The organism is Tatumella sp. JGM130, assembly GCF_018257525.1.
GTDB lineage: Bacteria > Pseudomonadota > Gammaproteobacteria > Enterobacterales > Enterobacteriaceae > Tatumella > Tatumella punctata.
Map to the genome: position 1 here is coordinate 1 of NZ_JAERJS010000003.1, position 57,671 is coordinate 57,671.

Sequence of the window (57,671 nt, forward strand, 5' to 3'; positions counted from 1 at the left end):
GCTGAAACTCCGCCACTGATGGCGGAAGGAAGATGCACAGAGCCAGACATTTACACGGGGAACCGCTATTCAGAGGTAAAAGGTAATGCCCCGGGCACGGATTGTTAAGGCCCGCGCCCTCGGGCCTTAACCAATCAACAAACAAAACATTCCCCTGTTAGCCAATGGTACGCTCACCACGCGACAGCCCGATAACCCCGGAACGGACAACTTCAACAATTTCTGTCACTCCGCGTAATACATTCAGAAATGCATCCAGTTTATCGCTGCTTCCGGCCAGTTGTACCGTGTACAAAGAGGTACTGACATCAACAATCTGTCCGCGGAAAATATCGGCACAACGTTTTACTTCCTCTCGCTGCCCTCCTCCGGCCTGGATCTTAACCAGCATAATTTCACGTTCAACACTGGCCGTCTGCCCCAGCTCACTGACACGTAAAACATCGACCAGTTTATGCAGCTGTTTTTCAATTTGCTCCAGTACCTTCTCATCGCCTACCGTCTGGATAGTCATTCGCGATAAGGTCGGATCATCCGTCGGAGCAACAGTCAGACTTTCAATGTTGTAACCACGCTGTGAAAACAGTCCGATAACACGCGATAATGCGCCAGATTCATTCTCAAGTAATACCGATAAAATACGGCGCATTATTCAGTCCTCCCGGTTTTACTTAACCACATCTCATTCATTCCACCGCCACGCACCAGCATCGGATATACGTGCTCGCTGCCATCAACATGTACATCAGCAAACACTAACCGGCCGCTGGCAACAATTTTCAGCGCTTCGCTCAGTTTTTCATCCAGCATCGCCGGATCACTGATCGTCATCCCGACGTGTCCGTAGGCTTCAGCCAGACGGACAAAATCCGGTAAAGACTGCATATATGACTGAGAATGACGCCCGGAGTAGATCATATCCTGCCATTGCTTAACCATGCCCAGATAGCCGTTATTCAGATTCAGGATCAGTACCGGCAGGTTATACTGTAATGCCGTAGATAATTCCTGAATATTCATCTGGATACTGCCATCCCCGGTGACACATACCACAGTCGCTTCCGGTACGGCCATTTTAACACCCAGCGCCGCAGGTAAACCAAAGCCCATGGTGCCCAGCCCGCCGGAGTTGATCCAGCGACGTGGCTGGTTAAAACGATAATGCAACGCAGCAAACATCTGATGCTGACCGACATCAGAGGTCACATACGCGTCTCCGCCCGTAAGCCGCCAGAGTGCATCAATTGCCGCCTGTGGTTTGATGGTATCGCCTGAAGGATCAAACGCCAGACAATCACGTGCACGCCAGCCTTCAATCTGTTGCCACCAGCCGTCAGTTTCCGGTCCGGCAGCGTCCGCTGAATTCAACAGTTCCAGCATCTGCTGTAATACCTGCCCGGCATCACCGACCACCGGAATATCTGCAGCAACCGTTTTAGAAATCGAGGCCGGGTCAATATCGATATGGATAATGGTCGCATCAGGGCAGTATTTCGCCAGATTATTGGTCGTCCGGTCATCGAAACGAACGCCAATAGCAAAAATGACATCCGCATGATGCATCGTCATATTGGCTTCATAAGTACCGTGCATGCCAAGCATACCAACACTTTGCGGATGTGTTCCGGGAAATGCCCCCAGCCCCATCAGGGTGGTGGTCACCGGAATCTTCAGTGTTTCGGCCAGAGTCAGTAATGCTGTTTCGCAGCCGGAAGTAATGACCCCGCCCCCGGCGTAAATCACCGGCTGCCGGGCAGCCAGCAAGGTCTGTAATGCGCGCTTAATCTGCCCGCGATGGCCCTGTGTGGTCGGATTATAAGAACGCATGGAGACCTGTTCCGGCCAGTGATAAGGCAGTTTTACTGCGGGGTTTAACACATCTTTGGGTAAATCAATAACCACCGGTCCCGGGCGTCCGGAAGCGGCCAGCCAGAACGCTTTTTTGATCACTTCAGGAATATCTTCGGTACGCTTTACCAGAAAGCTGTGCTTCACTATCGGCCGGGAGATCCCCACCATATCGCATTCCTGAAAAGCATCGCTGCCGATCAGCGAAGACGCAACCTGCCCGGAAAGTATCACCATCGGAATCGAGTCCATATACGCCGTAGCTATGCCGGTAATGGCATTGGTCGCCCCGGGGCCAGAGGTGACCAGAACCACGCCCGTATCACCGGTGGCCCGCGCCAGTCCATCGGCCATATGTACCGCAGCCTGCTCATGGCGCACCAGAATATGGTCAATACCTCCGACAGTCTGCAACGCATCGTAAATATCCAGCACCGCGCCTCCGGGATAACCAAAGACCTGCTTTATACCCTGGTCAATCAATGACTGAACGACCATTTCGGCTCCTGACAACATCTCCATTTTTGCCTCCAGGCGATAACTCAAATTACGCACATGCATAACTGACAAACGGTAACCTTCCACCCTTTTGCTGCGGAATAAAGATCGGAAACTTACAGCGGAGTCAGCCTGTCAGTTTATCGCTGCATAGTGTTCATTCAGGGGAAGACAGCATTTATTATCTGCATTTCATCCGGCTAACATAACCGCAGAAATGGTGTCAGGCAAACCGGCTGCTGATTAACAGCGGTAATTATTTTATAAAAATTACTGCCATTTCAGCGGACAGCCAAAGAATAAAGCTACTGACATAATTATTAGTAGTTAAATATTCTGCCTTTATAACCTGATACAGATAATAATGAAATTTACCGATACTACCCCCGGAAATATGACAGTGCCCTGCTCCGCATATTTACACGGTAATAAATTTATTCTCTGATAAACCATAGTAATTCAATATATTTCACTAGTATAAAGCTTAGTAGCCGTCATTTACCTCGACAAAATCGCCAATAAAAAACAATAAATATCAATAAATTACACCAGAAACCCTGACTTATACTGTCTCGAAGCACAGGACCATGACGGCAGATAAATTGTTGTCCCCTGACACTCCTCTTTTTGGGCCGGTTAATCCAGAACATTACTCTGTTATGGGGAATTAAATAGCCCTTTACTTTAGGTTGACATGAAGAACAGATTCCAGTACCAATATATACATACTTAATTTCCGGGGTCTGAACAGATGATTCATTTTAACCTCCTTCCAGGACTACTCCTTCTCGCATTAAATATGCGCGGTAGTTCTGTGGGCGGAATCAAAAAATGATTCGGGCCTGATAACAGAAAAACCCGCGCCGCAGCGCGGGTTTTTTTATGCCCGCAGCCAGGTGCAGTAAAATACTAAAGGAATCTACTGATGAGCGAGCAAGTCATTATTTTTGATACAACATTACGTGACGGTGAACAGGCGTTACAGGCCAGCCTGAGTGTCAAAGAAAAATTACAAATTGCTCTGGCACTGGAAAGGATGAAAGTCGATGTTATGGAAGTCGGCTTTCCCGTCTCCTCTCCGGGTGACTTTGAATCGGTTCAGACCATTGCCCGGACTATTAAAAACAGCCGCGTCTGCGGACTGGCGCGTTGTGTGGAAAAAGATATTGACGCGGCCGCTGAAGCCCTGCGGGTGGCCGACGCTTTCCGTATCCACACCTTTATTGCAACCTCTCCGATGCACATTGCCACCAAGCTGCGCAGTACCCTGCCGGAAGTGATCGAACGTGCGGTGCATATGATTAAACATGCCCGTAACTATACAGATGATGTGGAGTTTTCCTGCGAAGATGGCGGCCGGACTCCGATAGATGATTTGTGCCGGGTTGTGGAGGCCGCAATTAATGCCGGAGCCCGTACCATCAATATCCCTGACACTGTCGGTTATACCCTGCCCCATGAATATGCCAATATTATCTCAGCGTTAACTCAGCGTGTTCCTAATATTCATAAAGCTATTTTGTCCGTGCATACTCATGATGATTTAGGGATGGCAGTCGGTAACGCCGTCGCTGCCGTTCAGGCGGGAGCCCGTCAGGTGGAAGGAACCCTGAATGGCCTGGGTGAACGTGCCGGTAACTGTGCGCTGGAAGAAGTCATTATGGCGATCAAAACCCGCCAGCAAATACTGAACGTTAGCACCCGCATCAATCATCAGGAAATTTACCGTACCAGCCAGATTGTCAGTCAGATTTGTAATATGCCAATTCCAGCCAATAAAGCTGTGGTCGGGAGCAATGCTTTCGCACACTCCTCCGGTATTCACCAGGACGGTGTGCTGAAAAACCGTGAAAACTACGAAATCATGACCCCCGAATCGATTGGTCTGAACCAGATACAGTTAAACCTGACCTCCCGTTCCGGCCGCGCCGCAGTGAAGCATCGTATGGAAGAGATGGGATACACAGAAGCTGATTATGATGCAGCCGCTTTATATGATGCCTTCCTGAAACTGGCCGACAAAAAAGGCCAAATCTTCGACTACGACCTGGAAGCACTGGCGTTCATCAATAAGCAGAATGAAGAACACGACCATTTCAGCTTACAGGATTTTAATGTGCAGTCAGGGTCCAATATTACGGCTACGGCCTCAGTAAAACTGGCCTGTGGCAACGATATTAAAGAAGAAGCAGCCACAGGTAATGGTCCGGTTGATGCGGTATATCAGGCAATTAACCGTATTACCGGTTATCAGGCAGAACTGGTGAAATACCAGTTATCCGCCAAAGGTCATGGTGAGAATGCTCTGGGGCAGGTCGATATTGTGATTAGCTATAACCACCGTAAATTCCATGGTGTCGGCCTGGCGACGGATATTGTTGAGTCCTCAGCCACAGCGATGGTCAACGCCCTGAATAATATCTGGCAGGCAAAGCAGGTAGAAAAAGAATTGCAGCGTAAATCAAAGAATGAAGCTAAGGAAACCGTGTAATTATGTCTACGTCCTTCCATATTGCAGTATTACCGGGTGATGGTATTGGTCCGGAAGTGATGACCCAGGCTCTGAAAGTTCTGGCTGCCATCCGTGAACGTTTTTCCATTAACATCACAACCGCGCAGTATGATGTTGGTGGTATCGCTATTGATAACCACGGTCAGCCACTGCCCCCGGAAACACTGGCAGGATGTGAACAGGCCGATGCCGTATTATTTGGTTCCGTCGGTGGCCCGAAATGGCAGCATCTGCCGCCCGACGGGCAGCCAGAGCGTGGCGCACTGTTACCATTACGTAAACACTTCAAATTATTCAGTAACCTGCGCCCGGCGGCCTTGTATCACGGGCTGGAAGCTTTCTGCCCGCTGCGCAGCGATATTGCGGCCCGCGGTTTCGATATTTTATGCGTCCGTGAATTAACTGGCGGGATCTATTTCGGCCAGCCGAAAGGACGTGACGGGCGCGGTGATCAGCTGCGTGCATTCGATACAGAAGTTTACCACCGCTATGAAATCGAGCGTATTGCCCGGCTGGCGTTTGAATCCGCAGCAAAACGCCGCGGGAAAGTCACCTCGGTCGATAAAGCTAACGTATTGCAGTCTTCCATCCTGTGGCGTGAAACGGTCAGCGAAATCGCCAAAGAATACCCGGCGATCGAACTGGAACATATCTACATTGATAACGCGACCATGCAGTTAATCAAAGATCCTTCCCAGTTTGATGTGCTGCTGTGTTCCAATTTGTTTGGCGACATCCTGTCGGATGAATGTGCGATGATCACCGGGTCGATGGGCATGCTGCCATCAGCCAGTCTGAATGAGCAGGGCTTTGGTTTATATGAGCCAGCCGGGGGTTCAGCACCGGATATTGCCGGTCAGAACATTGCCAATCCGATTGCTCAGATCCTGTCCCTGTCCCTGTTGTTACGTTACAGCCTGAATGCCGGTGATGCCGCTGACAGTATCGAGCAGGCTGTCAACCGTGCGCTGGAAGAAGGTTTCCGTACCCGTGATCTGGCAGGTCAGGGACCGGCTGTCAGTACTGATGAGATGGGCGATATCATTGCCCGGTTTATTACCGGAGAAAAATAAAAAATGAGCAAAACATTATACCAGAAGTTATTTGATGCACATGTCGTCTACGAAGCCGAAAACGAAACACCTTTACTGTATATCGATCGCCATTTAGTCCATGAAGTCACCTCTCCGCAGGCATTCGATGGCCTGCGCGCTCAGGGCCGCCCTTTGCGCCAGCCATCAAAAACCTTCGCGACAATGGACCACAACGTGTCCACTCAGACCCGTGATATTAATGCATCCGGTGAGATGGCCCGCATCCAGATGCAGGAACTGATCAAAAACTGTGAGGAATTCGGTGTTCAGCTGTATGACCTGAACCACCCTTATCAGGGGATAGTCCATGTGATTGGGCCCGAGCAGGGCATGACGTTGCCGGGCATGACTATCGTCTGCGGAGATTCCCACACCGCGACTCATGGTGCGTTCGGATCGCTGGCATTCGGGATCGGTACTTCTGAAGTTGAACATGTGATGGCCACCCAGACCCTGAAACAGGGCCGGGCTAAAACCATGAAAATTGAAGTGACAGGTCAGGCGGCTGCCGGTATCACGGCTAAAGATATCGTGCTGGCCGTGATCGGTAAAACCGGCAGTGCCGGGGGTACCGGTCATGTTGTCGAGTTCTGCGGCCCGGCCATCGAAGCCCTGAGCATGGAAGGTCGTATGACCCTGTGTAATATGGCCATCGAGATGGGCGCAAAAGCAGGCCTGGTTGCCCCTGACGAAACGACCTTTAATTACCTGAAAGGCCGCCAGTTTTCCCCGACCGGTGAACAATGGGCACAGGCCGTAAATTACTGGCAGAGCCTGAAGTCAGATAAAGATGCGGTATTTGATAGTATCGTGACCCTGGATGCGGCAGATATTGCCCCTCAGGTCACCTGGGGGACCAACCCGGGCCAGGTCATTGCCATTAACCAGCCAATTCCGGCACCTGAGTCTTTCAGTGACCCGGTTGAGCGCGCCTCCGCGGCGAAAGCACTGGCCTATATGGGACTGGATGCCGGTATCCCGCTGACAGAAGTCAGTATTGATAAAGTGTTTATCGGTTCCTGTACCAATTCACGTATCGAAGACTTACGTGCCGCTGCCGCTGTCGCCAAAGGACGTAAAGTGGCACCGGGCATAGTCGCGATGGTGGTGCCCGGTTCCGGTCCGGTCAAAGCACAGGCCGAAGCCGAGGGGCTGGATAAAATATTTACCGATGCCGGCTTTGAATGGCGTCTGCCCGGCTGCTCAATGTGTCTGGCGATGAATAACGACCGGCTGAACGCGGGGGAACGTTGTGCATCCACCAGTAACCGTAACTTTGAAGGCCGTCAGGGCCGTGGCGGGCGCACTCACCTGGTCAGCCCGGCAATGGCTGCCGCAGCTGCGGTGACCGGCCGTTTTGCTGACATCCGTGAACTGAACTAAGGAGCTGTTGATGGCCACTAAATTTATCCGACATACTGGTATTGTTGCGCCGCTGGATGCAGCCAACGTCGATACAGATGCCATTATTCCCAAACAGTTTTTACAGAAAGTGACCCGCACCGGGTTTGGTCAGCATTTGTTTAATGACTGGCGTTTTCTGGATGACGCAGGACAAGTCCCGAATCCGGAGTTTGTGCTGAATAAACCGCAATTCAAAGGTGCCAGTATTTTGCTGGCCCGCGAGAACTTTGGTTGTGGATCGTCCCGTGAGCATGCCCCCTGGGCCCTGACCGATTTTGGTTTCCGTACCGTTATCGCGCCTGCTTTTGCCGATATTTTTTATGGCAACAGCTTTAATAACCAGCTGTTACCGGTGATCCTGACAGAAGAGCAAGTGGATGAACTGTTCCGTCTGGTGGCAGAACAGCCGGGCATCGAATTTGTGGTGGATTTGGAAAACCTGGAAGTGATTGCCGGCGGGAAACATTATCCGTTCACCCTCGACAGCTTCCGTCGTCATTGCATGCTGAACGGTTTAGACAGTATCGGTCTGACTCTGCAACATGAATCTGCTATTGCCGATTACGAAACCCGCCAGCCTGCGTTTTTACGTTAATCCGGCATCAGGTCACGGTTTTTAGCCGATCCCCCGCCCTGCTGGCGGGGGATCACCGGCCGCACTCTGCGGATTCTTTTACCCGCCAGGTCAGTAGTAACGCAATCACTGTCAGCCCGGAAGCCAGCCAGTAAATCGCCTCATGTCCCCACCAGCTGCTGATGCTCCCCTGTAACACCCCGGCAAAAATCATTCCCGTGGATACAGAGTTAGTAAACATTGTCGTCGCCACCCCGGCCTGGCCCGGCATCAGATCCTGAAACCACAGCATAACCAGCCCGGCAACGATACCGATAAAGATGGCGTTAAATACTTGCAGCGCCAGCAGACTGGTATAGGTGTGGAACAACAACATGCCGGGGTAAAACAATACCCCCGCAGTCACCGCCAGTAAGACCAATGGCCGTTTACCTATACGCTTAGCCAGCATACCGGCCAGGATCATTACCGGAATTTCCAGCCCTGCTGCTGTGCCCATCAATACCCCCGCAACTTTTTCCGGCATGCCCAGAGTACTGCTGATATAAAGCGGCATATCGATGATATACATCATATTACAGGTCCACATCAGTACCGAGGCGATAAACAGCCCGCGGGTGCTGGTATTTTTCCAGCCCGACACCGTACTGCGCGCCAGATTATCCGCCGGGAAAATTTTCGGGACCGATGGCAGAGTAAAACGGATAAGTATTAGTGAAATAACAAATAATACGGCAGCAAACAGATACAGGGTCATAAACCCGCGGGTTAATGCCACGGCAAATGACAGCGGGGGGCCGATTACCCAGGCCAGTGACATCTGTGCCCGCATTAACGAACTGAACATGACCACTTCACGACGGGTAGAGTCAGCATATTCCCTGGCAAGGGCAAAGATCTGCGGTACCACGACCGTAGTAAATGCAGCCAGCAGCAATCCCGGGCCAATCAACAGCCAGTAACTACGGGTAAACGCAAACACCAGGGCATTGCCGATCGCCATCAGACAACAAAACATCAACAGATTGCGGCGGTCACCTCGTTTATCCGAACGTCTGGCCAGCAAAAAACTGACGATAATCCCGGTGATGGCATTGACGGTAAAAAACAGTCCGACTTCAAACGGGGCGGCGTGCAGCTCTCTGCTCAGGAACAGGCTGAGGGTCGGTGCCTGTAATGCACCGGCAATACTCACAGAAAATGTAACCAGCATAAAAAACACAAATACTGAATTACTTTTGACGGGCTGAAGTTCAGTTTTTTCCATAAAGCACAACATCCGGATGCGGGAGGAAAGTAACCGACAGCATATAACAAATTACCCAAAACAGCAGATCTTGTCTGCCGGACTACGGTTCCGGACACGGAGAAAATGACCACAGTAACAGTCTGCCCGCACGGCCCGTTGCCATTCACCGCGCTGATTTGTTACACCGGATTTTTGAGGCTTTCGCCGGGCTAATGAATTGCATAGAATAGCGTGTTCTCAACGGGGTGCACTCTGGTGCTGAGATATACCCGCAGAACCTGATCCGGTTAACACCGGCGTAGGGATTTGAGACTTATTCCTCAGATCTTTTGCGCATAAACTGGCCCATCCCTCAAGGAGCGCAAAGTGTTAAAAAAATTTCTGCCTGTATTATTGATTATTTCCGCACCGGTACTTGCCGCAAAACCCGTATTAACCGTTTATACCTACGACTCCTTTTCTTCCGACTGGGGCCCCGGACCGGCAATTAAAAAAGCCTTTGAAGCCGATTGCGGCTGCGAGCTCAAATACGTTTCCCTCGGGGATGGCGTTTCTCTGCTTAACCGCCTGAGAATGGAAGGCAAACACAGTAAAGCAGATGTGGTAGTCGGGCTGGATAATAATCTGCTGGATGCGGCACAAAAAACCGGGCTGTTTACACCAACCCCGGTTGACTACCGCCAGCTGACCATCCCCGGTGGCTGGAGCAATACAACGTTTGTACCTTATGATTATGGCTATTTTGCATTCGTCTATAATAAAAAACGCCTGAAAAATCCGCCATCCAGTCTGAAACAGCTGGTCGAAAGTCCGGATAAATGGCGGGTTATTTACGAAGATCCCCGCACCAGTACCCCGGGGCTCGGGCTGCTGCTGTGGATGCAAAAAGTCTACGGCGATCAGGCTCCGGCAGCATGGCAAAAACTGGCCGCCAAAACCGTCACTGTCACCCGAGGCTGGAGCGAAGCCTATAATCTGTTTCTGAAAGGTGAGAGTGATCTGGTACTCAGCTATACCACGTCACCGGCCTATCATATTATCGAAGAGCATAATCCCGATTATGCGGCCGCTGACTTTGCAGAAGGAAATTACTTGCAGGTAGAAGTGGCGGCACGACTGAAAAACAGCCCCAATCCGGCACTGGCAAAACAGTTTATGCAGTTTGTAACCAGCCCGCAGTTTCAGGAAACACTGCCGACCGGCAACTGGATGTATCCGGTCATTAAGACCCCGCTGCCTGCCGGTTTTCAGCAACTGATGGTACCTAAAACCGCCCTGCAATACTCGCCTGCGGAAGTGGCAGAGCATCGTGCAGCCTGGATTGACGCCTGGCAAAACGCAGTCAGCCACTGATGCCGCGCTGGTTGATTCCCGGGCTGCTGGCTGCCCTGATAACCACCGGTATTGCACTGCTGGCTTTTATCAGCCTGCTGTGGAATGCCCCGCTGGGCCACGCACTATACTGGTTACGCGATCCCTACCTGTGGCATGTTATCGGCTTTTCATTTACCCAGGCCGCATTATCGACACTGCTATCAGTGCTGCCGGCAATTCTGGTCGCCCGCGCCCTGTACCGGCGGCGGTTTCCGGGCAGAAACCTGCTATTGCGTTTATGCGCGATGACCCTGGTGCTGCCGGTGCTGGTGGCGGTTTTTGGCTTACTGAGTGTCTATGGCCACGATGGCTGGCTGGCACAACTGGCCGCAAGGGCCGGTATCCCCTTCCGCTTTTCTCTGTACGGGTTACCCGGTATCTTACTGGCCCATGTCTTTTTCAATCTGCCGCTGGCCAGCCGGCTGTTATTACAATCTTTAGAGCAGATTCCGGCCGAACAACGTCAGCTGGCCGCCCAGCTGAATATGCAGGGGTTTTATTTATTTCGCTGGCTGGAATGGCCGTGGCTGAAACGGCAGCTGCTGCCGGTTGCCGCACTGATCTTTATGCTCTGCTTTTCCAGCTTTGCCATTGTATTAGCTTTAGGGGGCGGGCCACGGGCAACGACGCTGGAACTGGCTATTTTCCAGGCGCTGAGCTACGACTTCGACCCGGCTAAAGCAGCCATACTGGCACTGTTACAGCTGGCCTTCTGCCTGTTACTGGTCGCGCTGAGCCTGCGGCTGAATACCCCTCTAACCGGTAACAGCGCATTACTGCGCCACTGGCGGTCAGTCGACAACCGCTGGTCAGCACGACTGACAGACAGTCTGATCATTTTGCTGACCCTGCTGTTACTGGTGCCTCCCATCCTTGCGGTCGTGATCAATGGTGTTAACAGTCATCTTTTGTCTTCCCTGCAACAGACAGACCTGTGGCTCGCGACCCGGACATCGCTCAGTATTGCGCTGCGGGCGGGTCTGTTGTCCGTTATTCTGACAATGATGTTGTTATGGAGCAGCCGCGAATTACGTTTACGCCAGAAAATTCTGCCCGCACAACTGATGGAAAGCAGCGGAATGTTAATTCTGGCAATGCCGGGCATTGTATTGGCAAGCGGTATTTTTATGTTTTTTAACAGTACCAGCGGCATACCGGATTCACCGGAAAACATTGTGGTACTGGTGAATGCATTAATCGCCATGCCCTATGCGCTGAAAGTTCTGGATACCCCCATGCGTGATATCGCCAGCCATTATAATCAGCTCTGCCTGTCTCTGGAGATTAATGGCTGGCAGCGGTTACGGCTGGTTGAAGGACCGGCGTTAAAGCGCCCCCTTGCTCAGGCTCTGGCCTTTGCCTGTGTACTGTCAGTGGGAGATTTTGGGGTGATTTCGTTGTTTGGCAGTGATGACTTCCGGACTCTGCCGTTTTACCTGTATCAGCAAATCGGCGCCTATCGCGGACAGCAAGCGGCTGTCAGCGCACTATTACTGCTGCTGGTATGCTTTTTACTGTTTACCCTGATCGAAAAAATAGCAGGACACCATGCTGACGCTGAATAATCTGACTTACCACTATCAGTCACAAACCATGTGTTTTTCACTGCACGCAGAAGCCGGTGAGCGGGTTGCTATCCTCGGGCCCAGCGGTGCGGGGAAAAGCACCCTGCTCAGTATGATTGCCGGTTTTTTGCCTCTCAGCAGCGGGGAGTTATGGATCGACGGAAAAAACTGCACCCGGCAGCCTCCGGCACAACGCCCAGTCTCAATGTTGTTTCAGGAAAATAATCTGTTCGCACATCTGACAGCAGGACAAAACCTCGGGCTCGGGTTGCATCCCGGACTGCGTCTGACGAATTCACAAAAACAGCAGGTCACGAAGATTGCCGCCAGTGTCGGTTTGCAGGGATTACTGGACAGATTACCCGGTCAGTTGTCAGGAGGACAACGACAACGGGTCGCACTGGCCCGTTGTCTGTTACGGCAGCAACCGCTATTGTTACTGGATGAGCCTTTTTCCGCCCTGGATCCGGCCCTGCGCCAGGAAATGCTGACGCTGACGGATACACTCTGCCACACGCACAATATTACGTTACTGATGGTGTCACATAATCTGGACGATGTCCGGCAAATTGCCGGACGCAGTGTACTGGTCGATAACGGCAGTATCGTCTGGCAGGGGGCAAGCCGGCAACTGCTGAACGGAGAAGCCGAAGCCGCGACGCTACTGGGGATCCCCGCAGCGCCCGTCAGTCAATAAACACCCGCCACAGTAACTGACGGAAATGAGGCATCATCGGGTCGAATTGCAGCCCGGCCAGTCCGGCTAGCGCCAGAATAATCAGCAGCGGAGCAACCCAGCGCAAACGGCGGGCGGGCAGCAGACGACTTGCCCAGTCCTGTTTTCTGCTGCCTTTCAGCCAGCGCCAGCCGGTCCAGGCCGCCAGCCACAGGGCTATCACTTCCGCCAGCAGTAACCATTTAAACAGACTGTTTTGCGCATTATGCGGCGCATCAATCACCACGCCGGCCAGTATTCCTGGCAGCAGATACACTGGCGGCCAGAGCAGACATCCGATAATATTCGGCGGCAGAAACTTTTTCACCGGTAACTCCAGCATTCCGGCCAGTAACGGGATCAGCGGCCGTGTCGGCCCGACAAAACGACCAATCAGAATAGTCGCGACACTGTGTTCATTCAGGGCATGCTCGGTTTTATCCAGCAGACTGCGATGCTTCTGTAAATATTTCCAGCGATGTAATGGCCCCTGAAAACGCCAGCCAATATAAAATGACAGCCAGTCTCCCAGCAGGCACCCCGCCAGACCGGCCCCCCATGCCGGATACAGCCCGAGATTTCCGCTGCCAATCAGCGCACCAAGGCTGGCCATTAATACGGTACCCGGCAGGACCAGCCCGACTAATGCCAGCGATTCAAAGAACGTCACTACCGCTACCGCAAACAACGCCCAATCCGGTGACTGAGTAATGAGGTGTTGGATCCAGGCTTCCATAAAAATTCCTCAAGTTAACTGAGCCTGGATTGTCCGGAGCGAGGACACAGACGTCAAGCAGTCTGTGTCCTTAAATACAACACAAAGGCCGAGGCCGCCCCTGATACCTGCAGGGGCGGCCCCGCGGCTGTGTTATACTCTTATTCCCCAGTTCCCCGGAGATCCTGTGAATAGTCCGCAACCCGGTTTTTTACTGACCCGTCACTGGCGGGATACCCCGCACGGGATTGAACTTACCTTCTGGCTGGCTACGGATAACGGGCCGGTACAGTTGCGGGTCCCCCCTCAGCAGGCGGTTGCCTTTATCCCGCAGTCGGCAGCCGCACAGGCAGCTAACCTGTTACGCGGAGAAAACAATGTCCGTCTGACGCCTCTGCAGCTTCGTGATTTCAGCCACCAGCCCCTGTCCGGTCTGTATTGCCACCAATACCGTCAGCTTCAGCGGCTGGAAAAACGGTTTCGCGAACATGGGATCCGCGTGTATGAAGCCGATATCCGGCCTGCGGAACGTTTCCTGATGGAACGTTTTATCAACGCACCGGTCTGGTTCAGTGGCCAGCAGCAAGGGGCCGTTATCACTGATGCCCGCCTGAAGCCACATCCGGATTACCGGCCCGCCCTGAAATGGATGTCACTGGATATAGAAACCAGCGCACAGGGCGAACTTTACTGTATCGGTATTGAAGGCTGTGGCCAGCAACAGGTGATGATGCTGGGCCCTGCAACGGATGGCGATCCGCCGACAGATTTCCGTCTCGACTATGCCGCCAGCCATCAGGAATTGCTGGAGATGCTTAACCAGTGGATTACCCGCTATGACCCGGATGTTATCATCGGCTGGAACCTGGTACAGTTTGATCTGCAGATCCTGCAAAAACATGCCGAACGGTACCGTATCCCGCTGCGCTTTGGTCGCGGTAACAGCCTGCTGGAGTGGCGTGAGAACGGATTCAAACCGGGTACATTTCAGGCAATGGCGGCAGGCCGGCTGATTATTGACGGCATTGAGGCGCTGCGTTCAACCTTTCGTAATTTTTCCTCCTTCAGTCTGGAAAATGTCGCCCGTGAACTGCTGGGTGAAAGCAAGCTGATCGGGGACCCGGACAACCGGATGGCCGAAATCACGCATAATTTTGCCACCGATAAACCGGCACTGGCCCGTTATAACCTGCGGGATTGTCAACTGGTAACACGGATTTTTGAACAGACACAGCTGATGCCATTCCTGCTGGAAAGAAGCAGTGTCAATGGATTACAGGCCGATCGTCACGGCGGTTCGGTGGCCTCTTTCAGTCATTTGTATATCCCGCGTATGCACCGTGCCGGGTTTGTCGCGCCAAATACCGGCGAAATCGCTCCGTCCGCCAGCCCCGGTGGTTACGTCATGGACTCGCGGCCGGGTTTATATGATTCGGTACTGGTGCTGGATTATAAAAGTCTGTACCCGTCAATAATCAAAACTTTCCTGATTGACCCCATCGGGCTGGCTGAGGGGCTGGCCCATCCGGCAGAAGAGAGCTCGGTCGCCGGTTTTCTCGGTGCGCGTTTTTCCAGAACAGTCCACTGCCTGCCGGAAATCATTGACCAGATTTGGCGAAACAGGGATAACGCTAAACAGCAAGCTAACCAGCCCTTGTCTCAGGCATTAAAGATAATTATGAACGCATTCTATGGTGTGCTTGGTACCCCCGCCTGCCGGTTTTTTGATCCGCGACTGGCGTCTTCCATTACCCTGCGCGGACATGAAATTATGCAACAGACCCGCGACTTTATTGAACGTCAGGGATACGAGGTAATCTATGGTGATACGGACTCGATCTTTGTCTGGCTGAAAACGGCCCACAGTGAGCAACAGGCCGAAGAGACAGGCAGACAACTGGCAGACAATGTCAACCACTGGTGGCGAAAACAGCTGGCGGACCGGTTTATGCTGACCAGCGCCCTGGAACTGGAATATGAAAATCATTACTGCCGTTTTTTAATGCCTACCATCCGTGGTGCCGAACAGGGCAGCAAAAAACGCTATGCCGGCCGGGTGAATAACCACGGTAAAGACCAGATTATTTTTAAAGGACTGGAGAACGTCCGCACAGACTGGACCCCGCTGGCCAGAGAGTTCCAGCAAAAACTGTATGACCTTATTTTTCGCCGCCAGGCATGGCAGCAATATGTCCGGGATACGGTGGAGCAGCTGATGGCCGGTGAACTGGATGAACAGTTAATTTATACAAAACGACTGCGGCGTCCGCTCAGTGAGTACCAGAAAAATATTCCGCCTCATGCGCGGGCTGCTATGCTGGCTGACCAGCAACACCGTCTCGCAGGACAGACATTACGCTATCAACAAGGCGGCACCATCCGCTATGTGATGACCACCCGTGGCCCGCAGCCTTTAAATGCACTCACCGCTCCTCCGGACTATGATCATTACCTGAGCCGTCAGCTGGAACCTGTTGCTGACGGGATACTCGGTTTCGTCGGTGGAAATTTCGCCACACTGATTACCGGGCAACTGGGGCTGTTTTGATAGGTGACGAATGGCTCACCTTCCAGTACCATAGCGCCCTCCCTGAATTTCATTGCTCTGCATTTATTTACCAGACCTCTTGTCTGGTCTCCATGCTATTGCCTGCAGAGCATGAATATCTTTTTACATGTTAAGAGAATCGAGCTAATTATTTATGCCTTTTACACTTGGTCAGCGCTGGATTAGTGATACAGAAAGTGAACTTGGACTGGGGACGGTCGTCGCTATCGATGCACGTATGGTCACTTTACTTTTTCCGGCAACTGGCGAAAACAGACTTTATGCCCGCAATGATTCTCCCATTACCCGCGTTATTTTTAACCCGGGTGATACGATCACCAGCCATGAAGGCTGGCAGCTTACCGTAGAAAATGTCCGGGATAACGACGGAATAATGACCTATACCGGTGTCCGGACCGACACTCAGGAAACCGATGTCAGCCTGCGGGAAGTGATGCTCGACAGTAAACTGGTATTCAGTAAACCTCAGGACAGATTATTTGCCGGGCAGCTTGATCGTATGGATCGTTTTGCTCTGCGTTTCCGCGCCCGTAAATATCAGAGTGCTCAGTACCGCCTGCCGGTCAGTGGCCTGCGCGGGATGCGGACCAACCTGATCCCCCATCAGTTACATATTGCCCATGATGTTGGCCGCCGCCACGCCCCCCGCGTATTGCTGGCCGATGAAGTCGGGCTCGGTAAGACCATCGAAGCCGGGATGATTATTCAGCAGCAGCTGCTGGCCGGCCGCGCAGAACGGGTATTAATCATTGTCCCGGAAACCTTACAGCACCAGTGGCTGGTCGAGATGCTACGCCGCTTTAACCTGCGTTTCGCCCTGTTTGACGATGAACGTTATAACGAAGCCCAGTTTGATACCAGTAACCCGTTCTATACAGAGCAGCTGGTGATCTGTTCACTGGAGTTTGCCTGCAAGAATAAACAGCGCCTGGAAGCCATGGCCGAGGCCGAATGGGACCTGATGGTGGTGGATGAAGCTCATCACTTATCCTGGAATAACGGCAAAGCCGGCCGGGAATATCTGGTGGTCGAAAAGCTGGCAGAGAATATCCCCGGAGTATTACTGCTGACGGCGACTCCTGAACAGCTGGGTATGGAAAGCCATTTTGCCCGCCTGCGTCTGCTCGACCCGGACCGCTTCCATGACTACGATCTGTTTGTTGAAGAGCAGCAGAAGTATCAGCCGGTGGCCGATGCCGTTACCTCTTTGCTGGCCGACAACCCGATCAGCCCCGCAGAAATGACCATGATTAACGACCTGATCAGCGATCAGGATATCGGCCCGCTGATAGAACAGGCTAACGGTCAGGATGAACAACGTCTGGATGCGCGTAACAAACTGGTCTCCCTCCTGATGGATCGTCATGGTACCAGCCGCGTTCTGTTTCGTAATACCCGTCAGGGCGTCAAAGGCTTTCCGTCCCGCCAGTTACAGCAATTCCGTCTGCCACTGCCTTCCCAGTACCAGACGGCCATCAAGGTTTCCGGCATTATGGGAGCCCGTAAGAGTGCAGAAGATCGGGCCCGGGATATGCTCTACCCTGAGCAGATTTATCAGGAATTTGAAGGAGACAGTGGTACCTGGTGGGCCTTTGACCCGCGTGTCGAATGGCTGACCAACTACCTGCTGGAAAATCGTAAAGAAAAAGTCCTGGTGATCTGCGCCAAAGCGGCGACCGCCTTACAGCTGGAACAGTTCCTGCGTGAGCGTGAAGGTATCCGTGCAGCGGTCTTCCATGAAGGTCTGTCGATTATTGAGCGGGACAAAGCCTCGGCATTTTTCGCTTCTCAGGAAGAAGGGGCTCAGGTACTGCTGTGTTCAGAGATTGGATCCGAAGGCCGTAACTTCCAGTTCGCCAGCCGTCTGGTGATGTTTGATTTACCTTTCAACCCCGACCTGCTGGAACAACGTATTGGTCGCCTTGATCGCATTGGTCAGCAGCATGATATTCAGATTCTGGTGCCATGGCTGGAAAATACTGCCCAGGCCGTATTATTACGCTGGTTCCACGAAGGTCTGGATGCATTTGAACACACCTGCCCTACCGGCCGTACCGTGTATGACCGCGTTCATCCGCAATTACTCAAGTATCTGGCTTCTCCGGAAGATACTGCCGGACTGGACGAATTTATTGCCGACAGCCGCCAGCAGCACGATGCCCTGAAATCACAGCTGGAACAAGGCCGTGATCGCCTGCTGGAACTGAACTCTAATGGCGGTGAACAAGCGACAGAGCTGGCCGATGCGATTGCCGCACAGGACAATGATACCGGGCTGGTGAATTTTGCCCTGAACCTGTTTGATATTGTCGGGATCAACCAGGACGACCGCAGCGATAACCTGATTGTCCTTACCCCGTCGGATCATATGCTGGTGCCGGATTTCCCGGGACTGCCGGAAGAAGGTTGTACCATCACTTTTAACCGCGAACAGGCGTTGTCCCGCGAAGATACCCAGTTTATTACCTGGGAACATCCGCTGATCCGCAACGGACTGGACCTGATCCTGTCAGGGGATACGGGCAGTAGTGCTATTTCTTTACTGAAGAATAAAGCATTACCGGTCGGTACCCTGCTGGTAGAGCTGATGTATGTGGTTGAAGCCCAGGCACCGAAACACCTGCAACTGACCCGCTTCCTGCCACCGACACCTGTCCGTTTACTGTTGGATAAAGCCGGTAATAACCTGGCGGCTAAAGTAGAATTTGAAAGCTTTAACCGTCAGTTAACTGCGGTTAACCGTCATACGGGCAGCAAACTGGTGAACGCGGTTCAGCAGGATGTGTATCAGATTCTGACCCGCGGTGAAGAAATGGTTGCCAGCGATGCCAGAGAGATCATTGAACAGGCTCGCCGCCAGGCAGATGAGACGCTGAGCGCCGAACTGGCGCGACTGCGGGCACTGCAGGCGGTTAACCCGAACATTCGCGATGACGAAGTCGAGGCTGTGGAAACAAATCGTCAGGAGGTGATGGACAACCTTGCTGAAGCAAACTGGCGGCTGGATGCATTACGACTGATCGTGGTCACACATCAGTAATCTGTCACCGGTAACGGGAGGCCTGCGGGTCTCCCGATGGATAGCTTATGGAACCTTATAATCCCCCTCTTGAGCCCTGGCTGCATATTCTGTACCAGGACAGCCATATTATCGTGGTCAATAAACCCAGCGGCCTGTTGTCAGTGCCCGGCCGCTTACCTGAGCATCATGACAGTGTCATGCTGAGAATACAGCGTGATTATCCGGACGCACAGTCAGTTCACCGGCTGGATATGGCCACCAGCGGCGTTATCGTCGTGGCCTTAACCAAAGCAGCAGAGCGAGAGCTGAAACGACAGTTTCGGGAACGGGAACCACAGAAAACCTATATTGCCCGTATCTGGGGACATCCGGCGACAGAAAAGGGGCTGGTCGACCTGCCATTGATCTGTGACTGGCCTAACCGGCCCAGGCAAAAAGTCTGCTTTGAAACGGGTAAAGCGGCCCGGACAGAATGGCGGGTAATGGAGTATTGTGATGCCGTCAGTTGCCGGGTCGAGTTAAAACCAATAACCGGGCGCTCGCATCAGCTTCGGGTGCATATGCTGGCACTGGGACATCCGATACTGGGGGATGGCTTTTATGCCCATCCGCAGGCAAAAGCGCTGGCCAGCCGTTTGTTACTGCATGCGGAGTCTCTGACCATCACACATCCGGCTTACGGAACCCCGATGACATTTCGTCAGCCGGCGGATTTCTGAAACGAATAACCGGCAAAACGGGCATGTCCGGTGATCCGGTAATGCCCGTCATTGTGGTTATTTAAAGCCTTTCTCTTTGCGGATAAGGTCATAGGCTGACTGGATTTTTTGCGTTTTCTGTTTTGCCATTTCCATCATTTCCGGCGGCAGACCTTTCGCTACCAGCTTATCGGGGTGATGTTCAGACATCAGTTTACGATAGGCACGTTTTATGGTGGTGCTGTCGTCATCGGGATTAACGCCCAGCACACTACAGGCATCGTCCAGGGTCGGCCCGCGCTGAGCCTGCTGATATCCGCCCTGATAAGAGTATCCACCACCGCTAAACTGTTCGCCGCCGGTCATCATCCGTAAAAACTGATCAAACTGCGGCCGGGAAATGCCCAGTTCTTCAGCTATCACATACAGGACCTGCCGTTCACTGGGATGCAATACTCCGTCGGCAAACGCTGCCTGCACCTGGATTTCCAGAAACATCCTGATTAAATCAAACCGGCCAAAACAGGCACTGCGGAATTCGCGTAATTTCTCCCGCAACGGATACTGGCTGTCTTTACCTTCGCGGAAGGCTTGCTGTGCCGAACGTCTTGAATCGCCATGCAGTTGCAGACGGTCCATAAATGCCGATGCCACCTGAATATCGGCCTCGGTCACCCTGCCTTTCGACTTAGTCAGATGCCCCATGACCTGAAAGGTTGTGCGAAAAAACAGGTTCTGTCGTGACTGGTTATCAGAAAAATAGCCACGGCCTTTACTCATCCGGACTTTATCGAATGCATGGCCGATCATCACCCCGAGGATAATTCCCCAGAAACCTGCACCGGAAAAAATCCCGATAATTAATCCAATTACTTTACCCCAATAGCGCATAAACTCCTCAATTCGCCATGCTTAAGGCCGAAATTTCCATTATCATACCTGTCATTTGGTTAACCGCCTATCGGCAAACAGAAGAGATCAGGATTAACACCAGTGCTATTATGCGGTAAGTTAGTCCCCGTCTGATTGTCGGCATGATGCCAGTTTTAACGGAATCCTTGATACTACGTATGAACAAAAGATTACCAACCCTGCTGGCCACGATGATTGGTGCAGCGCTCTACAGCCAGCATACCTTTGCAGATGACCTGATGTCACAGTGTATGCTGGGCGTACCTTCTTATAATCGTCCATTAACTACCGGTACGCCAAATCAGCAGCCTGTTACTATTCATTCTGATTCCGCCAAAGGGACCTACCCGAACGATTCTGTTTTTTCCGGGAAGGTCAGCGTAAATCAAGGTAACGGACAACTTCAGGCTGATGAAATACAACTTCACCAGCGTCAGCAGCCCGGGCAGAGTATACCGACACGCACCGTCGATGCATTGGGAAATGTGCATTATGATGATAATCAGGTAATTCTTAAGGGGCCTAAAGCCTGGTCTGATCTGAATACCAAAGATACCAACGTCTGGGACGGTGATTATCAGATGGTCGGCCGCCAGGGGCGCGGCAGTGCTGAGCAGATGAAACTGCGCGGTAATAACCGTTATACGATTCTGGAAAATGGTAACTTTACCTCCTGTCTGCCCGGCGACAACAGCTGGAGTGTGGCAGGATCTGAAATTATCGAAGACCGTCAGGAACAGGTTGCTGAAATCTGGAATGCCCGGTTTAAAGTCGGCCCGGTGCCGATTTTTTACAGCCCCTATTTACAACTGCCGATCGGTGATCGGCGTCGTTCAGGCTTTCTGATCCCGAATGCAAAATACGGTAATAATAATGGCTTCGAATTTATGCTGCCTTATTACTGGAATATTGCTCCGCAGATGGATGCCACCATCACCCCGCACTATATGAGCAAACGCGGGATGCAGCTGGAAAATGAATTCCGTTATCTGTCGGTGTTAGGCAGCGGTTTAATGGAACTGGACTACCTGCCCTCGGACCGTCAGTACAATAATGAAAAATCGGCACGCGGTATAGCGGACGGTACCAGCTCTAAACGCTGGCTGTTCTACTGGCGTCATGACGGTGTTTATGATCAGCACTGGCGTTTTAATGTTGATTATACCAAAGTCAGCGACAGCTATTATTTTAACGATCTGGATTCTAAATATTACAGCTCGACCGATGGCTATGCCGACCAGAAATTCAGTATCGGTTACGCGGATACTAACTGGGATGCCACCCTGTCGACCAAAGATTTCCAGACCTTTTCCCACAGCAGCAGCAATATTTATCGGACCCTGCCGCAGCTGGATGTAAACCTTTACCAGAATGATATCGGTCCGTTCGATACTCATGTCTATGGTCAGTTTGCCCGCTTCGTCAATACCAACCCGAATTATCCACGGGCGACACGGCTGCATATTGAACCGACCATCGACCTGCCTCTGTCCAATGGCTGGGCCAGCCTGAACACTGAAGCAAAATTACTGGCAACCCATTATCAGCAGGACAATATCGATGACTACAATGATAATGACAGTAACCTGTACCATCTGAAACATTCAGTCAACCGGACCCTGCCACAGTTTAAAGTGGACGGGAAGATGGTGTTTGACCGTGATATGGACTGGTCGCCGGGTTACACCCAGACACTGGAACCACGGGTACAGTACCTGTACACCCCTTATCGTGATCAGAGCAATATTTATCCTTACGACTCCACATTACTGCAGACGGATTATACCGGGCTGTTCCGTGACCGCACCTACAGTGGTCTGGATCGTATTTCATCTGCTAACCAGGTGGCGACCGGGGTGACTTCACGGATTTATGATAACAATCTGGTTGAACGTTTTAACGTTTCTGTGGGTCAGATATATTCGTTTACCCCTGCACGTACAGGAATTGCGCAAATTGATGACAACGACAGCCGTGGCAGTCTGACGTGGGCCGGAGATACATACTGGAAAATCAGTGACCGCTGGGGTATCCGCGGGGGTCTGCAATATGACACCAAACTGGATAATATTTCCCAGGGAAATGCGGTTCTGGAATACCGCCGTGATACAGACCGTATGGTACAGCTGAACTATCGCTACAGCAGCCCGGAATACGTCGCACAGGCGCTGGATAATGCATCACTGCTGACTAACCCGATTTATAAAAACGGGATATCACAGGCAGGAGTCACCGCAAGCTGGCCGATCGCCGATGCATGGTCAGTGGTGGGTGCATACTATTACGATACCCGTAATAGAAAGCCGGCAGAACAGCTGTTAGGTCTTCAGTACAGTTCTTGTTGCTACGCGATCCGTGTCGGATATGAGCGTAAAATCAATGGCTGGGAAAATAACACAAGTAAATATGACAACCAGATTTCATTCAACATTGAATTCCGTGGCCTGAGTTCAAACTACGGCCTGGGAACCGACCAGATGCTGCATCAGGGAATTATCCCTTATCAGCCCGCGTTTTGATGTTGTAATGTATGGCCGGTAAACTCCGCAACGCGGTAACAACGATGGATAAAGTATGAAGAACTGGAGAATGCTGATTCTGGGTGCAGCAATGACTGCAACAACTGCGACTGCGATTGCGGCACCACAGATGATTGATAAAGTCGCAGCTGTAGTAAATAACGGTGTTGTTTTAGAAAGCGACATCGACAATATGATGAGTACCGTGAAAACTCAGGCAAAAGAAGCCGGCCAGCAATTACCCGATGATCAGACACTGCATCATCAGATCCTTGAACGGGAAATTATGGACAGCATAATTTCCCAGATGGGACAGCGTGCCGGTATTCAAATCAGCGATCAGGAGCTTGACCAGGCTATCGGCAATATTGCGGCACAGAACCATATGACCCTCGATCAGCTGCGCAGCCGACTGAGCTACGACGGTGTTGATTACAATACCTACCGCAGCCAGATCCGTAAAGAAATGCTGATTTCTACGGTACGCAACAATGAGGTCAGAAGCCGTATCACTATTCTTCCTCAGGAAGTTGATAATCTGGCAAAACAGATTGCTGACCAGAACGTGCCGGGGACTGAACTTAATCTGAGCATGATCCTGCTGCCTCTGCCGGAAAATCCGACTCAGCAACAGGTCGACGATGAAGAAGCACTGGCGAAAAAACTGGTCGGTGAACTGAAGAAAGGGGCTGACTTCGGTAAGATGGCGGTCACCTACTCTGCCGATCCTCAGGCGCTGAAAGGCGGAAATATGGGCTGGGGTAAAATTGAAGAATTGCCAAATCTGTTCAGCCAGGCGCTGAGTACCGCCCGCAAAGGCGATATCGTCGGTCCTATCCGTTCCGGTGTCGGCTTCCATATTCTGAAAGTGAACGACATGCGTGGCGAAACACAAAATGTTTCTGTCACCGAAGTGCATGCCCGCCATATTCTGATCAAAGTATCACCGATCATGAGTGATCAGCAGGCACGTGCAAAAATCCAGCAGCTTTCTGATGAGATCAACAGCGGAAAAATCAGTTTTGCCGATGCCGCGAAACGCTTTTCTGACGATCCCGGTTCAGCGAACCAGGGCGGTGACCTCGGCTGGGCATCACCTAATATTTACGATCCTGCCTTCCGCGATGCGGTAATGAACCTGAAAAAAGGTCAGCTCAGTGCACCGGTCCGTTCTTCTTTTGGCTGGCATCTGATTCAGTTGCTGGATACCCGCAAGGTAGACCGTACTCAGGATGCGGACAAAGACCGCGCCTACCGGATGCTGTTTAACCGTAAATTCGCCGAAGAAGCACAGACCTGGATGCAGGAACAACGTGCTGAAGCGTATGTGAAAGTTCTGGATAACAATGGCTGATATCCCGCGGATAGTGATCACACCCGGTGAACCTGCCGGGATTGGTCCTGATTTAACCGTACAGCTGGCCGCATATGACTGGCCGGCCGAGCTGGTGGTCTGTGCCGACAGACAACTGCTACTGGATCGGGCCGCACAACCTGGTCTGCCTCTGACCCTGTCTGAGTACCGGCCGGATGAACCAGCCCGCCCGCAGAAAGCCGGCAGCTTAACGCTGCTGCAGGTGCCCCTTAATGCTCCGGTAACGGCAGGACATCTGTCGGTGGCTAACAGCGACTATGTGTTACGCAGTTTATCAGCCGCCAGCGATGGCTGCCTGAAGGGAAATTTTTCTGCCCTGGTCACCGGGCCGGTTCATAAAGGGGTTATCAACGATGCCGGTATTCCTTTTACCGGGCATACGGAATTTTTCGCCGACCGCGCAGGTTGCCAGAAAGTAGTGATGATGCTGGCAACCACCGGGTTACGTGTTGCTCTGGCAACCACCCACCTGCCACTGAAAGAGGTGTCGGCGGCGATTACCCGCGATAACCTGCATCAGGTTATTACGATCCTCCATCATGACCTGCAACATAAATTCCATATTCCGCAGCCGCGGATCCTGGTGTGCGGACTGAATCCCCATGCCGGAGAGGGAGGCCATATGGGGCATGAAGAGATCGATGTGATTGAACCAGCCCTCAATGAGCTCCGTCAGCAGGGAATTATGCTGACCGGTCCGCTACCTGCCGATACTCTGTTCCAGCCTAAATATCTGCAAAATGCGGATGCAGTGCTGGCAATGTATCACGATCAGGGATTACCGGTGTTAAAATACCAGGGTTTTGGCCGTGCGGTAAATATTACCCTTGGCCTGCCATTTATCCGGACCTCTGTTGACCATGGCACCGCGCTTGAATTAGCCGGTACCGGGCAGGCAGATCCGGGAAGCTTTATCACGGCGATCAAACTCGCCACTACTATGATTAAGAGCAGTAATGAATAATCGCGTCCACCAGGGGCACTACGCCCGTAAACGTTTCGGGCAAAACTTCCTTAACGACCAGTACATTATCGATAGTATTGTTTCTGCTATCCATCCGCAAAAAAGTGATGCGCTGGTAGAAATCGGCCCGGGTCTCGGGGCACTGACTGAACCTGTCGGTGAAAAACTGGATGCCCTGACCGTGATCGAACTCGATCGTGATCTGGCAGCCCGTTTGCAGACTCATCCGTTCCTCGGTCCGAAGCTGACCCTGTTCCAGCAGGATGCCATGACATTCAACTTCGCAGAACTGGCAGCTGAACGCGGGCAGCCACTGCGGGTGTTTGGTAACCTGCCCTATAATATTTCAACCCCACTGATGTTCCATCTGTTCAGCTACCCGGGTGCTATTAAAGATATGCACTTTATGCTGCAGAAAGAAGTGGTTAACCGACTGGTTGCCGGACCGGGCAGCAAAGCTTACGGACGTCTTACCGTGATGGCGCAATACTATTGTCAGGTGATCCCGGTACTGGAAGTGCCCCCTCATTCCTTTACCCCGCCACCCAAAGTCGACTCCGCGGTGGTGCGTTTGATCCCGCATACGGATTCGCCTTATCCGGCCGTCGATGTGAAAGTCTTAAGCCGTATTACTACCGAAGCCTTTGGCAAGCGCCGTAAAACACTGCGTAACAGCCTCGGCCATTTATTCCCTGAAAGCGTACTGACTGAGCTGGGCATTGATAATAATCTGCGTGCAGAAAACATCAGTATTGCGCAATACTGCCAGCTGGCACACTGGCTGACAGAACATCCGGAACATCCCCGGGAGAGCTGAACCATGAGTGCATCCAGACGCGTTTACGTTAATGTGCAGACATTTTATGTGGCTTCACAGTCACAACCGGAAGCCGGCCGCTATGTTTTTGCCTATACGATTACCATCCGTAATTTAGGCCACAATACGGTCTGTCTGCGTGAGCGCTACTGGCTGATCACCAATGGAGATGGTAACGAAACAGAGGTACGGGGTGAGGGCGTGGTCGGTGAACAACCGGTTATTGCGCCGGGCGAAGAGTACCAGTACACCAGTGGTGCAGTTCTGGAAACCCCGATTGGCACCATGCAAGGGCACTATGTCATGCAGGACGAACAGGGTGAGGAGTTCCATACGCCTGTGCCTGTGTTCCGACTGGCGGTTGCCACCCTCCTCCATTAAACATTTCTGCCGGCCTGTGCTACAGGTCAAATGTTATATGCTGACAGGATTTTCATGAGTACGTATCTGATAGGCGATATTCACGGTTGTTACGCAGAATTCTGCGCGTTACTCGACCAGGTCAGTTTTGACCCGTCTGCCGATGAACTTTGGCTGACCGGGGATCTGGTGGCCCGCGGGCCGGATTCACTGGCGGTGTTACGCAAAGTAAAATCGCTGGGTGATTCTGTTCGTCTGGTGCTCGGTAACCATGATTTGCATATTCTGGCGGTTTACGCCGGAATCAGCCGTAATAAACCCAAAGATAATCTTGCCCCGCTACTGGCGGCGGCTGACTGTGATGAGCTGATTAACTGGCTGCGTCGTCAGCCAGTATTGCAGGTTGATGAAGACAAAAAACTGGTGATGGCTCATGCCGGTATTACCCCTCAATGGGATATCGAGACCGCCAGCAACTGTGCCAGAGAACTGGAAGCCGTTTTAGCCAGCGATACTTATCCGCTATTTCTGGATGCCATGTACGGCGATATGCCAAATAACTGGTCTGAAGAACTGAGCGGTTTGTCTAAGCTCAGGTTCAGCGCCAATGCCCTGACCCGTATGCGCTATTGCTTCCCTAACGGGCAGCTGGATATGATCTGTAAAGATACGCCGGAAAAAGCGATACCGCCGCTCAGGCCCTGGTTTCAGCTGAGCAGTCCGGTACGTGAGAATTACACGATTGTTTTCGGCCACTGGGCATCGCTGGAAGGGAAAGGGACCCCGCAAGGGGTTATTGCACTGGATACCGGCTGCTGCTGGGGCGGCAGCCTGACAATGCTGCGCTGGGAAGATAATCACTATTTCCACCAGCCATCATTCCAGCGTAAAAAGGACTGATGTTTTGTGCTATTGCCCCTTTCCCGTAAAGGGGCAATCAGCACCGGATTTATTTCAATATCGCTCCGCGGCTGGCAATAACTGACTGATACCACCCAAAGCTCTTTTTGCGGTAACGCTGTAAGCTGCCACTGCCATCATCATGGCGATCCACATAAATAAAGCCATAGCGTTTTGACAGTTCACCTTTCGAGGCACTGACTAAATCAATCGGCCCCCAGCTGGTATAACCGAGTATATTCACACCGTCCTCCAGGGCTTCCCTGACCTGCTGTAAATGATCATTCAGGTAGCTTATCCGGTAATCATCGATAACCTGATGATCTTCTGTCAGCTGATCTCTGGCCCCCAACCCGTTTTCAACAATAAACAACGGTTTGTGATAACGATCCCAGAGTAGATTCAGTAATACACGCAGCCCGAGGGGATCGATCTGCCAGCCCCATTCCGATGCAGTCAAATGCGGGTTCGGGATCATATTCAGAATATTTGCCGGACAGGACTGATGCCGGGCAGCATCTGCGCTGGCACACCCGGACATGTAATAGCTGAATGAGACAAAATCCACACTGTGTTTCAGGGCTGCATCATCTTCTTCAGTAATATACAGCCGGATATTATTCTCCCTGAAATAGCGCAGCATATAGCCCGGGTACTCTCCCCTGACCTGAATATCACCAAAAAACAGCCAGTGATGATTTTCCTGCATTGCTACCCACACGTCTGCAGGGCGGCTGGTTAACGGATAGACCAGCCCCCCCAGCAGCATATTACCGATTTTCGCTGCCGGGATAATTTCATGACAGGCTTGTACCGCCAGACCACTGGCCACCAGCTGATGATGAATTGCCTGGTAAATATTGCTCAGGGAGCTGTCTGAAGCAATACCAATACCCGTCACCGGTGCATGAAGTGACATATTGATTTCGTTAAATGTCAGCCATAACTTCACCTGCTCACGGTAGCGTGTAAAAAATACTCTGGCATAATTCATAAAGAAACCAATAAGCTGGCGGTTACCCCATCCCCCGTATTCAGAGACCAGTGCCCAGGGCATCTCGTAATGGGATAAAGTAACCATCGGCTGGATACCGTGCTGCTCTAACTCGGCAAAAATCTTATCGTAATAGGCCAGTCCGGCTTCATTGGGTGTGGTTTCATCGCCACGCGGAAATATACGCGTCCAGGCAATCGACAGGCGCAGACAGCTAAACCCCATTTCGGCAAACAGAGCAATATCCTGCGGATAACGATGATAGAAATCGATCGCAATATCTTTCAGCTGACCGCTGGCCGGCTGGCGCTGATCAATACCGCCAAAAATCCCCTGAGGGTGGACATCCGACGTTGAAAGCCCTTTGCCGTCTTCCTGCCATGCGCCCTCCACCTGGTTTGCCGCAATGGCCCCTCCCCATAAAAATGTTTCCGGAAACAGTTTCATTTATCTCTCCTTAGATAGTCGGTAATCTTTTTCGGGCGCGTTTACTGTCAGGTCAGAGTTATCGCCGCTGCGGGGGCTATTCTGTCACCGGCTTTTCCGTCCCGGACACTGCGAAATCTGTCTGGTATATTATTCCGCAGCACGGATCGCTGAACGTGGGATACCAAACAAAAATGTCAACAGACAGGAAAGGATCAACGCGATCAGGGATCCGGCAATCGCTCCCCATACTGTAAGATCAACCCCTTGCGCCGGGATCATCTGTGCAAAAGAAAATACACTGACTAAACCAAATGACCAGACCTTCACCTGAAACAGGCCGACAATGCCCCCGCCGATACCTCCGGCAATACAGCCAAACAAAAAAGGACGTTTCAGAGGTAAAGTGACACCATAAATAGCAGGTTCGGTGATACCGAAAATCCCCGCAGTCACTGAGGTGCCAGCCAGCATTTTCAGCTGCTTGTCACGGCAGGCAAAGAAAACCCCCAGCGCAGCCCCCGCCTGTCCCAGTACTGCCGGCAGTAATAAAGGGATAATCGTATCGAAGCCCAGAACACTCAGGTTATTAATCGCCACTGGCACCAGCCCCCAGTGCAAACCGAAAATAACGCATACCTGCCAGACTGCACCAAGAAACATTCCTGCAATCCAGGGCGCAATGTCATAGATCCACTGATATCCGCCTGCCAGCAACTGACTGAGCCATGTGGATAATGGGCCAATCACCAGAAATGTCAGCGGAACTATCGCCAGCAAACAAAAAAAAGGCGTGGCAAAATTACGGATGGCGATGGGTAAACGCCGGTGCAGGTGTTTTTCCAGCCAGCAGCAAATCCAGGCTGCAAAAATTATCGGGATCACCGAAGAGCTGTAATTAATAAAGGTCAGCGGGATACCAAAAAAGGTGGCAGCTTCCGTTGATGCACCCGCCTCATTCAGACTCAGGATCAACGGATGTACCAGCGTTCCGCCTGCTGCCATTGTCAGAAACGGTGAACCACCAAACTTTTTACCTGCCGTATAACCTAATACCAGTGGGAAGAAATAAAACAATGCATCACTGGCAGCAAACCATATCTGATAGGTTCCGCTGGCAGGTGATAATATTTCCGTCGCCACGGCCAGCGCCAGAAATCCTTTAAGAATGCCGGAAGCCGCCATAACACTTAATACCGGAGTAAAAATGCCCGAGACCAGATCAATAAATCGTGCCAGCAGATTACCCGCAGGCGGTGTTTTTTCCGTGGCTAATGGTGCCTGTAATACGGGCTCTGCTCTGAGATACTCTTCAATGCACCGGAATACATCACCGACCTGCTGGCCAATTACTACCTGAAACTGACCACCGCTCTCCACCACGGCAATCACCTGCTCAAGGGATTTAATTTTTTCCGCTGCCCCCTGAGGCGGAGTATACAGTTTAAACCGAAGCCGGGTTGCACAATGGACCACTGTATTTATATTTCCCACACCGCCAACAGCTTCAATTATCTGTTCCGCTAATTTCACATATACCGCCATCCTGCTCTCCCTTATTTACTCCGTTATTCCCTTATAAAGCACCTTAATCTGTAATATTCTTATCACTGCATATCGGGTATCCGGCGATGTTTCCCTCCTGAGTTTTGTTTTTTAACTATGAGCTTCCAGTGAATTAATAACCGGAGGTTAATCATAAAAATTAAAATAAATAATAAATAATAAATAATAAATAATAAATAATAATACCAGCAGGAAAAATAAGAACACCTTGCATAATTTTTATGACAAGACTAATTTAACCGCAGGGGAAGTAAACAATTCAGTTTTTTTAATGAAATTATCTTAATCATTGCATGATATTCTGTGGAATGAAAAATAACACTGGTTAAAACTTATTCCACTATTATTTTCAACAGCAATAATTTTTGTGAAGATGATCAAGATATAAAGGCTACAGAGGAGACAACAGCAAACAATAACGACGGGATAACACAGAACTGAACCGGCCGCCTGCGACGCTGATTATCACGGGCGGCCTGATGTGCACAGACTAACGACGGCGCTCGAGGATTTCGAAACAGAAACTGTGGCTATTACTGCTGTCAGCATCATGAAATTCACTGAACACAGATTGCCAGTCGTCCGGGGCATAGTCGGGAAACTGGGTATCTCCCTCAACTTCTGCATCAATATGGGTCAGATACAACCGGTCGGCTTTTTCCAGCATCTGGGCATAAATATTTCCGCCACCAATGATCATGATCTCTGGCACATCCCCCGCCAGTTGTAGCGCTTCATCAGGAGACGCTGCCAGGGTGACCCCCTGTATCTCATCTGCTGAGCGGCTGATCACAATATTCAGTCGTCCGGGTAATGGGCGGCCGATTGACTCAAACGTCCGCCGCCCCATAATTACCGGCTTGTTCAGGGTCTGTTTTTTGAACCAGGCCAGATCTGCCGGCAGGCTCCATGGCATGGTATTGTCCATCCCGATAATACGATCCGCCGCCATGGCAGCAATCAGACTAATCATTACGTTAACCCGCTGGAAAAATTGGCGCCATCATACGGAAAGGTATTCACTTCGTCGATAGGCATCTGAGACTATTTCACTCTGCGCGGTGCGGAGTCGTGATAGCTTATCCATTAATCGCGGAGTCACTTTCGAAAAAGAATGATTAAACAGCAGATTAAGAGAAAATACTCTGCCGCATTGTACTGTGCGGCAGCAGCAGATCAGAAATTATAATAGATACGGACGACGTTCATATTACCCAGATGATCGGTACTGGAGGTTAATACATACTCATAATCGACACGGAATCCATAGTCGAGGTTAAAGGCGACCCCTAAACCATTATCTGTGCGCTGATAGTTGCGGCCGGTGACGAATTGCATCCGGTCGCCCATAAAGTAAGGCTGAACCGACTGTAAGGCATAGCGCTGCACCGGAATATTGTAACCGGCATAATATTCAACGCCCCAGGCATCACCGGCAAAATACCTTTTAACATCAATATTCTGGCTTGGTTCAAAATTCTGATACCAGCCACCTCCCGCTGCCAGCACCCAGTGGCCGGGATGCCAGCTGAACGCTGTACCCAGCAAATTCTGATTATAGTTCTTACTCTGATGTGGCTGCGGATTACGCATTTGTGCTTTGGTATAGTTCCAGGCCATCGCCCAGCTCAGGTCCGGGGTTAACTGATAGTTAAATCCGAGTGACCCACCGCCACGCCGTTTATAACGCAGTCCGTTACCGGGCAGGTAACTGCTGTCTGCAAAAAGATACGCTGCATACAATTCAACGTTACCGATACGGTTTTGATAGCGTAGCTGTTTCCTTGGCCGGTAAGATCCATCATAGTCACCGTTGATACCATTACCCGGCGCCTGACCCAGCATATCGTAATCCCAGATATCTGTTTTTGACCCAATAACATCGTAGTAGATACTGTTGCGCTGGCCGAAAGTCAGTTCGCCCCACTCTTTACTGCGGATCCCTGTGTACATCATTCTGCGGGTAGTGTTTTTATCGTTTTCGGCATAGTGACCACTCCAGTCAAGCAATGCCGGAATATTCACTCCCAGCTCATAGTAGTTAGTCCAGGTCAGATCATTTGTCAGCCGGTAATCTGCGGTAAAACGAAAACGGGTACCGCCATCAAACACATTACGTTTATAGTTTTTTCCTTTACCACTGGTCATATGGTTTAATTGCGGACGGATACTCCCCCCGACCTGAAAGTTTAACCGGCTGAGTAAATCATCTTTCTGCGGATCCGCTTTTAACAGCGTGATTTCGGCATAACTGGTCACAGGCAATGCAGAGGCCAGTACCAGCAGCGTGCCCGGCAGTATAAAATACCAACTGTTATTCATAATTAATCCCGATAATATAAAATATTCTAATTATAAAAATGACGGTTTTTAATAAGTTATCGGGCAGAATGTAGCATGGTTAAATTTTGAGTAATCAGGCAGATAAAACGCATATTTCATCGTTAAATAAGGTAATCGCCGGATAAAAAACAGTAAATCTGTCACAGACCGCAGGATAAAAAAGTGATAGCGGGTAACGTTTCGGAGGGGACGGAGGGAAAGGCCTGTCCGCAGGACAACAGTAAATCTGTTTTACGGACTGGCCATAATACTCAGAAATCGTAACGCAGCCGCACCAGGTTCAGATCACCGATATTATCAGTACTTGAAGTAAAGATATGCTCTGCATCAATACGGAAACCATAAGCCATCTGGAAAGAAATTCCCAGGCCATTATCAATCCGCTGATAATGACGTCCGCTGACAAATTGCAGACGATCCCCCATCACATAAGGCTGGATCGTTTTTATCCCATAGTGTTTGATATGGAATTTATAGCCGGCAAAATATTCAGTGCCCCAGCTACTACCGGCAAAGTAATTCTCGATAGTCACTTTTTTGGTCGGTGCAAAGTTCTGATACCAGCCTCCGCCCATCGCAAATATCCAGTTATCAGGCTTCCAGCTTAAGGCGGTGCCCAGCAGGTTCTGATTGTAGTCGCGACTTTGGCCGGTGGCAGGATTGCGCATCGCCGCTTTGGTATAACTCCAGGCAACCCCCCAGCTCAGCTGCGGGGTAATATGATAGTCAGCCCCTAAAGATCCGCCGCCCTGGCGCTTATAAGCCAGCCCGTTGCCCGGATAATAATTATTGTCGGTAAACAGATAACCTGCATAAACATCCACAGGGCCAACCGATTTTTCATATTTCAACAGCTTACGGGCCCGATGGGTACCATCATAGTCACCATTGATCCCAACCCCCGGTCCCTGGGCCAGCATATCGTCATCCCAGATATCCGTTTTTGCTCCGACCACATCGTAGTAAATGCTGTTTTGCTGCCCGAAAGTCAGACGGCCCCATGTTTTACTTTCCAGCCCCGTATACATCTGTCGGCGGGTGGTATTATGCGCGCCGGGCTGATAATGGTGGTCCCATTTTAATACTGCCGGAATATTAACGCCCGGTTCGTAATAGTTAATCCAGCTCAGATCCGGGTTAATACGGTAACGGGCCCCGAAACGGAACCGGCTGCCGCCATCAAAACCATTGCGCTTATATGACTTATCATCCACCCCTGTCGAGTGATTAAACTGTGGCCGGATACTGCCGCCCACGGTTAAATCGAGCCGGCTCAAAGGATTATCTGCCGGTAGCGGTGGAATTACATGAATATCTGCCTGACCGGCAACCGGTATCATTGAAATAAGTACCAGGCCGCCGCGAACAGACTGACTCAGCCAGTTTTTTCTCATCTGGATTATCCATAAATATAAATAATAATTTAAACGAATTGTTCTCACGGAGATTATCGGGGTAAAGATAAATACCAGATAACTCAATGCTATTTATTGAATATAAAAAACAGGAAAGCAGAAAATGACAGATGATCCTGTCAGAAAGTTAAATTTTTTTAAATGGTATAACGTGCGTTTTGATGATTTTTACTGAAATGATAAGCGACCCTGCAATCAGGGCCGCTTATTTAAGGCAGGTCAGGCATTAATTTCGGCGTGCATTTCCTGAACAGAAATCACCCGTTCGGTCGGATCGGCATTCAGTGCCATTGCTGTGGCAAAACCACCATTCAGGGTCGTGTCGTAATGCACTTTATACTGCAGTGCACTGCGTCTGATCAGGCGTGAATCTTCTATCGCCTGGCGTCCGGCCGTGGTATTAACAATATAGCTGTATTCACCATTTTTCAGACGGTCCTGAATATGCGGTCGCCCTTCATGTACTTTATTCACCAGCCGCGGGTTAATCCCTGCTTCACCCAGGACCACTGCCGTACCGTGTGTCGCATCCAGTTCATAACCATATTTCATTAATTTGGCTGCCAGGTCGACAACCCGCTTTTTGTCGCCTTCACGCACGGATAACAGTGCACGTCCTGACTTTTTCATCATCGACTGTGAACCCAGCATAGCCTTAGAGAAAGCTTCTGCAAAGGTACGACCGACGCCCATAACCTCACCGGTAGAACGCATTTCCGGACCGAGGATCGGGTCAACTCCCGGGAATTTGTTAAACGGTAATACCACTTCTTTTACCGAATAATAAGGAGGAATTATCTCTTTGGTGACACCCTGCGCCGCCAGTGTTTTACCGGCCATAACACGTGCTGCAACTTTGGCTAATGGCACACCGGTGGCTTTAGAAACAAAAGGTACTGTACGGGCTGCACGCGGGTTAACTTCAATCAGATAGACTTCGTTATCCTTAACGGCAAACTGCACATTCATCAGACCGCGAACATTCAGTTCAAATGCCAGATTTTTTACCTGCTCACGCATTACGTCCTGAATCTGCTGGCTTAAGGTATACGCCGGCAGTGAACAGGCTGAGTCACCGGAGTGAACACCGGCCTGCTCAATGTGTTCCATAATTCCGCCAATCAGTACCTGTTCACCATCGCAGATAGCATCGACATCGACTTCGACAGCATCATCCAGGAAGCGATCCAGTAACACAGGCGCATCATTTGACACAGACACGGCGGTCATAAAATAGCGTTTCAGGTCGATTTCGTCATACACAATTTCCATTGCCCGGCCGCCCAGTACATAAGAAGGGCGAACCACTAACGGATAACCAATCGAAACGGCTTTCTCAACGGCCTGTTCCAGGGCTGTGACGGTTGCATTTGCCGGTTGTTTTAATGCCAGACGCTCAACGGCATGCTGGAAACGTTCACGGTCTTCGGCACGGTCGATAGCATCAGGGCTGGTGCCAATGACCGGGACACCGGCGGCTTCCAGAGCACGGGCCAGTTTAAGTGGTGTCTGGCCGCCGTACTGAACAATCACCCCTTTGGGCTGTTCAATACGAACAATCTCCAGCACATCTTCCAGGGTCACAGGCTCAAAGTACAGACGGTCAGAGGTATCGTAATCGGTAGAGACCGTTTCAGGGTTACAGTTAACCATAATGGTTTCGTAACCATCTTCACGTAATGCCAGTGAAGCGTGGACGCAGCAATAGTCGAATTCAATACCCTGACCAATACGGTTCGGGCCACCGCCAAGGATCATGATTTTTTCACGATCAGTATTCGGGCTGGCTTCGCACTCTTCTTCATAAGTTGAGTACATGTAAGCCGTGTCCGTCGCGAACTCTGCCGCACAGGTATCCACCCGCTTATAGACCGGATACAGATTATATTGCTGACGAAGTTTACGGACTTCATGTTCCGCTACTCCCGCCAGTTGTGCCAGCCGGAGGTCAGCAAAACCTTTACGCTTCAGCTGACGCAGGAAGTCGTAGTTCAGGCCATTCAGTCCCTGACGGGCAACCTGCTCTTCCAGACGAACCAGTTCTTCAATCTGCACCAGGAACCAGCGGTCGATATTGGTCAGATTAAACACACCATCAACTGACATCCCCAGACGGAACGCATCAGCGATATACCAGATACGGTCACTGCCGGCATCTTTCAGTTCACGGCGAATGCGGGTCAGTGCATCAGCCTCTTCCGGATCCACTTTCGGGTCAAATCCACAGGCACCGACTTCCAGGCCACGTAATGCCTTTTGCATGGATTCCTGGAAGGTACGGCCAATCGCCATGACTTCACCCACTGACTTCATTTGCGTGGTCAGACGGTCATTACTGCCGGCAAATTTTTCGAAGTTAAAGCGAGGGATTTTGGTCACGACATAGTCGATAGAAGGTTCGAATGACGCCGGTGTCAGCCCCCCGGTAATATCATTCATCAGTTCATCGAGGGTATAGCCAACCGCCAGCTTAGCGGCAATTTTAGCAATCGGGAAGCCGGTGGCTTTTGACGCCAGCGCCGAAGAACGTGACACCCTTGGGTTCATTTCGATAACAATCAAACGACCATTTTCCGGGTTTACCGAGAACTGGACGTTAGAACCACCGGTTTCCACACCAATCTCACGCAGTACGGCCATCGAGGCATTACGCATGATCTGATACTCTTTATCGGTCAGGGTCTGAGCCGGCGCAACGGTGATTGAGTCACCCGTATGGATCCCCATGGCATCGAAGTTTTCAATCGAGCAGACAATGATACAGTTATCATTTTTGTCACGAACAACTTCCATTTCATACTCTTTCCAGCCAATCAGCGACTCATCAATCAGCAGCTCATTGGTCGGAGACAGATCCAGTCCGCGTTCACAGATTTCTTCAAACTCTTCGCGGTTATACGCGATACCGCCACCGGTGCCCCCCATCGTAAAGGAAGGACGAATAATGCACGGAAAACCAACCTCAGCAGCCACTTTTAAGGCTTCGTCCATGGTATGGGCAATCCCGGAACGGGCAGTATCCAGTCCGATGCTTTTCATCGCTTTATCAAAACGGCGGCGATCTTCTGCTTTATCAATCGCATCGGCGGTTGCACCAATCATGGTAACGCCAAATTCTTCCAGAACCCCCTGTCTTTCCAGCTCCAGCGCACAGTTCAGTGCGGTCTGGCCACCCATGGTCGGCAGCACAGCATCAGGACGTTCTTTTTCTATGATTTTACGTACCACTTCCCAGTGGATTGGCTCAATATAGGTCGCATCCGCCATTTCCGGGTCAGTCATTATGGTTGCCGGATTCGAGTTCACCAGCACCACACGGTAACCTTCTTCACGCAGGGCTTTACAGGCCTGGGCTCCGGAATAGTCGAACTCACAGGCTTGTCCGATAACAATAGGACCGGCACCAAGGATCAGGATCGATTTTATATCTGTACGTTTTGGCATTTATTAGCTCCTGGATTACCTGTTACCGGAACGGAAAGTATTAATTAATTCAATGAAGTGATCGAACAGCGGTGCCGCATCATGCGGTCCGGGGCTCGCTTCAGGGTGTCCCTGGAAACTGAAAGCTGGCTTATCCGTGCGATGGATACCTTGTACCGTGTGGTCAAACAGGGATTTATGGGTCACCCGTAAACATGACGGAAGATTCTGCTCATCAACGGCAAAACCGTGGTTCTGTGCGGTAATCATCACCACATCACGATCCAGGTCTTTGACCGGGTGGTTACCGCCATGGTGACCCAGTTTCATTTTTACGGTCGCGGCACCACTGGCCAGGGCTAATAACTGGTGTCCGAGGCAAATACCAAACAGCGGGATATCGGTTTCGAGGAATTGTTTAATCGCGCTGATAGCATAGTCACAAGGTTCCGGGTCACCGGGACCATTAGATAAGAAAATACCATCCGGATTCATTTTCAGCACTTCATCTGCCGGGGTCTGCGCCGGAACAACCGTCAGACGCACCCCGCGGTCAGCCAGCATACGCAGAATATTACGCTTAGCACCAAAATCGTAGGCGACTACATGGTAAGGCAGTTCACTGTCAGCCTTAGGGGCCGGTAGTCCATCGTTCAGTGTCCAGCTGCCCTGTGTCCACGGATATGCTTTATCGGTGGTTACTTCTTTCGCTAAATCCATGCCTTTCAGGCCCGGGAAGTTTTTCGCCTGCTGTAGTGCCGCAGCGACATCCGGGTTATCACCGGCAATAATGCAGCCATTCTGTGCGCCCTTTTCCCGCAGTAAACGGGTCAGTTTACGGGTATCAATATCAGCAATAGCGACAATGTTATGACGGGAAAGATAGGCTGAAAGGTCTTCGGTGCTGCGGTAGTTGCTGGCAATCAGGGGCAGGTCGCGAATAACTAATCCCTGCGCATGTACCCGGGATGACTCTTCGTCAGCGGGATTAGTACCAACATTACCGATATGGGGATAAGTAAGAGTGACGATCTGGCGGGAATAGGAAGGATCAGTAAGAATTTCTTGATAACCGGTCATTGACGTATTGAAAACGACCTCTCCCACTGCCGATCCGCTGGCCCCAATGGCCCGACCGTGGAACTCGGTTCCGTCTTCCAGAACCAGGATTGCTGACTTAATCAAAACTTCCTCCGGGGAATAAATAGTCACTATACCTGCATATTAATTCATTATTGATACCTGAATCAATCCAAAAAACACCTGAAAGGTCTAATTTTGGCAAATTGGGCGCATTCTAATGACCAGCCCTGCTTATGTCCAGTCTGAAAGGTAATATTATTAGTTTTTTTAACCCACTGATGGCAAAAATATACTGACAGGGTTAAAAACAGGGGATTGCTGGCCGTTTAAAACGATTGCCTGATAAGAAGCATAGCAGAAAGCGGGAAAACTGGTAATTTCAGACCAAATGGTCCGAAAAATCAGTTGGAGACAATATAAAAATAATAGAAAACAAATGAAAATAAAGGCTACGCAATAAAAACAAACAAAAACAATTATAAAAAAAATAAAGAGGAAGTAAAACAAACAACCTCTTTTACAATCAAATAGTTATCGACTGGAATTCACATCACAACACATTATAAATCATTCAAATAAAGCACATCACGCATATCATAAACACTATTTTCACGCTCAAAAACCCAGCCTGCCGCCTTAACTGCTCCCTTTGCAAAAGTCATCCGGCTGGAAGCTTTATGGGTGATTTCAACCCGCTCGCCTATATCAGCAAACATGGCTGTATGTTCACCGACAATATCGCCGGCACGTACCGTAGCAAAGCCGATAGCGTGTGGCTTGCGCTCTCCCGTATGGCCTTCACGGCTATACACCGCATGTTCTGATAAGTCCCAGTTCATCGCTTCAGCAATGGATTCCCCCATCGCTAATGCCGTACCGGAAGGTGCATCCACTTTATACCGGTGATGCGCTTCCGTGATCTCTATATCACTGTATTCACCCATGACTTTTGCTGCCTTTTCCAGCAGTTTAAGCACCAGGTTAACACCGACACTAAAGTTTGCGGCAAAAACAACCGGTATACTGATACCTGCCCTGCGGATAGCCTGCTTACCGGCCTCATCAAAGCCGGTGGTACCAATCACTATCGCTTTTTGATGAGTTTCACAAAATTTAAGGTACTCGAGGCTGGCTTCAGGACGGGTGAAGTCGATGAGCACATCAAAGTTATCCTTTACCGTCAGCAGGTTATCGGTAATCTGCACACCGGTCTTATGGATCCCCGCCAGTTCACCGGCATCACACCCCGTCAGCGAAGACCCGCGACGCACCACGACGGCACCCAGAGTCATATCTCCGGCCAGTGATACAGCCTCAATTAACTGGCGCCCCATTCTCCCGGAGGCTCCGACAATACCTATTCGGATATTTTTCATAACTATTCATTCCTGTGGGTGTGTATATCCTGCCAGCTCAGATTAACCAGCCACCAGAACAGTCACCAGTAAAATAAAAGCATCATTAAAATTTCAGGTTTGATCTGAGATATTATCAGTAAAATCAATGGGGGGTAAAAATTGTTATCCGCGGGAAAAGTCCGCAAGGGAAGCAATAGCCTGTACCATAAAAAGCCCGCAGTATATTGCATGCTGCGGGCTTCGGAGAATTACCGGACTTCTTTTACATCTACCCGTAACTCTTTAGGCACTTCGAAAACAATATTTTCTTCGCGGCCGATTAACTCGACTGCCGCTTCGCCACCAAACTCCCTCAGGCGGGTAATCACCTGCTGTACCAGGATATCAGGGGCCGATGCTCCGGCAGTCACGCCAACACAACTCACACCCTGCAGCCAGCTTTCACGAATATCCTCCGCAGAGTCAATCAACTGAGCATGCTTACCGGCTCTCCGGGCCAGTTCTGCCAGGCGATTAGAGTTTGACGAGTTTTTTGACCCTACCACCAGGATAACATCAGCACGCTCTGACAGATGGCGGACGGCTTCCTGGCGATTGGTGGTTGCATAGCAAATATCATCTTTCCTCGGACCGATGATTGCCGGGAAACGCTGACGCAGCGCATCAATAATCTCTGAAGTATCGTCAACCGACAATGTCGTCTGGGTCATAAAACTCAGATTCGATTCATCTTTAACATTGAGTCTGAAAACATCTTCAGGAGATTCGACAAGGTACATTCCCCCGGCAGGGTTACTGTACTGGCCCATTGTGCCTTCGACCTCAGGGTGGCCGGCATGACCAATCAATATAGCTTCAACACCTTTACGGCTGGCACGGGCGACTTCCATATGGACTTTGGTGACTAACGGACAGGTCGCATCAAATAACATCGTCAGTGAGCGTGCCCTGGCTTCAGCCCTCACTGCCTGAGACACACCGTGGGCAGAGAAAATCAGAATAGCACCATCCGGGACTTCGCTGATCTGTTCAATAAACACTGCCCCGCGGTCACGTAACCCCGCCACTACATAGCGGTTATGTACCACCTCATGGCGGACATAAATCGGGGCACCATACATCTCCAGCGCCCGCTCAACAATACTGATGGCACGGTCAACACCGGCACAAAAACCACGAGGGTTAGCGAGCAGAATTTGCATTTTCGGCCTCCTGTCGTGGATTAACTTCCAGCACTTCAACATTAAAGGTAATCATTTGCCCCGCCAGAGGGTGATTAAAGTCTACCGTGACAGAATCACCGGAAACATCACGGATCACGCCGGGCATTTCACTGCCATCCGGCGCGCTAAACAACATAATCGCCCCCTGTTCAGGCTCACCGGCCTCAGTAAAATCCCTGCGGGAGAAATACCGGATAAGATCCGGACTGGATACCCCGAACCCGTCTTCAGGTGCGAGAGTAAACTGCCGGGTTTCCCCGGCCGTCAGGCCGTGTAAGGCTGTCCCAAAGGCCGGTGAAAGACTGTCATCACCCAGCCGAAACAATGCCGGTTTACCATTAGCGCGTGTTGATTCGGCCAGGGTTCCATCTTCCAGGGTCAGAGTGAAATGGACCAGTAACGAACTATCATGCTGTACCGAGTTACTCATGCCTTACCCTTTATCCGCCTGTTTCGCTGCAGAAGGCAGAAACCCTTCCAGAATCACCAGTGCAGCTCCGATACAAATGGCGCAGTCTGCAAGATTAAAGGTTGCGAAATGCCAGTCTCCGACATAGAAGTCAATAAAATCGACAACAAAGCCGTGCCACATACGGTCCAGTAAGTTCCCCGCAGCACCGCCGATGATCATGGCATAGGCGATATTGGTCATTTTCTGGCTGGCACGGTTTCGGAACATCATCACCAGCAGCGCTATCACTATGGCCACCGCAATACCGGCAAAGAACCACCGTTGCCATCCCCCTTTGTCAGCGAGGAAGCTGAATGCAGCACCGTAGTTACGGGCGTAAAACAGATTCAGGGAAGGCATAAGTGCACGGCTTTCATGCAATTGCATATCAGCCATGACCCACTGTTTACTGACGAAGTCGACAACCATCACCAGTACCGTTACCCATATCCAGCGTAAGCCGGTAGAACTCAGAGATTTACTCATCAGGCAAACTTACGCTCTTCGCCGGCACCGGAGACATTGCTGTAACAACGGCCACAGATTTCAGCATGCTGCGGGTTCTTGCCAATGTCTTGCGTGTAGTGCCAGCAGCGCGGACATTTTTCGCCAGCCGCTTTTTGCAGGGTGATTTTCAGCCCTTTAAGCTGTTCACTGTGCACCGCTTCTGCCGGTGCAGACTGATAATCCTGAACCTGTACCTCTGAGGTCAGTAACACAAAACGCAGTTCGTCACCCAGTGCATTCAGCTTTTCTGCCAGCGAGTGATCAGCATACAGCACAACCGATGCTTCCAGCGCGCTGCCGATTTTTTTGTCAGCACGGGCCTGTTCAATCACTTTATTTACCTCACCGCGTACTTTCAGTAATTGCTCCCAGTAAGCATCATTCAGCGTTTCATTTTCTGGCAGATCAAACAGTCCCTGGTACCACTCACCGGTAAATACATACTGTTCACGTTGTCCTGCCAAGTGTCCCCAGATTTCGTCAGCCGTGAAGGACATGATCGGTGCCATCCAGCGAACCAGCGCTTCAGCAATATGCCAGAGTGCCGTCTGGCAGCTACGGCGTGCGATGCTGTCAGGTTTAGCCGTATACTGACGGTCTTTAATGATATCCAGATAGAACGAGCCCATTTCCACCGAGCAGAACTGCATCAGACGCTGTACAACTTCATGGAAATCATAACCTTCATATGACGCCAGGATATCCTGTTGTGCAGCCAGCGCACGGCTGACGGCCCAGCGATCCAGTACCACCATATCATCAGCAGCAACCAGGTCAGTTTGCGGGTTAAAACCGTTCAGGTTAGCCAGCAGGAAACGAGCGGTGTTACGGATACGACGGTATGCATCTGCAGAACGTTTCAGAATTTCGTCGGAAACCGCCATTTCACCAGAGTAGTCGGTTGACGCGACCCACAGACGTAAAATATCAGCACCCAGTTTGTTCATCACATCCTGCGGGCTGACCGTGTTACCAATCGACTTAGACATCTTACGGCCCTGACCATCAACGGTGAAACCATGGGTCAGTACCTGACGGTAAGGTGCTTTGCTTTTAATTGCGGTGGAAATCATCAGTGATGACATAAACCAGCCACGGTGCTGGTCAGAACCTTCCAGATAAATATCGGCACTGTGTCCGCCAAACTCAGGACGAACATCCACTACTGAGCAACTGGTAGAACCGGAGTCGAACCATACATCCAGAGTATCAGGAACTTTACTGTAGTGTTCTGCATCCGCACCCAGTAACTCTTTGCTATCCAGATCCCACCATGCCTGAATCCCATCCTGTTCAACACGCAGCGCGACCTGTTCCATCAGTTGCAGTGTGTCAGGGTGCAGCTCTTCCGTCTGATTATGGACAAACAGAGCCATTGGCACTCCCCAGGTACGCTGACGTGAAATACACCAGTCAGGGCGGTTAGCCACCATTGACTCAATACGTGCCTGGCCCCAGTCGGGGATCCACTGAACGTCTTTGATTTCTTTCAGCGACTGGGCGCGCAGTCCTTTTTGATCCATGCTGATAAACCACTGCGGGGTCGCGCGGAAGATGATCGGCGTTTTATGACGCCAGCAGTGCGGGTAGCTGTGATGCAGCTTTTCAACGTGCAGCAGTGCACCTTTGTCACGCAGCAACTCAACAATCAGGTCGTTAGCTTTAAATACGTTGACCCCGTCCAGCCCCGGATAGGTTCCCGGAAGGTAGCAGCCGTCCGGTCCTACCGGGTTCGCTACCTCAATACCGTATTTCTGGCCAATAACATAGTCCTCAGGACCATGACCCGGCGCCGTATGTACCGCTCCGGTACCGGCATCCAGCGTGACGTGATCACCCAGTAATACCGGGACATCAAAACCAAGGAACGGATGACGGAAACGCAATAACTCCAGCGCATCACCACGGCATTCACCCAGTACTGTCCATTCGGAAATACCGGCACGCTGCAGAACACTTTCCGTTAAATCTTTAGCCAGAATCAGGACATGCCCTTCGGCCTGCACCAGTTGATATTCAAACTCAGGGTTGACGGAGATGGCACGGTTAGAAGGCATCGTCCACGGGGTGGTGGTCCAGATAACCAGTGACACCGGTGCCTCAGGCACACTGACAGAAAATGCGGCAGCAACCGCTGCGCTATCCACCGCATTAAACATGACATCGATAGATGGAGAGGTCTTGTCGTAATATTCGACTTCTGCTTCGGCCAGTGCCGAACGACACTCTGTACACCAGTGTACCGGCTTTGCTCCTTTGTGCAGATGTCCGTTACCGATGATCCGTCCCAGTGCACGGATAATATTTGCTTCGGTATTGAAATCCATCGTCAGGTAAGGACGGTCCCAGTCGCCGAGCACGCCCAGCCGGATAAAGTCTTTTTTCTGTCCTTCGATTTGCTCTGCAGCATATTTGCGACAGGCAGCACGAAACTCCGCCGGAGTGACTTTCTCACCCGGTTTACCAATCATTTGTTCAACTTTATGTTCGATAGGTAATCCGTGGCAGTCCCAGCCAGGCACATAAGGCGCATCGAAGCCAGACAGACCTTTAGATTTAATAATAATATCTTTCAGAATCTTGTTAACTGAGTGACCGATATGAATGCTGCCGTTAGCGTAAGGAGGGCCATCGTGCAGAATAAATGTTTTTTTACCTTTTTTTGCTGCACGGATCGCACTGTACAGATTATCGTCGGTCCATCGCTGCAACATTGCAGGTTCCCGTTTGGCTAAATCGCCACGCATCGGGAACCCGGTTTCAGGTAAGTTCAGGGTAGCTTTATAGTCACTCATCAGATTCTCGGTTCCATATTTCGGCCATTATGCCGTTGTTTTTAGCCCAAAAAATTCGCGGGCCGTCACCACATCTTTGGCAATTTGCGCTTTCAGTTGATCAAGCGATGCAAATCGTTGCTCATTACGTATTTTATGCCGCAATACCACAGAGATATGGCGGCCATATAAATTGATATTTACATCCAGTAAATTAACTTCCAGCTGCTGACGCATCCCTTTTACCGTCGGCCGGGTACCAATATTTGCTACCCCGTAGAAAGACTGTTCAGATATTCCCTGAACTTCTACAGCATAAACTCCTGTTACCGGTGATACGGTCCGTCGCAGCGGTATGTTCGCGGTAGGAAAGCCCAGAGTCCTTCCCAGGGCATCACCGTGGATAACCCGTCCGCTAATCGCATAAGGCCGCCCCAGCAGATGTTCAGCCGTCAGAAAGTCATCGGCCGCCAGAGCTTCACGCACTTTAGTACTGCTGACCCGCTCTCCCTGGTGACAGAATGTCCGGGTATTCACCACATCGAAATGATAGCGGCGCGCCGCCTCCTGTAATAACAGGAAATTCCCTTCCCGGCCAGCGCCGAAACAGAAATCATCACCGACCGTCAGGAACCTGACATCCAGCTTTTCCGCCAGAATATCGCGGATGAAATCATCCGCTGTCAGGGCCGAAAATGCGCCGTCGAAACGTACACAAACAACCGTATCGACCCCGGCCTGTTCCAGATATTTTATTTTTTCACGCAGCCGTGTCAGTCTGGCAGGCACCTGCCCGCGGCAAAAAAACTCCTGAGGCTGTGGCTCGAACAGCATGACCACCACCGGCAGATTACGTTGCCGTCCTTCCTCACAAAGTTGCTTCAGCAGCGCCTGATGCCCGCGATGCACACCGTCAAAATTACCAATAGTCAAAACGCAGCCACCATGCTGCTTTGTGAGATTATGTAAACCGCGGATAAACTTCATGGCCGACTCAACTCGCTGGAAATCGCCGGATTATACCCTTTACGGCGTACAAATTTAACCCGTCAGTGAAGCCTTTCGTCGCTTCTTTACTGCTTTTCATCGTGTTTATTCAGGGCCGGGTAAATTCCCTGCAATTTTGTTGTGAAAAGCTGTATTCATAATCAGGAAGCTGGTAGAATCTTGCGCCATCAATTACGTAACCGGGTGTTGTTTTTTAAACGACGCTTATTTGCACAAATCCATTGACAAAAGAAGGCGCAAAAGGCATAGTCCTCGGCCTTTGATTTGTCCATATAGAACATATTTGGGAGTTGGACCTTGGCTAATATCAAATCAGCTAAGAAACGCGCTGTAACATCTGAGAAACGTCGCAAGCACAACGCAAGCCGTCGCTCAATGCTGCGTACTTTCATCAAAAAAGTATACGCTGCAATCGCTACTGGCGATAAAACAGCTGCGCAGAACGCATTTAACGAAATGCAACCAATCGTGGACCGTCAGGCTGCTAAAGGTCTGATCCACAAAAACAAAGCTGCACGTCATAAAGCTAACCTGACTGCACAGATCAACAAACTGGCTTAATCGTCAGCGCGTTGTCGCTTTGAAAAGAACCGGCTCAGGCCGGTTTTTTTATGTCCGCTGATCCTCTGAAAAAAATGCCAGCCCCCCGATGACAGAGTGCTGACATTCCCCGCAGCGGTGCTGACGGCCTTATCTTTGATGCGTAAAACGCCGGCGCAACAGTACATATCCCGCCACCGCAGACAGTACCGAACCACACAGGATCCCCAGCTTCGCCTCATTAATCAGCCGCGTACCGTCCTGACCAAAAGCCAGTGATGCAATAAATATCGACATCGTAAAGCCGATACCACAGAGGATGCCAATAGCAGCAATGTCTTTAATTCCGGTATTTTCCGGTAGCCTGGTCATGCCCAGCCGTGAGCTTATCCAGCATATCAGCGTAATTCCCAGCGGTTTGCCCAACAGTAAACCGGCGATAATACCCAGTGGCAGGGAGGAGATCACATCCTGCATGCTGAGGTTATTCATCACCACGCCGGCATTAGCAAAAGCAAATAACGGCAGGATCAGCCAGCGAACCCAGGGATGCAGGCTGTGTGCCAGTTTCAGGGCTGCAGAGTGCTTCCCCTGCCCTTTAACCGGCATCATCAGGCCCAGTATCACACCGGCAATGGTTGCATGAACACCGGAAGAGAGCACCGCATACCAGAGTGCCACACCGGCCAGCAGGTACAGACTCCGGTAACGCAGCCCGACCCTGTTCATCAGCGCCAGTACTGCCATCACAATAGCCGCTCCCCCTAAAGCAAACCATGACACCTGTCCGCTGTAGAACAGGGCAATAATAATAATTGCCCCGAGATCATCAATCACCGCCAGCGCCATCAGAAAGACTTTAAGTACCGGTGGCACCCGGTTACCGAGCAGCGCCAGAATCCCTAATGCAAAAGCAATATCAGTTGCAGTAGGTATCGCCCAGCCCTGACGAATTTCAGCTAAGCCACCGTTAAATAACAGGAAGATAGCCGCAGGGGCAATCATTCCGCCAATCGCTGCCAGCAGCGGAAATACGGCCTGCTGACGCGTGGCAAGCGCCCCGCTGACCAGCTCCTGTTTAACTTCCAGCCCGACCAGCAGGAAAAATAGTGCCATCAGGGCATCATTTATCCAGAACAGGGTATTCGGAGAGTGCCCGTCGATACTGACGCCAGTCAGCGGCGTAAACTGTAAAAACTGCTGATAGCCCTCAGCACTCCAGCCCATATTAGCCAGAATCAGTGCCAGGCCAGCAGCAACAATTAATACTACGCCTCCGGCTGCTTCACTCCTGAAGATCTTTATCGCTAATGACATCAGAGGATATCCTTTTAATTTGTCACAGGGTTACCGACTGATGATCTCAGTAATTGCTGGTTTTAACAAATATTGCCGGCGAAAGAGCAAAAAAAAACCAGCACCGCAAGGCACTGGTTTTTTCTTCAGCAGGGCACTAACGGGTCAGATCGTCAAAAAACTTCTTCACACCATCAAAGAACGTTTTTGAACGGGGACTGTTATCCTCGCCTGATGGCCCGCCCAGTGTGTCGCCCAGTTCACTGAGTAACGCTTTTTGTTTATCATTCAGATTCACCGGGGTTTCTACCACCACGCGACACAACAGGTCACCAATAGCGCCACCACGGACTGATTTCACGCCCTTGCCACGCACACGGAACAATTTATCAGTTTGCGTACCGGCAGGGACTTTCAGTTTTACCCGTCCGTCAAGGGTAGGTACTTCAATCTCCCCCCCCAGGGCCGCCAGAGTGAAGTTAATCGGAACTTCACAATACAGGTTATTCTCTTCACGCTCGAAGATAGGGTGTTTTTTCACCGAGACCTGTACATAAAGATCACCGGCCGGAGCACCCTGCTCACCCGCTTCACCTTCACCACTCAGGCGAATTCGGTCACCGGTATCCACACCGGCAGGAATTTTCACTGACAGTGTTTTAGTGGTTTCGACACGCCCGTGACCGTGACAGGCGTTACATGGATCTTTAATCACGGAACCACGTCCCTGACAGGTCGGACAGGGTTGCTGAACCGTAAAGAAGCCCTGTCGCATCTGTACCTGGCCTGCACCATGGCAGGTCGAACAGGTTTGTGGTTTTGAGCCGGCTTTAGCGCCGCTGCCATGGCAGGTATCACATTCCTGCAGGGTAGGAATACGAATTTCTTTGCTTACACCACGGACCGCTTCTTCCAGCGTCAGCTCCATGTTGTAACGCAGGTCGGAACCACGGGCTGCACGCTGGCGACGACCGCCACCGAAAATATCACCGAAAACATCACCGAAGATATCACCGAAATCCGCACCGCCGCCAAAGCCGCCGCCGAATCCGCCACCGCCCATACCGCCTTGTTCAAAAGCTGCATGACCGTACTGATCGTAAGCGGCACGCTTTTGATCATCGGTCAGAATTTCATAGGCTTCTTTGACTTCTTTAAACTGCTCTTCAGCCTTGGTATCGCCTGGGTTACGGTCAGGGTGATATTTCATTGCCAGCCGTTTATAGGCCTTTTTGATTTCACGCTCATCCGCTGTTTTGGATACGCCTAAAACCTCGTAGTAATCACTCTTCGCCATTTTTTATTGCCTTTAACATGATCGCACGGGCGTGGATATTCTCCTACGCCCGTGCTGGTTAGCAACGACAGCTTAGCTGCCGCTTAGCCCGGTCATGGGCAATTACTTTTTGTCTTTAACTTCTTCGAATTCAGCATCGACAACATCGTCATCTTTCTGAGCTGAAGCATCAGCACCTGCACCGGCTGCACCGTTTGCCTGAGCACTCTGCTGTGCCAGTTCCATCAGTTTCCCGGAGACTTCAACCAGGGCCTGAATTTTAGCGTCAATATCTGCTTTATCTTCTGATTTCAGCGCAGTTTCCAGTGCTGTCAGTGCAGATTCGATTGGCGCTTTATCTTCAGCAGATAACTTATCACCGGCTTCTTCTAACTGCTTACGGGTGCTGTGAACAACCTGGTCACCCTGGTTACGTGCCTGAACCAGCTCTTCGAATTTACGGTCAGATTCTGCATTTTGCTCAGCATCACGGACCATTTTTTCGACTTCTTCTTCGTTCAGACCGGAAGAAGCTTTAATGGTGATCTTCTGCTCTTTACCACTGTTTTTGTCTTTTGCAGACACATGCAGGATACCATCCGCATCGATGTCGAAAGTGACTTCGATCTGTGGCATACCCCGTGGCGCAGCCTGAATACCGTCCAGGTTAAACTGACCCAGTGACTTGTTATCAGAAGAACGTTTACGCTCACCCTGCAGTACATGGATAGTTACCGCAGACTGGTTGTCTTCTGCTGTAGAGAACACCTGGCTGTGTTTGGTCGGGATAGTAGTATTTTTGCTGATCAGGCTGGTCATTACACCACCCATCGTTTCGATACCCAGTGACAGCGGAGTCACATCCAGCAGCAATACGTCTTTCACATCACCCGCCAGTACACCCCCCTGAACTGCCGCACCGACAGCTACAGCTTCGTCCGGGTTAACGTCTTTACGTGGTTCTTTACCAAAGAAATCTTTAACTTTGCTCTGAACCAGTGGCATACGGGTCTGACCACCCACCAGGATAACATCATTGATATCAGACACTGACAGACCGGCATCTTTCAGAGCAACTTTCAGTGGCTCGATAGAGCGTGCAACCAGATCTTCAACCAGTGCTTCCAGTTTCGCACGGGTTACTTTGATGTTCAGGTGCTTAGGACCAGTCGCATCTGCAGTCACGTACGGCAGGTTAACGTCAGTCTGCTGGGCAGAAGACAGTTCAATTTTCGCTTTCTCTGCCGCTTCTTTCAGACGCTGCATTGCCAGCGGGTCGTTACGCAGGTCAATACCCTGCTCTTTCTTGAATTCGTCAACCAGATAGTTAATCAGGCGGCTATCGAAGTCTTCACCACCGAGGTGAGTATCACCATTGGTTGCCAGAACTTCGAAGGTTTTTTCACCATCAACTTCATCGATTTCGATAATTGAGATATCGAAAGTACCACCACCCAGGTCGTATACCGCGATAGTACGGTTACCCTGGCCTTTATCCATACCGTAAGCCAGTGCTGCGGCAGTTGGTTCGTTGATGATACGTTTTACTTCCAGACCTGCGATACGGCCAGCATCTTTAGTCGCCTGACGCTGTGCATCGTTAAAGTAAGCAGGAACGGTGATCACAGCTTCGGTTACCGGCTCACCCAGGTAATCTTCGGCAGTCTTCTTCATTTTCTTCAGCACTTCTGCAGAAATCTGCGGAGGTGCCATTTTCTGGCCTTTCACGTCCAGCCATGCATCACCGTTATCAGAACCGATGATTTTGTATGGCATGATTTTCAGGTCACGCTGTACTTCTTCGTCCTGAAAACGACGACCAATCAGACGCTTAATAGCAAATAAAGTGTTTTGCGGGTTAGTCACGGCCTGGCGTTTAGCAGGCTGGCCTACCAGAGTCTCACCATCCTGAGTGTAAGCGATGATGGAAGGAGTGGTACGATCACCCTCAGCGTTTTCCAGAACGCGTGCTTTACCACCGTCCATAATTGCTACGCATGAATTGGTTGTACCCAGGTCAATACCAATAATTTTACCCATCTCTACACATCTCCCACGTAAATTCTGTTGTCGTTCGGATATGAACCATAAATGCGGTCGCTTGTGATTATTTCAAGTGCCGGATTACAAATTTTTTTGATTCACAACTCGCTATGCAAACAAGATGGGGTCAGTTTACCGGCCATCAAGGGCCGGCGTAAAAAAAAGTAAAAAAAACACAGAAATCCCTGACAGTCTCAGCCGGCCGCCTGGCCCGGGAGGCGGGCCTGTAAATGCAGATATCCGCCGATCATTGCCCCGGTGACACACAGCGCGGTGATATACCAGCAAGGTGCCAGTAGCGTCAGACGTAACGCCAGGGTCACAAAGACGGGTGTCAGACCGCCGAAAATAGCGTAAGAAAGGTTATAGGACAGGGAAATACCACTAAAGCGAACTGCCGGAGGAAATGCCCTGACCATAATAAAAGGCACAATCCCCACGGTCCCGACACAGAGACCGGTCAGGGCATAAGCAGCAATCAGGTATTGCGGATGGCTGGCTAAGATATGAAAAAACAGCCAGCTGCTGGCCGCCAGCAACAGGCATCCCACCGACAGACAACGTCCGGCGCCAAAGCGGTCAACCAGCCACCCGGCCAGCATACAGCCTGCCAGCAGCATAACTGTCGCAATACTGTTGGCCTGCAGGCTGAGCGCTGCCGGGATCTGATACATTTTTTGCATCAGCGCCGGTGCCATCAGGATAATCACCACGATAGCGGCAGAAAGCAGCCAGGTCAGGAGCACCGAAATCAGCAGGCTTTTACGATGAAAATTCACCACATTTTTCAGGGGCAGTGCTTCAGACAATGTTTTTTGCTGCTGCATTTTCCGGAATACCGGCGTTTCCTGCAGCCAGCGGCGCAGATATAACGCAATAAAACCAAAGACACCGCCCAGCAGAAACGCCACCCGCCAGCCAACCGCAGCGACTTCATCAGGGGTCATATGCCGGTTAATAGCACCGGCCACCAGAGAACCCAGCAGGATGCCGACCGTCAGTCCGGCTGTCAGCGTACCACAGGCAATTCCGGTACGGTTATCCGGCACATGTTCAGCGACAAATACCCAGGCACCCGGCACTTCACCACCGATTGCCGCCCCCTGTAATAATCGCATCAGCAATAATAATAGCGGAGCGGCCAGTCCCAGACTCTGATAAGAGGGCAATAGTCCCATCGCCAGAGTGGGGATAGCCATCAGCAGAATACTCAGACTAAACATTTTCTTACGCCCGAGAATATCGCCAAAATGAGCCATCACCAGCCCGCCTAATGGCCGTGCAAGATACCCCGCAGCAAAAATCCCGAAAGTCTGAAGTTGCCGCAGCCATTCGGGAATATCGGCAGGGAAAAACAGTTCGCCAATCACGGCCGCAAAAAAGACAAAGATAATAAAATCGTAGAATTCCAGCGCCCCGCCGAGCGCTGCCAGTATCAGGGTTTTATAGTCCTGCGCACTCAGGCGCTCCGCGGCATGGTTATCCATAAATTAAGTCTTTATCCCAGAGGTCAGTTAACAGCGTTAGCTGTAAATATTTCATTACTATATCGGCAATAAGCCGATACACCAGAACCTCTGAAGTTTATCCTTAAAAAATATTATCTTTAGTCGTTTATCTCACGCCTTGCACTTTTTGGACGAAAAGCTGCTACCACTTGCGGATCAGTCTCCACATAGGGCCCGTCGAGCAACTGTAAACAATAAGGTACACTTGCAAAGATACCCGCGACGTTTACCTGCCCTGATGGCGCTTTCAATCCTTCCAGTGTCTCTTTAATCGATTTCGGCTGTCCCGGCAAATTCAGGATCAGCGATTGCTTACGGATCACTGCGGTCTGCCGGGACAGAATAGCCGTAGGCACAAAATTAAGGCTGATTTGTCGCATCTGCTCGCCGAAACCAGGCATTACACGGTCAGCTACCGCCAGTGTGGCATCCGGAGTAACATCACGTAATGCCGGCCCAGTACCGCCGGTGGTAAGCACCAGATGGCAATGATGTTCATCGACCAGTTCAGTCAGTGTCTGCTCAATTAACAATTGTTCGTCGGGGATAACCCGGCTTTCGAGGGTAAAAGGACTGGTCAGGGCCAGTGATAACCATTCGGTCAGTGCAGGGATACCTTTATCCTGATAAACCCCCTGCGAGGCCCGGTCAGATACTGAGACCAGTCCGATACGTAAAGTAGTCATGATATTTCACTTCAGATGAGTGCTGTAGATACAGCCGGGACGGGGAACCACAAACAGTGAATTGACGTCCCGCAGCAGCCAGGCTACCGCGGGCGGGGATGATTACAGTAAATCTGCAATCATTTTTTCCAGTTTACCCTGGTCAATGGCAAAGTTACGGATACCCTGAGCCAGTTTATCAATCGCCATCGGATCCTGGTTATGTTCCCACAGGAATTCGGCTTCTGACATTTTTTCCGGACGGGCTTTTACTTCACCGGTAAAGTTCAGCTTACGCTCGACACTGCCTTCCGTTTCTTTCAGCTCTTTCAGCAGGCCCGGAGAGATGGTCAGGCGATCGCAGCCCGCCAGCTCCAGAATTTCGCCGGTATTACGGAAGCTCGCGCCCATGACAACGGTTTCATAACCATGCTGCTTGTAATAGTTATAAATTTCGGCCACAGAAACCACACCCGGATCTTCATGGGGTGCATATTCTTTTTTATCGGTATTCGCTTTGTACCAGTCCAGAATACGGCCAACAAACGGAGAAATCAGGTAAACACCGGCTTCTGCACAGGCACGGGCCTGGGCAAAAGAGAAAAGCAGTGTCAGGTTACAGTTGATACCTTCTTTTTCCAGACGCTCAGCCGCACGGATCCCCTGCCAGGTAGAGGCCAGCTTGATCAGAATACGATCATTGCTGATACCTGCATCGTTATACAGTTTGATCAGGCTGTGGGCTTTGGCGATACTGGCTTCTGTATCGTAGGAAAGTCTGGCATCAACTTCGGTAGAGATACGGCCCGGGACTAATTTCAGAATTTCCAGCCCGATATTTACCGCCAGTTTGTCAGAGGCGAAAGCAATTTGCTGCTGCTTATCATTACTCTGCTTACGCGCCCATTCGATGGCTTCATCAATCAGCTTACGGTATTCAGGGATTTGTGCCGCGTTGAGGATCAGTGAAGGGTTAGTGGTTGCATCCTGTGGCTGATACAGTTTCATTGCTTCAATATCACCGGTATCGGCAACGACTGTTGTTAACTTGCGCAGTGAGCTAAGTTTGTCCGTCATGTTTGCTTCTCTTCTGTTGAACTGTCAGGGGAAAAAAGCCTCTCCGGATAATATCACGCACTTGACGAGGTGCAAGGCCGCGCCGGGTAAACAATCGCGAAATCGCATTGCTGGTCACGTCGCGGGCCCGCGTAATCCGTGGTAATACACCATTAACCATCGTTGCCGGGTATAGCAACGATTGATCATTCCGTATCACTTTTTTGCTACACTGCGCCCTATCAGTGATCGCCTGCGGGCCTGTAATGAGGAATTAAATAATGTTAATGGTGATATCTCCGGCCAAAACCCTGGATTATGAAAGCCCGCTGGCGACCCGGAAGTACAGCCTGCCTGCACTGTTAAATCAGTCTCAGGAATTAATTGATATTGCCCGCCGGCTGACACCGGCACAGATTGCGACCCTGATGAGCATCAGTGATAAACTGGCACACCTTAACGCAGAACGGTTTAATGACTGGCAGCCGGATTTCACCCCGGAGAATGCCAGACAGGCCATTCTGGCGTTTAAAGGGGATGTTTATACCGGCCTGGCCGCAGAAACGCTGACTGACGATGATTTTGACTTCGCCCAGCAACACCTGCGGATGCTGTCCGGACTTTATGGTGTTCTCCGCCCGCTGGATCTCATGCAGCCTTATCGTCTGGAAATGGGCATAAAGCTTTCCAATCCACAAGGTAAAGATCTTTACAGCTTCTGGGGAGATCAGTTAACAACAGTACTGAATGAAGCGCTGGCCAGACAGGGCGATGATGTTCTGATCAATCTGGCGTCTGATGAATATTTTAAAGGGGTAAAACCCAAACTACTGGCGGGAAAAATCATTAAACCGGTGTTCCTTGATGAGAAAAATGGCAAATTCAAGGTGATCAGTTTTTATGCTAAAAAAGCCCGCGGTATGATGTGCCGTTATATTATCCGGCATCGCCTGACGACCCCGCAACAACTCACTGGTTTCAACAGTGACGACTATTTTTTTGATGAACAAAGCAGTACTGATCAGGAACTGGTGTTTAAACGCCACCAGCAACAGGCCTGAAACAGCGGTCATCAGTTATGGCCCTGCAAAGGTTGTCCCCTGCAGGGCGGCAAAGATTAGCGGTTTGTCAGACCGTTTTTGTCAGCAGGTACTGTTTCAGTTCAGCAAAATCTGCCGGCAGAGTCTCCGACAGTAATGGCAGGTCTGCACGTTCTGCCAGTTCAGCAGGTAACGGCAGATCTGTCTGCAGGATGTCATCGACGCTGTCTTTAAATTTCGCCGGATGTGCAGTACCAAGGAACAGACCATACTCACCGTCACGTAACTGATCACGCAGCACACGCCAGGCAATTGCGGCATGAGGTTCGGAAATATATCCTTCCGCCGCCAGTTCACGCATCGCTGCACGGGTTTGTTCGTCGCTCAGTGCACCGCAACCAAGTTCATTCAGCTGCCAGGTCTTACGGCGGAATAACTCTTCAACCCGTGGCCAGTTATTCGGCTGGCTGACATCCATCGCATTAGACAGGGTAGCAACCGTCTTATGGGGAGTCCATTCGCCGCTGTGCAAAAACCGCGGCACCGTGTCGTTGGCATTAGTTGCAGCGATAAAACGTTTAACCGGCAGTCCCAGGCTTTTCGCCAGTAATCCTGCCGTCAGGTCACCGAAATTACCACTGGGGACAGAAATGACTAACTGATTACGTTTTTCCTGAGGCAGCTGTGCCACCGCTTCAAAGTAATAACATACCTGGGCCAGTAACCGGCTGATATTGATCGAGTTAGCGGAATTCAGACCAATCGCCTGTTTCAGTGCCTGATCATCAAATGCCTGCTTCACCAGTGCCTGACAGGCATCGAAATCGCCGTCCACCGCAATGGTCTGGATATTTCCGCCCAGCGTGCAGAACAGTTTTTCCTGTAACGAACTGATTTTTCCCTGCGGATAAAGGATCACCACACGGATATTTTCCATGCCATAAAACGCGTGGGCAACGGCGGCGCCTGTGTCACCGGATGTCGCAGTCAGAATAGTAATCTTTTCATCGTCGTCGCTGCTCAGAGCCAGCATCTGAGCCATAAAACGGCCGCCAAAGTCTTTAAATGCCAGGGTTGGTCCGTGGAATAATTCCAGACAGGCAACATCTTCAGAGACGGGTTGTACCGGGGCCGGAAAGGTAAATGCCGTTTTTACACGCGCTGTCATTTCCTGCTCAGAGATCTCATCACCGATAAAGGCCGACAGTATTTTGCTGCTGCGGCTGACAAAATCCATCTCCAGCAGGTGATCAATTTCTGTCAGTTCAAAAGCCGGCAATTCATTAGGGAAGAAAAGTCCCTGCTGCGAACCCAGTCCCTGCGTCACCGCCTGAGTAAAACTGACCTGCTCGTTATGGTCTTTCAGATTATATAATTTCATCGCTTACCCCAGTTTACGTGCGCCCGTCGTATCAAGACGGCAAATATGTACGAAGCCTTCATCGTTCTGCAGATAGTGCTGCTGTAACCATGCCCGGGTCTGCTCAGCCACTTCCGGCGTGTCACAGACGGCAAACAGTGTCGGTCCGGAACCGGAAATACCACAGGCCAGAGCCCCGAGTCCGGTCACAGCCTGTCGCGCTTCGGCAAACCCCGGCAGCAGTCCGGTACGGTACGGTTCAGCAATAACATCTTTCATCAGACTGGCCGCCAGCAATGGCTGACGGGTGTGGCAGGCATGAATAAATCCTGACAGCATTCGGCCATGGGTTATACAGTCTGCTTTACTGTAGGTGGCAGGCAGAATAGCCCTGGCTTCTGCGGTGGAAACTTTAATTCCCGGGTAGGCCATCACCCAATACCATTCATCAAACCCCGGTACCGGTTGACAGGTAATACCATGGGCTTCCAGCATTAGCTGGAGACCGCCTAAAAAACAGGGAGCCACGTTATCGAAGTGCACGCTGCCGGAAACCCGCCCTTCCAGTTCACCCATCAGCGCCAGTAACCGGTCGTCATCCAGCGGCTTATGACAGAATTCATTCATTGCCA

General features: G+C 50.9%; 43 protein-coding genes, 1 pseudogene and 1 riboswitch (1 of these 45 running past the window's edge). Of the genes and pseudogenes, 18 read left to right on the plus strand and 26 right to left on the minus strand.

Annotated elements, in window-relative coordinates; translation table 11 throughout:
* Positions 1 to 157: 157 nt before the first annotated feature.
* Together ilvN and ilvI are read right to left on the minus strand one after the other, a co-directional pair.
* Entirely contained in the window at positions 158 to 649 is a 492-nt protein-coding gene (ilvN, locus tag JK211_RS01890; protein WP_212706981.1) for an acetolactate synthase small subunit, read from the minus strand.
* On the minus strand, positions 649 to 2,370 hold the full coding sequence (ilvI, locus tag JK211_RS01895; protein ID WP_212706982.1) for an acetolactate synthase 3 large subunit: 1,722 nt from the start codon (positions 2,368 to 2,370) through the stop codon (positions 649 to 651). Before ilvI ends, ilvN begins: the two co-directional genes overlap by 1 nt.
* A 901-nt stretch (positions 2,371 to 3,271) precedes the next feature.
* Here ilvI and leuA point away from each other — a divergent pair.
* From leuA to leuD, 4 genes are read left to right on the plus strand one after another with little or no spacing between them, the layout of a single operon-like run.
* Positions 3,272 to 4,837 (plus strand): 2-isopropylmalate synthase, encoded by a 1,566-nt coding sequence (gene leuA / locus JK211_RS01900; protein WP_212706983.1) that lies wholly within the window; start codon positions 3,272 to 3,274, stop codon positions 4,835 to 4,837.
* A 2-nt stretch (positions 4,838 to 4,839) separates the two neighbouring features.
* Positions 4,840 to 5,931: a 3-isopropylmalate dehydrogenase gene (gene leuB / locus JK211_RS01905; RefSeq protein WP_212706984.1), complete on the plus strand. Its 1,092-nt coding sequence runs from the start codon at positions 4,840 to 4,842 to the stop codon at positions 5,929 to 5,931.
* Between the two features lie 3 nt (positions 5,932 to 5,934).
* Positions 5,935 to 7,335, plus strand: a complete 1,401-nt coding sequence (gene leuC, locus JK211_RS01910; RefSeq protein WP_212706985.1) for a 3-isopropylmalate dehydratase large subunit — start codon at positions 5,935 to 5,937, stop codon at positions 7,333 to 7,335.
* 10 nt (positions 7,336 to 7,345) lie between these two features.
* The gene (gene leuD / locus JK211_RS01915) at positions 7,346 to 7,951 is read left to right on the plus strand and encodes a 3-isopropylmalate dehydratase small subunit (RefSeq protein ID WP_212706986.1); all 606 of its coding nucleotides are present in this window, start codon (positions 7,346 to 7,348) and stop codon (positions 7,949 to 7,951) included.
* 52 nt (positions 7,952 to 8,003) lie between these two features.
* On the opposite strand, the gene JK211_RS01920 is transcribed toward leuD, so the two are convergent.
* Positions 8,004 to 9,197 carry an MFS transporter gene (locus tag JK211_RS01920; protein ID WP_212706987.1) on the minus strand — a complete coding sequence of 398 codons (1,194 nt, stop codon included), beginning with the start codon at positions 9,195 to 9,197 and terminating at the stop codon, positions 8,004 to 8,006.
* A gap of 213 nt (positions 9,198 to 9,410) precedes the next feature.
* Positions 9,411 to 9,502, plus strand: a riboswitch (TPP riboswitch).
* A 43-nt stretch (positions 9,503 to 9,545) separates the two neighbouring features.
* On the opposite strand from JK211_RS01920, the gene thiB reads away from it, so the two are divergent.
* Genes thiB through thiQ form a run of 3 tightly spaced genes read left to right on the plus strand, consistent with a single transcriptional unit; the run spans position 9,546 to position 12,815 of the window.
* Positions 9,546 to 10,532, plus strand: a complete 987-nt coding sequence (gene thiB / locus JK211_RS01925) for a thiamine ABC transporter substrate binding subunit (RefSeq protein ID WP_212706988.1) — start codon at positions 9,546 to 9,548, stop codon at positions 10,530 to 10,532.
* On the plus strand, positions 10,508 to 12,118 hold the full coding sequence (gene thiP / locus JK211_RS01930; RefSeq protein WP_212707128.1) for a thiamine/thiamine pyrophosphate ABC transporter permease ThiP: 1,611 nt from the start codon (positions 10,508 to 10,510) through the stop codon (positions 12,116 to 12,118). The genes thiB and thiP overlap by 25 nt, the downstream gene beginning before the upstream one ends.
* Entirely contained in the window at positions 12,102 to 12,815 is a 714-nt protein-coding gene (gene thiQ, locus JK211_RS01935) for a thiamine ABC transporter ATP-binding protein ThiQ (RefSeq protein WP_212706989.1), read from the plus strand. The genes thiP and thiQ overlap by 17 nt, the downstream gene beginning before the upstream one ends.
* Here thiQ and JK211_RS01940 read toward each other — a convergent pair.
* A complete protein-coding gene (locus JK211_RS01940; protein ID WP_212706990.1) occupies positions 12,805 to 13,569 on the minus strand; it encodes a DedA family protein in 765 nt (254 codons plus the stop codon). The two genes, thiQ and JK211_RS01940, sit on opposite strands and share 11 nt — an antisense overlap.
* A 166-nt stretch (positions 13,570 to 13,735) precedes the next feature.
* Here JK211_RS01940 and JK211_RS01945 point away from each other — a divergent pair, with 166 nt between their 5' ends.
* The 3 genes from JK211_RS01945 (at position 13,736) to rluA (ending at position 19,858) form a co-directional block, all read left to right on the plus strand.
* Positions 13,736 to 16,096 carry a DNA polymerase II gene (locus tag JK211_RS01945; protein WP_212706991.1) on the plus strand — a complete coding sequence of 787 codons (2,361 nt, stop codon included), beginning with the start codon at positions 13,736 to 13,738 and terminating at the stop codon, positions 16,094 to 16,096.
* 154 nt (positions 16,097 to 16,250) lie between these two features.
* Complete coding sequence (rapA, locus tag JK211_RS01950) at positions 16,251 to 19,157, plus strand: RNA polymerase-associated protein RapA (RefSeq protein WP_212706992.1); 2,907 nt, start codon at positions 16,251 to 16,253, stop codon at positions 19,155 to 19,157.
* Positions 19,158 to 19,204: 47 nt separating this feature from the next.
* The gene (gene rluA, locus JK211_RS01955; RefSeq protein ID WP_212706993.1) at positions 19,205 to 19,858 is read left to right on the plus strand and encodes a bifunctional tRNA pseudouridine(32) synthase/23S rRNA pseudouridine(746) synthase RluA; all 654 of its coding nucleotides are present in this window, start codon (positions 19,205 to 19,207) and stop codon (positions 19,856 to 19,858) included.
* A 57-nt stretch (positions 19,859 to 19,915) separates the two neighbouring features.
* Here rluA and djlA read toward each other — a convergent pair whose 3' ends face one another.
* Entirely contained in the window at positions 19,916 to 20,728 is an 813-nt protein-coding gene (gene djlA, locus JK211_RS01960) for a co-chaperone DjlA (RefSeq protein WP_212706994.1), read from the minus strand.
* A 179-nt stretch (positions 20,729 to 20,907) separates the two neighbouring features.
* On the opposite strand from djlA, the gene lptD reads away from it, so the two are divergent.
* Genes lptD through apaH form a run of 6 tightly spaced genes read left to right on the plus strand, consistent with a single transcriptional unit; the run spans position 20,908 to position 27,684 of the window.
* Positions 20,908 to 23,268 carry an LPS assembly protein LptD gene (gene lptD, locus JK211_RS01965; RefSeq protein WP_212706995.1) on the plus strand — a complete coding sequence of 787 codons (2,361 nt, stop codon included), beginning with the start codon at positions 20,908 to 20,910 and terminating at the stop codon, positions 23,266 to 23,268.
* Between the two features lie 55 nt (positions 23,269 to 23,323).
* A complete protein-coding gene (gene surA, locus JK211_RS01970; protein ID WP_212706996.1) occupies positions 23,324 to 24,622 on the plus strand; it encodes a peptidylprolyl isomerase SurA in 1,299 nt (432 codons plus the stop codon).
* Positions 24,615 to 25,607 (plus strand): 4-hydroxythreonine-4-phosphate dehydrogenase PdxA, encoded by a 993-nt coding sequence (gene pdxA, locus JK211_RS01975; RefSeq protein WP_212706997.1) that lies wholly within the window; start codon positions 24,615 to 24,617, stop codon positions 25,605 to 25,607. Before surA ends, pdxA begins: the two co-directional genes overlap by 8 nt.
* A complete protein-coding gene (rsmA, locus tag JK211_RS01980) occupies positions 25,600 to 26,424 on the plus strand; it encodes a 16S rRNA (adenine(1518)-N(6)/adenine(1519)-N(6))-dimethyltransferase RsmA (protein WP_212706998.1) in 825 nt (274 codons plus the stop codon). The genes pdxA and rsmA overlap by 8 nt, the downstream gene beginning before the upstream one ends.
* A gap of 3 nt (positions 26,425 to 26,427) precedes the next feature.
* On the plus strand, positions 26,428 to 26,805 hold the full coding sequence (gene apaG, locus JK211_RS01985; RefSeq protein ID WP_212706999.1) for a Co2+/Mg2+ efflux protein ApaG: 378 nt from the start codon (positions 26,428 to 26,430) through the stop codon (positions 26,803 to 26,805).
* A gap of 54 nt (positions 26,806 to 26,859) precedes the next feature.
* Positions 26,860 to 27,684: a bis(5'-nucleosyl)-tetraphosphatase (symmetrical) ApaH gene (gene apaH / locus JK211_RS01990; protein ID WP_212707000.1), complete on the plus strand. Its 825-nt coding sequence runs from the start codon at positions 26,860 to 26,862 to the stop codon at positions 27,682 to 27,684.
* 49 nt (positions 27,685 to 27,733) lie between these two features.
* Here apaH and JK211_RS01995 read toward each other — a convergent pair whose 3' ends face one another.
* The 13 genes and pseudogenes from JK211_RS01995 to ribF all read right to left on the minus strand — a co-directional run bounded on the left by JK211_RS01995 (position 27,734) and on the right by ribF (position 46,234).
* Positions 27,734 to 29,125: a family 1 glycosylhydrolase gene (locus JK211_RS01995; protein ID WP_212707001.1), complete on the minus strand. Its 1,392-nt coding sequence runs from the start codon at positions 29,123 to 29,125 to the stop codon at positions 27,734 to 27,736.
* 144 nt (positions 29,126 to 29,269) lie between these two features.
* Positions 29,270 to 30,649 (minus strand): annotated as a pseudogene (locus JK211_RS02000) (PTS transporter subunit EIIC); the annotation flags it as partial.
* A gap of 511 nt (positions 30,650 to 31,160) precedes the next feature.
* A complete protein-coding gene (gene folA, locus JK211_RS02005; RefSeq protein ID WP_212707003.1) occupies positions 31,161 to 31,643 on the minus strand; it encodes a type 3 dihydrofolate reductase in 483 nt (160 codons plus the stop codon).
* 203 nt (positions 31,644 to 31,846) lie between these two features.
* Positions 31,847 to 32,992 (minus strand): porin, encoded by a 1,146-nt coding sequence (locus JK211_RS02010; RefSeq protein ID WP_212707004.1) that lies wholly within the window; start codon positions 32,990 to 32,992, stop codon positions 31,847 to 31,849.
* Positions 32,993 to 33,264: 272 nt separating this feature from the next.
* Complete coding sequence (locus tag JK211_RS02015) at positions 33,265 to 34,353, minus strand: porin (RefSeq protein WP_249213248.1); 1,089 nt, start codon at positions 34,351 to 34,353, stop codon at positions 33,265 to 33,267.
* Between the two features lie 294 nt (positions 34,354 to 34,647).
* A complete protein-coding gene (carB, locus tag JK211_RS02020; RefSeq protein WP_212707006.1) occupies positions 34,648 to 37,872 on the minus strand; it encodes a carbamoyl-phosphate synthase large subunit in 3,225 nt (1,074 codons plus the stop codon).
* Between the two features lie 15 nt (positions 37,873 to 37,887).
* A complete protein-coding gene (gene carA / locus JK211_RS02025) occupies positions 37,888 to 39,036 on the minus strand; it encodes a glutamine-hydrolyzing carbamoyl-phosphate synthase small subunit (protein ID WP_212707007.1) in 1,149 nt (382 codons plus the stop codon).
* 458 nt (positions 39,037 to 39,494) lie between these two features.
* Positions 39,495 to 40,310: a 4-hydroxy-tetrahydrodipicolinate reductase gene (dapB, locus tag JK211_RS02030; protein ID WP_212707008.1), complete on the minus strand. Its 816-nt coding sequence runs from the start codon at positions 40,308 to 40,310 to the stop codon at positions 39,495 to 39,497.
* Positions 40,311 to 40,540: 230 nt separating this feature from the next.
* The gene (gene ispH / locus JK211_RS02035) at positions 40,541 to 41,494 is read right to left on the minus strand and encodes a 4-hydroxy-3-methylbut-2-enyl diphosphate reductase (RefSeq protein ID WP_212707009.1); all 954 of its coding nucleotides are present in this window, start codon (positions 41,492 to 41,494) and stop codon (positions 40,541 to 40,543) included.
* Entirely contained in the window at positions 41,475 to 41,945 is a 471-nt protein-coding gene (gene fkpB / locus JK211_RS02040) for an FKBP-type peptidyl-prolyl cis-trans isomerase (protein WP_212707010.1), read from the minus strand. Before fkpB ends, ispH begins: the two co-directional genes overlap by 20 nt.
* A gap of 3 nt (positions 41,946 to 41,948) precedes the next feature.
* Entirely contained in the window at positions 41,949 to 42,452 is a 504-nt protein-coding gene (gene lspA / locus JK211_RS02045; protein WP_212707011.1) for a signal peptidase II, read from the minus strand.
* On the minus strand, positions 42,452 to 45,268 hold the full coding sequence (ileS, locus tag JK211_RS02050; protein ID WP_212707012.1) for an isoleucine--tRNA ligase: 2,817 nt from the start codon (positions 45,266 to 45,268) through the stop codon (positions 42,452 to 42,454). Before ileS ends, lspA begins: the two co-directional genes overlap by 1 nt.
* 27 nt (positions 45,269 to 45,295) lie before the next feature.
* Positions 45,296 to 46,234 (minus strand): bifunctional riboflavin kinase/FAD synthetase, encoded by a 939-nt coding sequence (ribF, locus tag JK211_RS02055; RefSeq protein ID WP_212707013.1) that lies wholly within the window; start codon positions 46,232 to 46,234, stop codon positions 45,296 to 45,298.
* A gap of 318 nt (positions 46,235 to 46,552) precedes the next feature.
* Here ribF and rpsT point away from each other — a divergent pair, with 318 nt between their 5' ends.
* Positions 46,553 to 46,816, plus strand: a complete 264-nt coding sequence (gene rpsT / locus JK211_RS02060; RefSeq protein WP_212707014.1) for a 30S ribosomal protein S20 — start codon at positions 46,553 to 46,555, stop codon at positions 46,814 to 46,816.
* Between the two features lie 129 nt (positions 46,817 to 46,945).
* On the opposite strand, the gene nhaA is transcribed toward rpsT, so the two are convergent.
* The 6 genes from nhaA to tal form a co-directional block, all read right to left on the minus strand.
* On the minus strand, positions 46,946 to 48,112 hold the full coding sequence (nhaA, locus tag JK211_RS02065; protein WP_212707015.1) for a Na+/H+ antiporter NhaA: 1,167 nt from the start codon (positions 48,110 to 48,112) through the stop codon (positions 46,946 to 46,948).
* Positions 48,113 to 48,248: 136 nt separating this feature from the next.
* On the minus strand, positions 48,249 to 49,388 hold the full coding sequence (dnaJ, locus tag JK211_RS02070; RefSeq protein ID WP_212707016.1) for a molecular chaperone DnaJ: 1,140 nt from the start codon (positions 49,386 to 49,388) through the stop codon (positions 48,249 to 48,251).
* A 102-nt stretch (positions 49,389 to 49,490) separates the two neighbouring features.
* A complete protein-coding gene (gene dnaK, locus JK211_RS02075) occupies positions 49,491 to 51,407 on the minus strand; it encodes a molecular chaperone DnaK (protein ID WP_212707017.1) in 1,917 nt (638 codons plus the stop codon).
* Between the two features lie 197 nt (positions 51,408 to 51,604).
* Positions 51,605 to 52,897, minus strand: coding sequence for an MFS transporter (locus JK211_RS02080; protein ID WP_212707018.1), 1,293 nt, complete (start codon positions 52,895 to 52,897; stop codon positions 51,605 to 51,607).
* 119 nt (positions 52,898 to 53,016) lie between these two features.
* The gene (mog, locus tag JK211_RS02085; RefSeq protein WP_212707019.1) at positions 53,017 to 53,604 is read right to left on the minus strand and encodes a molybdopterin adenylyltransferase; all 588 of its coding nucleotides are present in this window, start codon (positions 53,602 to 53,604) and stop codon (positions 53,017 to 53,019) included.
* 102 nt (positions 53,605 to 53,706) lie between these two features.
* Entirely contained in the window at positions 53,707 to 54,660 is a 954-nt protein-coding gene (gene tal / locus JK211_RS02090) for a transaldolase (protein ID WP_212707020.1), read from the minus strand.
* Between the two features lie 260 nt (positions 54,661 to 54,920).
* On the opposite strand from tal, the gene yaaA reads away from it, so the two are divergent.
* Positions 54,921 to 55,700, plus strand: coding sequence for a peroxide stress protein YaaA (yaaA, locus tag JK211_RS02095; RefSeq protein WP_212707021.1), 780 nt, complete (start codon positions 54,921 to 54,923; stop codon positions 55,698 to 55,700).
* A gap of 67 nt (positions 55,701 to 55,767) precedes the next feature.
* Here yaaA and thrC read toward each other — a convergent pair whose 3' ends face one another.
* Together thrC and thrB are read right to left on the minus strand one after the other, a co-directional pair.
* Complete coding sequence (gene thrC / locus JK211_RS02100; RefSeq protein WP_212707022.1) at positions 55,768 to 57,060, minus strand: threonine synthase; 1,293 nt, start codon at positions 57,058 to 57,060, stop codon at positions 55,768 to 55,770.
* 3 nt (positions 57,061 to 57,063) lie between these two features.
* Positions 57,064 to 57,671, minus strand: partial view of a homoserine kinase gene (thrB, locus tag JK211_RS02105; protein ID WP_212707023.1) — the 3' portion only. 322 nt of this gene lie beyond the right edge of the window; the window shows 608 of its 930 coding nt (coding positions 323-930); its start codon lies beyond the right edge, outside the window; the stop codon is at positions 57,064 to 57,066.

Bases quoted from the DNA above. Each gene is read 5' to 3' on its own strand.
- tal (WP_212707020.1), bottom strand. From the start codon at position 54,660: ATGACGGACAAACTTAGCTCACTGCGCAAGTTAACAACAGTCGTTGCC.
- carB (WP_212707006.1), bottom strand. From the start codon at position 37,872: ATGCCAAAACGTACAGATATAAAATCGATCCTGATCCTTGGTGCCGGT.
- JK211_RS01920 (WP_212706987.1), bottom strand. From the start codon at position 9,197: ATGGAAAAAACTGAACTTCAGCCCGTCAAAAGTAATTCAGTATTTGTG.
- ileS (WP_212707012.1), bottom strand. From the start codon at position 45,268: ATGAGTGACTATAAAGCTACCCTGAACTTACCTGAAACCGGGTTCCCG.
- thiQ (WP_212706989.1), top strand. From the start codon at position 12,102: ATGCTGACGCTGAATAATCTGACTTACCACTATCAGTCACAAACCATG.
- pdxA (WP_212706997.1), top strand. From the start codon at position 24,615: ATGGCTGATATCCCGCGGATAGTGATCACACCCGGTGAACCTGCCGGG.
- leuD (WP_212706986.1), top strand. From the start codon at position 7,346: ATGGCCACTAAATTTATCCGACATACTGGTATTGTTGCGCCGCTGGAT.
- dnaJ (WP_212707016.1), bottom strand. From the start codon at position 49,388: ATGGCGAAGAGTGATTACTACGAGGTTTTAGGCGTATCCAAAACAGCG.
- lptD (WP_212706995.1), top strand. From the start codon at position 20,908: ATGAACAAAAGATTACCAACCCTGCTGGCCACGATGATTGGTGCAGCG.
- leuB (WP_212706984.1), top strand. From the start codon at position 4,840: ATGTCTACGTCCTTCCATATTGCAGTATTACCGGGTGATGGTATTGGT.
- surA (WP_212706996.1), top strand. From the start codon at position 23,324: ATGAAGAACTGGAGAATGCTGATTCTGGGTGCAGCAATGACTGCAACA.
- JK211_RS01995 (WP_212707001.1), bottom strand. From the start codon at position 29,125: ATGAAACTGTTTCCGGAAACATTTTTATGGGGAGGGGCCATTGCGGCA.
- JK211_RS02015 (WP_249213248.1), bottom strand. From the start codon at position 34,353: ATGATACCGGTTGCCGGTCAGGCAGATATTCATGTAATTCCACCGCTA.
- yaaA (WP_212707021.1), top strand. From the start codon at position 54,921: ATGTTAATGGTGATATCTCCGGCCAAAACCCTGGATTATGAAAGCCCG.
- ilvN (WP_212706981.1), bottom strand. From the start codon at position 649: ATGCGCCGTATTTTATCGGTATTACTTGAGAATGAATCTGGCGCATTA.
- JK211_RS02080 (WP_212707018.1), bottom strand. From the start codon at position 52,897: ATGGATAACCATGCCGCGGAGCGCCTGAGTGCGCAGGACTATAAAACC.
- dnaK (WP_212707017.1), bottom strand. From the start codon at position 51,407: ATGGGTAAAATTATTGGTATTGACCTGGGTACAACCAATTCATGCGTA.
- rapA (WP_212706992.1), top strand. From the start codon at position 16,251: ATGCCTTTTACACTTGGTCAGCGCTGGATTAGTGATACAGAAAGTGAA.
- ispH (WP_212707009.1), bottom strand. From the start codon at position 41,494: ATGCAAATTCTGCTCGCTAACCCTCGTGGTTTTTGTGCCGGTGTTGAC.
- apaG (WP_212706999.1), top strand. From the start codon at position 26,428: ATGAGTGCATCCAGACGCGTTTACGTTAATGTGCAGACATTTTATGTG.
- JK211_RS02010 (WP_212707004.1), bottom strand. From the start codon at position 32,992: ATGAATAACAGTTGGTATTTTATACTGCCGGGCACGCTGCTGGTACTG.
- rsmA (WP_212706998.1), top strand. From the start codon at position 25,600: ATGAATAATCGCGTCCACCAGGGGCACTACGCCCGTAAACGTTTCGGG.
- JK211_RS01940 (WP_212706990.1), bottom strand. From the start codon at position 13,569: ATGGAAGCCTGGATCCAACACCTCATTACTCAGTCACCGGATTGGGCG.
- thrC (WP_212707022.1), bottom strand. From the start codon at position 57,060: ATGAAATTATATAATCTGAAAGACCATAACGAGCAGGTCAGTTTTACT.
- rluA (WP_212706993.1), top strand. From the start codon at position 19,205: ATGGAACCTTATAATCCCCCTCTTGAGCCCTGGCTGCATATTCTGTAC.
- leuA (WP_212706983.1), top strand. From the start codon at position 3,272: ATGAGCGAGCAAGTCATTATTTTTGATACAACATTACGTGACGGTGAA.
- dapB (WP_212707008.1), bottom strand. From the start codon at position 40,310: ATGAAAAATATCCGAATAGGTATTGTCGGAGCCTCCGGGAGAATGGGG.
- nhaA (WP_212707015.1), bottom strand. From the start codon at position 48,112: ATGTCATTAGCGATAAAGATCTTCAGGAGTGAAGCAGCCGGAGGCGTA.
- djlA (WP_212706994.1), bottom strand. From the start codon at position 20,728: ATGCGCTATTGGGGTAAAGTAATTGGATTAATTATCGGGATTTTTTCC.
- apaH (WP_212707000.1), top strand. From the start codon at position 26,860: ATGAGTACGTATCTGATAGGCGATATTCACGGTTGTTACGCAGAATTC.
- leuC (WP_212706985.1), top strand. From the start codon at position 5,935: ATGAGCAAAACATTATACCAGAAGTTATTTGATGCACATGTCGTCTAC.
- ilvI (WP_212706982.1), bottom strand. From the start codon at position 2,370: ATGGAGATGTTGTCAGGAGCCGAAATGGTCGTTCAGTCATTGATTGAC.
- lspA (WP_212707011.1), bottom strand. From the start codon at position 42,452: ATGAGTAAATCTCTGAGTTCTACCGGCTTACGCTGGATATGGGTAACG.
- ribF (WP_212707013.1), bottom strand. From the start codon at position 46,234: ATGAAGTTTATCCGCGGTTTACATAATCTCACAAAGCAGCATGGTGGC.
- fkpB (WP_212707010.1), bottom strand. From the start codon at position 41,945: ATGAGTAACTCGGTACAGCATGATAGTTCGTTACTGGTCCATTTCACT.
- folA (WP_212707003.1), bottom strand. From the start codon at position 31,643: ATGATTAGTCTGATTGCTGCCATGGCGGCGGATCGTATTATCGGGATG.
- mog (WP_212707019.1), bottom strand. From the start codon at position 53,604: ATGACTACTTTACGTATCGGACTGGTCTCAGTATCTGACCGGGCCTCG.